We start from the raw sequence: 57,671 nt of genomic DNA on the forward strand, positions 1-57,671 counted from the left end.
ATGCGGCGTCGCTGGAGCAGACGCTGGCCACGGGCCACATGACCTTCTTCAGCCGCAGCAAGCAGCGGCTGTGGACCAAGGGCGAATCCTCCGGCAACGTGCTGGCGGTGACCGCCGTGCGGATCGATTGCGACAACGACACGCTGCTGGTGAGTGCGCGCCCGGCCGGACCGACCTGCCATACCGGCAGCGAGAGCTGCTTCCCGCAGGCACCCGGCAACTTCCTGGGCCGGCTGGATACGGTGGTGCGCGAGCGCGAACAGCAGCGCCCGGCCGGCAGCTACACCACGTCGCTGTTCGACGGCGACATCCGCCGGATCGCGCAGAAAGTGGGCGAGGAGGGCGTGGAGACCGCGCTGGCAGGGGTGGTGCAGGACGATGACGCGCTGCTGGGCGAGTCGGCCGATCTGCTGTTCCATCTGACCGTGCTGCTGCGTGCGCGTGGGCTGTCGCTGGATGATGCGGTCGCGGTGCTGGCGGCGCGCCACGCGGGGTAAGCGAGGCCGCACATCGTTTAACGTCGGTGAAACGCGGTGCAGGCGATGATGTGCGGCTCTACACTTCCCCACCCCCCGACCGGACCGCCCCCGATGACCCGTACTGCCGCCTGGCTGGCTTGCCTGCTGTTGATGACTTCGCCTGCCTGGGCTGCTGAAACGACCGTCACCGGCAAGGTGTATCAGGAGCGCGACGGCAAGCCCGGGCGCGGCCCGACCGATCCCGGCCTGGCCGGTGTGCAGGTCTCCAACGGGGAAACGATCGTGCGTACCGCTGCCGATGGCAGCTACAGCCTGCCGGTGCGCGAGGGGCAGACCGTGTTCGTGATCAAGCCCGACGAGTACCGCTTCCCGGCCGCCGCCAACGGGCTGCCCTCGTACTGGCGCCACTACGCACCGCAGGGTTCGCCCACGCTCAAGTACGACGGCATCCGCGCCACCGGCGGCGGCACCCGCAACTGGGATTTCGCGCTGGAACCGGCCAAGGGCACCGATGCGGCACGCAACGGTTTCGAGATGCTGGTGTTCAGTGACTCGCAGACCGCCAGCCGCCAGGACATCGGTTACTACCAGCGCGCCATCGTTGAGCCGATCATCGGCAAGCACCCGGCGCGGCTGGGCACTACCCTGGGCGACATCGTCAACGACGACCTGAGCCTGTACCCGGACATCAACAAGGTCACCGCGCAGCTGCAGGTGCCATGGTTCCATGTGCCGGGCAACCACGATCTGGACATGGACGCAGGCAACGACGCGCACTCGCTGGACAGCTGGCGCGCCGTGTACGGCCCGGACACCTATGCGGTGGAAGAGGGCGGCGCGAGCTTCGTGTTCCTCGATGACGTGGTCTACGATCCCAAGGCCAAGCCGAGCTACGTGGGCGGTCTGCGCGCGGACCAGTTCACCTTCCTGGCCAACTACCTGAAGGGCCTGCAACGTGATCGCTTGATCGTGCTCGGCATGCACATTCCGCTGTTTGATGCGGCGCCGGGCCGTGAGACGTTCCGCCATGCGGACCGCACGCGCCTGTTCGCGCTGCTCAGGGAGTTCCCGAACGTGCTGGTGCTCAGCGGCCACAGCCACACCCAGCAGCACTACTACCACGGTGCCGCCGAAGGCTGGCAGGGCAGCAAGCCGCTGCACGAGTACAACGTGGGCGCGGCCTGCGGGGCGTTCTGGTCGGGGGTGAAGGACAGCAACGGCATTCCCGATGCGACCATGAGCGATGGCACCCCTAACGGCTATGCGGTGCTGTCGGTCAAGCCCGGTGGCGACTATGGCCTGCGCTATTACGTGGCGCGTGCGCCGGACGATTACCAGATCGCCCTGCATGCGCCGAAGGTGCTGCGCCAAGGCGCGTATCCGGCGTGGGGCATATACGCCAACGTGTTCATGGGTCAGGCCGATTCGTTGGTCGAGTACCGCGTGGACGATGGCGCCTGGCAGCCGATGAAGCGTGTCGAGCAGCCCGATCCGCGGCTGCTGCAGGAGAACGTCGCCGACGATACCGCCGAGCGCCTGCGTGGTTTCGACCGCTCGCCGGAAGCTACGCCGTCGCCGCACCTCTGGCGCGGCGCGCTGCCGACCAACCTGCCGGTAGGCGAGCACAGAGTGGAGGTGCGTGCGGTGCAGGGGGATGGCCCGACCGCCACGGCCAGCATCAGCTACCGCCTGCAGACCGCCAAGCCCTGATCTACCTGCGCGCCCTTCAGTACGCCACTGTATGGCGGGCGCGGCTTTGCAATCCCCCGGTGATGCCTGAGAATCGCCGGGATTCAATTGATTCAATCAAGGCAAGCGAGTGAGCGCAGCGGTACCGGTTCCGGCCCAACCTGAGATGTCGCCCATTGCGGCCCACCGGGATACTGAGAAAGAAACGCTGATCGTGGCCGATGTGGGCGGCACCTTCGCCCGCGTTGCCCTGGCCACCGTGCGCGCCGGCACCGCGCCGACGTTGCATGGCCTGCGCCGCTACGCCTGCGCCGATCATGTCAGCCTTGCCGCGATCCTGGCCGATTTCGTGAGCACGCTGCCTGCGCCGCCGGCCGCGGCCGTGGTCGCGATCGCCGGCCTGCTCGATGGCGATCATCTGGTGAACACCAACCTGCCGTGGCCGGTGTCGGTGGCGCGGACTCGTCAGGATTCCGGGTTGGCCTCGCTGGCGCTGATCAACGATTTCGAAGCGGTCGCCTATGCGATTCCGCATGTGGCGCCGGACACGCTGGTGGCCCTCAACGGGGATGCCGATGTTACCCCGCGCTGGCCGGCGCTGGTGCTGGGCCCGGGCACTGGCCTGGGGGCGGCCCTGCGCTTTGAAGGTGGCGAGCGGCCGGTGCTGGCCAGCGAGGCCGGCCATGCCGCATTGACGGCCTGCAATGCATTGGAGCTGGACGTGCTGTCACGCCTGCTGCAGCGCTGGGAACACGTGGACAACGAGCGCGTGCTGTCCGGCGGCGGCCTGATGAACCTCTATCCCTGCCTGTGCGATATCCGTGGCGTCACGCCGCGCTGGACCAGCACCGAGGCCCTGATTGCGGCCGCGCATGAGGGCGGCGATCCGGTGGCGGTGGAGACGCTGGACGTGTTCTGTGCCTGGCTTGGCAGTCTGGCGGGCGATCTGGCCACGACCTTCGGTGCGCGCTCGGTCTATCTGGCCGGCGGCATCTCCACGCGCGTGGACCGGTTCCTGCGCGACGGCCGCTTCCGCGAGCGCTTCCTGGCCAAGGGGGTGATGCGCGACGTGCTGCGCCAGGTGCCGATCTGGCGCGTGGACCATGGTGAGCTCGGCGTGCTTGGGGCGGCGGTCTGGCATGTGGAGCATCGCCGGTCCGCTGCGTAGTTCCTTCGTTGTCGATTCTCTGGAGGTGCACCGATGAATGACCGCAGACGATTCCTTCAGGCGAGCGCGTTGGCCGCCGGTGCGCTGGCATTGCCAACGCTGCAGGCACGGAGCGCGTCCGGCGCACGGGTCGTGTCTACCTGGGATTTCGGCGTGGGTGCCAACCAGGTGGCGTGGAAGACCTTGTCGGCCGGCGGCTCCGCGCTGGATGCCGTGGAGGCCGGTGCGCGATGGGCCGAGAGTGACCTGTGCAATCCCACCGTCGGGCGCTGCGGCAATCCTGACCGTGATGGCGTGCTGAGCCTGGATGCCAGCATCATGGACGGCGATGGCCGCTGTGGATCGGTGGCAGCGCTTAGCGATATCGCGCACCCGGTCTCGGTGGCGCGGCAGGTGATGGAAAAGACCCCGCACGTGATGCTGGTCGGGGAGGGCGCGCAGCAGTTCGCGGTGCAGCAGGGCTTCGAACGCAGGAAGCTGCTTACCCCGGACGCTGAAAAAGCCTGGCGCGAGTGGCTCAAGACGGCGCAGTACACGCCCGAGATCAACGCCGAACGGCGCAGCCGCCCCGGCGACAGCAGCAACCACGACACGTTGGGCATGCTCGCCATCGATGCCGGGGGTCGGTTGGCAGGTGCCTGCACCACCAGTGGCATGGCCTGGAAAATGCACGGCCGCGTCGGCGACAGCCCGATCATCGGGGCCGGCCTTTACGTCGACAACGAGGTCGGGGCGGCCACCGCGTCCGGCGTCGGCGAGGAAATGATCCGCAACGCGGCTTCGTTCCTGGTGGTCGAACTGATGCGCCAGGGCCGCTCACCGGCCGACGCCTGCCGCGAGGCGATCGCCCGGGTGGTGCGCAAGCGCCCGGAAGCAAGCAAGACCCTGCAGGTGTGTTTCCTCGCGTTGAACAAGCACGGTGAGGTCGGCGCCTACGCGCTGCATCGCGGCTTCGTCTACGCGGTCTGCGACACCAACCGGCAGGACGATCTGCGCGATTCCGCCTCGGTGTACACGAGCGAACAGACGTGAGCGGGCCGCGCCGGGTACTGGAGATCGCGTCCAATTCGGTGGCCTCTGCGGTGGCCGCCCAGCAGGGGGGCGCGGATCGGATCGAACTGTTCGACAACCTGGCCGAGGGCGGCACCACGCCATCGCAGGGCAGCATCGCCGTCGCCCGTGATCGCCTGCGGATTCCACTGTTCGTGCTGATCCGCCCGCGTCCCGGCGATTTCCTCTACACCGCGCAGGAGGCTGAAATCATGCTGCGCGATGTCGCGCACTGCCGTGCGCTCGGCTGCGACGGCGTGGTGATCGGTGCCCTGGAGGCCGACGGCGGCATCGACATGGCGCTGTGCCGCGAACTGGTGTCCGCCGCCGGCCCGCTCGGTATCACCTTCCACCGCGCCTTCGATGCCGCGCGTGATATGGGGACGGCGCTGGAGCAGATCGTGACGCTGGGCTGCCAGCGCATCCTGAGTTCGGGGGGGCAGGCCAGCGCGCTGGCTGGGGCCGATGTCCTGGCCGCACTGGTGGCCCAGGCAGGCGATCGGATTTCGCTGATGGCCGGTGCGGGAATCACGGCGGCCAATGCCGCAGAGGTCGCCGAACGCAGTGGGTGCATTGAATTGCACGCCTCGGCGAAGGCCACACAGCGGTCGGCAATGCGCCACCACAATCCAGCACTGACCGGATTGTCGCCGGACTGGACCGCCACCGACGTGGCGCAGGTCAGCGCACTGCGCGCGGCGCTGGATCGCTGAGAAGCCCGCGGGTAGAGCCACCCCATGGGTGGCTGCGCTTTGATCCTGCAACGTGCAGCCACCCATGGGGTGGCTCTACGGATAACACGATTAACTACCCCCGTCCCCGTTAAAAGAAACGGCAGCCGCCTGTACAAGCGCAGCTGCCGTGGAGGACCGCTCTTAGAACTTCCAGTTCACGCCGAAATACAGCTGGCGGCCGGCATAGATGTTGGACAGCAGGCGGGCCTGGCTGTCATTGCCGATGTAGCTCTGCAGCTCGGACTTGGTGGCGTTGAGCACCGAGGCGGTCACCGTCCAGTCCGGGGTGATGTTGTAGGCCACGTTGAGGTCGAGCTGGTCGTACGGCTTGGTGTAGGTGGTCAGTCCGTTGTTCAGGCCACCGACCACTTCGCCACGGCGGTTGTACGAGGCACGGGCCAGCAGCTTGTCGTTCTCGTAGAAGATCGTGACGTTGGCCTGGTTCTTGGCGCTGCCGACCAGCGGCGAGGCACCGATTTCTTCGCCATCCAGCACGATCGAGGCGAGGTTGGTGTCGTTGTAGGTGTAGTTGGCCTGGACACCAAAGCCCATGTCGAACGTGTACTGACCGTACACCTCCACGCCCTGCGAAACGCCATCGCGACCGTTGGCTTCCGTGGCGTACTTCTGCACCGTGACCGTCTGGCCGCCGACCGTCATCTGCTGGTCGCGCACCACCGGGACGGTGAAGTTGTCCACGTTCTTGCGGAACAGGGCCACGCCCGCGGCGGAGCCCGGCTTGAAGTACCACTCCAGGCCGAGGTCGAACTGGACGGCTTCGAACGGTTCCAGGTTCTTGTTGCTGCCCGAGCCGTACCAGCCGGGGGTGTCGGTGCCGCCGGCGACACGGCGGTCGTTGCTGTATTCCTCGCTGATGTAGCTCAGGCCACCCGGGTAGGCGATGCTGGTGTAACCCGGGCGTGCAATCACCTTCGACGCCGCGCCGCGCAGCACCAGGCTGTCGGTGATGTCCCAGGCGATGTTGAAGCTGGGCAGGAAGTCGGTATAGGTCTTGTCCAGCGAGCTGAGGGTGTACACCTTGTCGCGGACCTGATTGTCCGGCAGGCGCACGAAGCCGCCCTGGCAGCGCAGGGTCGGATCGGCCGCCGGATCATCGCAGCTCATCGGCGAGCCGTTGGCGTTGTCCACGAAGTAGTCGTTGAAGCGCTCCACCGAATCGCTGGACTGGGCGAACTGCTGCGTGCGCACCACGCGCACCCCGACGTTGCCGCGGACGCGCTCGGTACGGAAATTGGCCTGGAAGTACCCGGAGTAGATCTTCTCGTTGACGTCGTAGACGAAGTCTTCTTCGGTCCGGTTGTGCGAGCCGCCGTAGGTCTGGTTGAGGTAGTTGATGTAGGCCGGGTAGTTGACGCCCGGGAACACATTGGCGTTGAAGCCGCCGACGATGTTGCTGATCGGGCTGGACAGGAAAAAGCCCGGCTGGGCATCACCGGCGGTGGAATCGCAGCCGGCCTGGTAGCGGTTGTTATCGTAGTCGGCTGGATCCAGCCCCTGGCAGACCCAATAGGTGTTGCCGGTGTTGCGGTGGACCTTGCCGTCACGGTACTTGGTGCCGAACTGGATCGAGTCCAGCCAGCCGGCTTCGAACAGCTTGGTGAAGTCGGCCTGGAAGTAGTTCTGTTCAACCTCCGTCTGCATCCACGACGAGTCGGTCGAGCCGGTGTCGACCTCGGCAATGCCGGCCATCAACTGGTCCTGCAGGTCCGGGGAGAACTGCACCGACGGCGTGCCGGTGAGGTCCCATGCGGTGTACTGGTTACCCGACAGATAGTCCGCACCGACCTTGCGGCGCGGCTTGGCCGACATCCGGAAGTTCATTGACGGGCCGCCCTCGGACCACGTACGGCCACCGGTGAACGAGGCCTTCCACAGCGGGCTGATGTCCCATTCGACGGCCAGATCGGCGGTCTGGGAAAGCGCTTTTTCCTTGCTGTAGCCGCCGGTCAGCTGCGGGGTGGGCAGGGTGCAGTCATCCGGACCCCAGCCGCCCGGCGCAAGGCCAGCCGCTGCGGCCTGTTCTTCGCTGCAGATGTAGGCCTTGCCCGGCAGCTTCTCGAACTGCGCGCCAGTCACGATGCTGCCACTGGGATCGAAATCGAGCCCGTTGAGGAGTCGGCCGCCGGCCCAGTTACCGTCGCCGTTGAAGCGGGCCATGCTCCACTCCGGCACCTTGAGCATGTTCTGGGTGTAATCACCCTGCAGCTCGAAGCGGAAGTAGTTGGCGGTCAGGGTCAGGTTGTCCAGCGGCTTGAACTGGAAGGTCAGCTGCCCACCCTTGCGTTCGCGCTTTTCTTCCTTCACCGCGAAGTTGACCGAGGTCGGCATGAAGAAGTCGCTGTAGTTGCCGCCGGTCTGGTTGTTGAAACCGGACTGCCCCCACCAGTAGTGGATGCCATCCTGCGCCAGGACGTTGCCGTTGGCATCGCGCGCGTCGCCGGCGCCATACCACTGATAGTCCTCGGTACTGGCTTCCATGGTGCGGCTGGTGCGCTTCTGCTGCGTCACGCCCACCAGGACGCCAAAGCGCTCATCCTTGCTGTGCCAGGAGTAGAGCGCCGAGGCCTGCGGATCGATGTCGTGGCTGGTATCCGACGAAGTGCCTTCCAGGTTCACGTAACCCGAGTTGGCTTCCATATCGAGCGGACGGCGGGTATGCAGGATCACCGTGCCGCCGATGCCGCCTTCGTCGATGCGCGCTTCCGGGGATTTGAACAGTTCCGCGCTGGACAGCATGTTGGACGGCAGCAGCGTGTAGTTGAACGAACGCGACGCCTCGTTGTTGGTTTCCGAGGTGGCGACGTAATTGCCGTTCAACTGGGTGAGGGTGAGGTCGGGCGCAAGGCCGCGCACGCTGACGCTCTTGCCTTCGCCGCCGCTGCGCGTGATCACCACGCCGGGCACGCGCTGCAGCGCATCGGCGACGTTCTTGTCGGGGAACTTGCCCACGTCCTCGGCGGTGATCACTTCCACCACCGCGTTCGCATCGCGCTTCTGCTGAAGGCTCTTTTCGATGGCGTAGCGGTAGCCGGTGACGGTCACGCTGTCGAGCGTGGTTGCATCAGGGGTGCCGGTCGCCGGGCTGGCCTGCTGCGCGAATGCGCTGGCCGGCACGACCGCGGTGGCCAAGGCACTGGCGATGGCCGCGGACAACCTGACGCGGCGGTGCATGCGTGACATCTTCATTCCACTCTCTCCCTCTCCTGGATTGAAACGGTGGCGATACGAATTCTTTGAATCGATCTAATGTTGAAGGCGAATCATCTCGGGCGTCGAGTCGCCTGGCGCGTCCCGCATGCATCGCGTGGGGCAGTCCCCCGGCTCCCCACTTCCGGCAATCGTGACCGTTTTAAGTTGGATCGATCTAAACGATTGGCGGCGAATTTTTAACACGACCGGCGCCGGGAAGCATGCTGCTCCGCAATATGGACCATGAGCGACCGTCCGCAGTGCGGGCGCTACGAGCCAGCGCAACAGGGGATTCCTTCTACACCTCGCAGACAGGCACTTGCCGCGATCGTTTCCTGGACACCTTGGTGGGCGACGGGCGTTCCGCGCGGGACGGCGCGCGGCGCGCGTTGGCGGAGGACGCGTGCATGTTGCAGCGCAGAATGCATCCGCCGAAATCTCCGTGCTTTACTTAAATCGATCTAAATTCACCGGGGTGTGGATTGGGTCATCCCGTCCCAGGAACCGCCGACCCCGGTCGCCGCTGGTTCTCGCCGCCGCCACGTCCGCCAAGGAGTCCGTGTCCGTGACCCGCTTTTCCCGACATCCTGCTGTTGCTGCTACCCCCGGCGTTCGCCCGGTCCGCCGTCGTCCGCTCGCCGGCCTGGCCTGCCTGCTGGCGCTGAGCTGCGCGCCGCTGGTGCTGCAGGCCGCACCCGCCGCACTGGAGCGCGAGGTGAACACCTTCATCGGCAGCAAGGATGACGGCAACACCTTCCCGGGCGCCTCGGCTCCGTTCGGCCTGATCCAGGTCAGCCCGATCGGCGAGCACTATGCCGGCTGGCGTTATGACGACCCCAAGATCCGCGGTTTCGGGCATTCGTTCCTGTCCGGTGCCGGCTGCTGGGAGCAGGGCGGGCAGGTCTCGGTACTGCCGGTGACCGGCAGCATCGGTCCGGGCGGTGACTTCAATACCGACGACGCCAAGAGCTTCGACCACAAGCGCTACGCGTCCAGCTATACCCACGACGGTGAAGTCGGCCAGGCCGGGTATTACAAGGTACGCCTGACCAATTACGGCGGCATCGATGCCGAGGCCACCGCACGCACCCGTGCCGCAGCCGAGCGTTACACCTTTGCCGCCGATGCGGATACCGGCCACGTGCTGGTCAACCTTGGCCAGGCCAACGAGCGCCATTCGGTGATCGGCAGTGTGGTCGACGTGGTCGGCGACCGTGCCGTGGAAGGCAAGCTGGTCACCAAGAGCTTCTGCGGTGGGCATCAGTACACCACCTGGTTCCGCATCGAGTTCGACCGCCCGTTCAAGGCGTTCGGGACCTGGGGCGAGGGCGGTGGCCTGCCCGGCGCACGCCACGGCATGGAAGGCGAACTCAAGCCGAGCGGCGCCTGGCTCAGCTTCGATCTGGCCAAGGGCCGTGCGGTGACCGCGGTCAGCGCGATTTCGCACGTGGATGCCGAAGGCGCGCGCGCCAATCTGCGCAGCGATGGCATGCAGGGCGATCGCCTGCTCGGCTTCGATCAGATGCGCCAGATGGCGCAGCAGCAGTGGCGCAAGGAACTGGCGGCCGTGCGTGTGCAGGGCGGCAACAGCGACGACCGCACCGTGCTGTACACCGCGCTGTACCACGCGCTGCTGCAGCCGCTGACCGGCAGCGACGCCGATGGCCGCTACCGTGGTTACGACGACAACATCCATCGCGCCGATGGCTGGACCTACTACGAGTATTTCTCGCTGTGGGATACCTACCGTGCGCAGAACCAGTGGCTGGCGCTGACCAAGCCCGACGTCGCGCGTGACATCGGCCGGACCCTGCTGGCCATTGAAGCGCAGGGCGGCTGGTTGCCGCGCTGGGGCTATGCCAACTTTGAAACCAACATCATGACCGGCGACCCGGTCACGCCGTTCCTGGTGGATCTGTGGCGTTTCGGCGCGCTGGACGGCCGCGAGGGTGAGGCTTACACCGCGCTGCGCAAGAACGCCTTCCAGGTGCCGCCGATGAACTCGCGTCACGCCGGGCGCTCGGGCAACCCGAACTACCTGGCCAACGGCTACGTGCAGTACGACCGCGCCTTCCCCTCCAAGGGCATGGACGTGGATCCGCACCACGGGGGATCGGCAACGCTGGAATACGCACTGGCTGACTGCGCGCTGGCGCAGATGGCCGATGGCCTCGGCCATGCCGCCGATGCCGGCGTGCTGCGCGAGCGTGGCCGCAACTGGCACAAGGTGTGGGATCCGTCGGTGCGTGACGAGGAGGGCGACTTCAACGGCTTCCCGCGGCCGCGCATGGAGGATGGCGCGTGGTACCTGCCGGCCGATGGCAAGTACAGCCCGCGCTCGCATCACGGGTTCCATGAAGGCACCGCATGGCAGTACCAGTGGCTCGCGCAGCAGGACGTGCCGGGCCTGGTCCAGGCCATGCACGGCCGCGAACAGACCGCGCGCCGACTGGATACCTTCTTCGCTTACGACGCCCTCGTTACATCGCCGCTGACCGCCGCCCGCAAGGAATGGGTGGTCGGGCCGTACAGCTACTACAACCAGTTCCGCTACAACCCCAACAACGAGCCGGACCTGCACGCGCCGTGGATGTACACGCTGATCGGCCAGCCGTGGAAGACCGCCACCGTGGTGCGCGCCGCGCAGCAGTTGTTCACCAATGCACCCAATGGCGTCACCGGCAATGATGACCTGGGCACGATGTCGGCCTGGTACCTGTTCAGTGCGCTGGGGCTGTACCCGGCGGTACCGGGCAGCGGCGAGTTCCTGCTGCACACGCCGCGCTTCGCTCGTGCCGAGATCGATCTGGGCCAGGGTAAAACGTTGACCTTGAAGGCGCCGGGCGCGGATGGCCGCCAACTGCAGTATGTCCAGAGTGTCCAGGTCGATGGCCGCGCGCATGCGCCGGTGTGGCTGGACTGGGCCCAGCTGCAGCGCGGTGGCACCATCGCCTTCGCCCTGGGCGGCACCGCGCCGGAGAACGGCTGGGGCACCCAGGCCGAGGCGCTGCCGGCCTCGTTCTGCGCCACCCCGGGCGCGGTACTGGAATGAGCAGCAGGTCAGCGCGATCGTTTAGGCTTGCACCTTGCTTGAGGAACCCGACGACCCGATGAACGACAAGGCCACCCCTGCCGGCAAAGGTACGCGCGCGGTCACCGTGACCGACATCGCCGAAGCGATCGGCGTGTCGCGCGCGACCGTGTCGCTGGTGCTGCGCGGCAGCCCCTTGGTCAACGTCGACACCCGGGCCAAGGTGGAAGCCGAACTGCGGCGCCAGCGGTATGTGTACAACCGCGGCGCGGCCAACCTGCGCCGGCGTACGTCCTCGAGCGTGGCGCTGGTGATCAATGATCTGTCCAACCCGTTCTTCGCCGAATTCGCCTCCGGGGTGGATGAAGCGCTGGGCGGCAAGGGCTTCGTGACCCTGCTCGGCAGCACCGGCGAATCGCCGGAGCGTCAGCAGGCCGTGCTGGCTACGCTGATGGAGCACATGCCGGCCGGGCTGATCCTGTCGCCGGCCGAAGGCAGCGATGCGGGGCAGCTGCGCCAGGTGCTCGGTCATGCCAACGTGCTGCTGTTCAATCGCGAACTGCCCGGCGCCGAATGGGATTTCCTGACGCTGGACAACCAGCAGGGCGCCTACCTGGCGACGCGCCATCTGATCGAGCAGGGCCACCGCCGTATCGCGTTCTATGGGGGTCATGCCGTGTCCAGCTCGTGCCATCAGCGCCGTACCGGCTATGCACAGGCGCTGGTGGAGGCGGGGATGCCGGTGCAGCCGGAGTGGCTGATCGAGACCTCGCCCAGCCGCCTGGATGCAGCCGCCCGCACCGGTGAGCTGTTCGCGCTGGGTGCAGTGCCGACCGCAGCGGTCTGCTACAACGACAGCGTCGCGCTGGGCCTGATGCTGGGCCTGGCCTCGCGCGGGGTGCAGCCTGGCCGCGACTTCGCAGTGACCGGTTTCGATGATATTTCCGAGGCCTCCGTGGCATCGCCGCCGCTGACCACGCTGACGGTCAACCCGCGCGAGCGTGGGCGGCAGGCCGCGGAGCTGCTTCTGCAGCGACTCGATCACCCGGAGGCGGCGGCACAGCGTACTGTTGCACCGGTCCAACTCCGTATCCGCGAAAGCAGCGGCAGCACTGTCGCCTGATTCCGCCCCTTTTCACCTGCTCGCGCAATGAGGCGCGTACTTGAATGCCCATTTCCCCAACGCCCCGTCTCCCGTCCTCGTCCTCTGCTGCGCCCGTGGTGAACACGCGTGTCGCGCTGGCCGTGGCGACCACGATCTTCTTCATGTGGGGCTTCCTCACCTGCCTCAATGACATCCTGATCCCGCATCTGAAGGCCGTGTTCGACCTGACCTACGCCCGCGCGATGCTGGTGCAGTTCACCTTCTTCGGCGCGTACTTCCTGATGTCGGTGCCGGCCAGTCGCCTGGTCGCACGGCTGGGCTACAAGAACGGCATCGTGGCCGGCCTTGCCATTGCCGCAGTGGGCGCGCTCGGCTTCTGGCCGGCGGCCGAGCTGCGGGTGTATGAAGCCTTCCTGGGCGCGCTGTTCGTGCTGGCCACGGGCATCACCGTGCTGCAGGTGGCGGCCAATCCGTACGTCGCCCTGCTGGGCCCGGAGCAGACGGCCTCCAGCCGCCTGACGCTGGCGCAGGCGTTGAACTCGCTGGGTACGGCGATCGCGCCGATCTTCGGTGGCCTGCTGATCCTGGGCAACACCGTCAAGAGCGCGGACGAGATCAATGTGCTGCCGATGGCCGAACAGCTGGCCTATCGCACCCAGGAAGCCCAGTCCGTGCAGGGCCCGTATGTCGGCCTGGCGATCGCGCTGGTCCTGCTTGCCGTGTTCGTGTATCTGTTCCGCCTGCCGGCACTGAATGAGACGACCGAGCAGAACGGTGGCGACAAGCACACCCTGATGGAGGCGCTGCGTCACCGCCACGTCCGGTTCGGCGTGCTCGGCATCTTCTTCTACGTGGGTGCGGAAGTGGCGGTGGGCAGCGTGCTGGTGAACTACCTGTCGCTGCCGAACATCGGCGGCTTCAGCGAACAGCAGGCCACGCATTACGTCTCGGCGTACTGGACGATGGCGATGATCGGCCGCTTTGCCGGTTCGGCCATCATGACCCGCTTCTCGCCGCGCCTGCTGCTGACCCTGTTCGCCAGCATGAACGTGGCGCTGCTGGCCCTGACCATGCTCACCCAGGGGCAGGTAGCGCTGTACTCGGTGGTGGCGATCGGCCTGTTCAACTCGATCATGTTCCCGACGATCTTCGCGCTGAGCATCGAACGCCTGGGCACGCTGACCACCAAGGCCTCGAGCCTGCTGATCATGGCGATTGTCGGCGGGGCGCTGATCCCGGTCCTGCAGGGCAAGCTGGCCGACCATATCGGCCTGCAGCCGTCCTTCATCCTGCCGCTGCTGTGCTACGGCTACATCATCTTCTACGGCCTGTGGGGTTCGCGCCCGGCCGTTGGAATCCGCCAGGGAAATTGAGGCCAAGATGTCCAAAATTGTCTGTTTCGGCGAGATTTTGATCGATCTACTTGCCCAACCTCCGGCGTCTCCCGATACCCCCCGTGCCTTCCTGCAGTACGCCGGCGGCGCGCCCGCCAACGTAGCTGTGGCGGCCGCACGGCTGGGCGCGGACACGCATTTCGCTGGCATGCTGGGCAAGGACATGTTTGGCGACTTCCTCGCCGAGAGCCTGGCCAATGCCGGCGTGGCGACCGATTGCATCGTGCGCACGGATGAAGCCAAGACCGCGCTGGCGTTCGTCGCACTCGATGCCAGTGGCGAGCGCAGCTTCAGCTTCTACCGCCCGCCGGCGGCGGATCTGCTGTTCCGTAGCACGCATTTCCACCCGAACTGCTTCGAGGGCACGCGCAGCTTCCACGTGTGTTCCAACAGCCTGACCGAGGCGGAGATCGCGCAGGCCACGCTGGAAGGCATGCGCCGCGCCCGCCAGGCCGGCGCGATGGTCAGCATCGACCTCAACCTGCGCCCGGCGCTGTGGCCGACCGGTGTCGACCCGCTGCCGCGCCTGTGGGAAGCGCTGTCGCTGGCCGAGCTGGTCAAGCTGTCGCGCGAGGAACTGGAGTATCTGGCGGGCTCGGTGCCCGGTGGCGACGCTGCGGTGGTCGAGCGCCTGCTCGGCGCGCAGGCGCAGGCGGTGGTGATCACCGACGGCGCCGCGCCGATCCGCTGGCACACCCGCCACGGCAACGGCGTACTCACCGGCTTCCAGGTGACGACGGTGGATTCCACCGCCGCCGGCGATGCGTTCGTGGGCGGCCTGCTGTTCGGCATCGGCGAACGCGGCGGTGATGGCACGGCGTTCCCCGCGTTCTGCGCGGGACAGGCCGGCCTGCTCGAGGCGATCCACTTCGGTGCGGCTGTCGGTGCCCTGGCGGTCACCCGCAAGGGGGCGTTCGCCGCGATGCCCAGCCTTGGGGAAGTCCAGCAACTGCTGCAGCAACAACAGGAAACCGCCGCATGAGCACCACCACCGCATCCCAGCCCGATTTCCGTTCGCCGGATTTCCTGCGCGCCCATGTCGCGCGGACGATGGCGTTCTATCAGCCGCATGAAATCGACCCCAAGGGCGGCTTCTTCCATTACTACCGTGACGATGGCAGCGTGTACGACGCCAGCCACCGTCATCTGGTCAGCAGCACGCGTTTCGTGTTCAACCACGCGATGGCCTACCGCGAGTTCGGCAAGCCCGAGGACCTGGCGGCGGTCGAACACGGTGTGCGTTACCTGCGCGAGATACATCGCAATCCGGCCACTGGCGGTTACGCCTGGACGCTGCGCGATGGCGTGGTCGAAGATGCGACCAACCACTGCTACGGCGTCGCGTTTGTGCTGCTGGCCTACAGCTGCGCGCTGAAAGCTGGCATTGCCGAGGCGCGTTCGTGGATGGACGAGACCTGGCAGCTGCTGGAAACGCGCTTCTGGGAACCGGCGTTCGGCCTGTACAAGGACGAAGCCGATGCCGACTGGACCTTCAGCGACTACCGCGGCCAGAACGCCAACATGCACATGTGCGAGGCGATGCTGGCCGCGTTCGAGGCCAGTGGCGAGCAGCGCTATCTTGATCGTGCGCTGCTGCTGGCCGACCACATGACCCGCCGCCAGGCCGCGCAGGGCGATGGCCTGGTGTGGGAGCACTACGACACCCAGTGGCAGATCGACTGGGACTACAACCGCGACAACCCCAAGCACCTGTTCCGTCCCTGGGGCTTCCAGCCAGGGCATCAGACCGAGTGGGCCAAGCTGCTGCTGATCCTGGACCGCCACGTACAGGCCGACTGGCTGGTGCCGACCGCGCGCCATCTGTTCGATGTGGCGGTGGAGCGCAGTTGGGATGCCGAGCGTGGCGGGCTGTACTACGGTTTCGCGCCGGATGGCAGCGTCTGCGATGACGACAAGTATTTCTGGGTGCAGGCCGAGTCGCTGGCCACCGCCGCGTTGCTGGCCAAGCGCACCGGCGATGCCGTGTACTGGGACTGGTACGACCGCCTGTGGGCGTATGCGTGGGCGCATATGGTCGATCACCAGTACGGCGCGTGGTTCCGCATCCTGGATGCGGACAACCGCAAGTACAGCGATGAAAAGAGCCCGGCCGGCAAGACCGATTACCACACCATGGGCGCCTGCTACGAAGTGCTCAACGTAGTGCGTTGAATCCGGTAGAGCCGACCGTCGGTCGGCTGCCCCAACATCCCGGTAGAGCCGACCGTTGGTCGGCTGCTCCCGCAGCCAGGCAGGTCCTCATGCGCGCGCACAGCCGTCTCCATGTCGTTGCACCGGCCAGCTGGCTGTTGCTGGTCCTGCTGGCAGCATGGGCACTGCCCGTGGCAGCCGCCCCGCTGCTGGCAGAGTGGTCATTGCGCCTGTTGCCCGGTGATGCCCAGCTTCGTGCCCACCCGCAGCTGGGCGAGTGGCGTGCTGCGCAGGTGCCCGGGGCCGTGCATACCGATCTGCTGGCGCAGGAGCAGATTCCCGATCCTTACGTGGGTGCGCCGGAAGCCGGGCTGCAGTGGATCGGCCTGTCCGACTGGGAGTACCGCGCACGATTCGATGTGGATGCGGCCACGCTGGCGCGCGCGCATGCCGAGCTGGCGTTCGAAGGGCTGGACACGTTCGCCACCGTCACGCTCAACGGCCAGCCCCTCCTGCAGGCCGACAACAGCCACCGCACCTGGCGGGCGCGGGTGGATGGCCAGTTGCGGCCCCGCGGCAATGAGCTGCGCATCGTGCTGCGTTCGCCGATCCGCACCCTGCTGCCGGTCGTGCAGGCGATGCCGCACAAGATCGCCGGCAACTACCCTTCGCCCTATGGCGATGAGCCCAAAGACGCGATGGTCGGCAATTTCGTGCGCAAGCCGGGCTATCACTTCGGCTGGGATTGGGGCCCGCGTTACGTGACCGCCGGCATCTGGCGGCCGGTGAAGCTCGAGAGCTGGGACGCACAGCGCCTGACCGCTCTGGTGGTGCAGACCCGCAGCCTGGACGCGGCCAAGGCGGACCTTGAGATCGCGGTCGAGGTGGAAAGCGCGGTGGTTGGTTCTGCGTCCGTGCAGGTGGATGTCCTGGATCCGGACGGCAAGCGCGTGGCGCGCATCGACCAAAAGACGATGCTCAAGGCCGGTGACAACCGCATTGCGGTGCCGGTCGCGCTGCAGAAGCCGCGGCGCTGGTGGCCGGCCGGGCAGGGCGAGCAGGCCCGCTACACTGTGCGTGCCACCCTGGCGCCTGAGACGGCGGAGGCGACGCACATCGAGCAGCGCACCGGCCTGCGGACCGTCGAGCTGCGCCGCGAAGTGGACCGCAACGGCGGACAGGGCTTCGCATTCGTGATCAACGGTGTGCCGATCTTTGCCAAGGGCGCCAACGTCATTCCGTTCGACATGTTCCCCGCGCGTGTGGACGCGGCGCGGATTCGGCGCGAGCTGACCGCAGCGCGCGATGCCAACATGAACATGCTGCGCAACTGGGGCGGTGGCTATTACGAAGACGATGCGTTCTTCGATATCGCCGACGAGCTGGGGCTACTGGTCTGGCAGGATTTCATGTTCGGTGGCGGGATGCAGCCAGGTTACGATCCCGCGTTCCGCGCGAACGTGGTCCATGAGGCGCGCGACAATGTGCGCCGTCTGCGCCATCACCCCAGCGTGGTGCTGTGGTGTGGCAACAACGAAGAAGAGACTGCATGGAAGGACTGGGGCCATGGCCGTGACCTGACCGCTGCCGATCCTGCCTTCGCTGCGAAGGTCTGGCAGGGGTATGTGGACCTGTTCGGCAACGACCTGCGCCAGGTGGTGACCGAGGAAGGGCTGGGCGTGCCGTACTGGTCGAGCTCGCCGAGCAATGATCTGGACGAGAAGGCCAACGATTCCACCCGCGGCGACAAGCACTACTGGCAGGTGTGGGGCAACCCGGCGCTGCCGGTCACCGCGTACCTGCGTGAAACGCCGCGTTTCATGTCCGAGTACGGGCTGCAGGCCTGGCCGGCGCTGCGCACGCTGGACGGCATCATTCCCGCCGCCGAGCAGCAGGTCGACAGCCCGACGGTACGCGCGCATCAGAAGTTCATGGCGGGCGAGGGCAACCAGCGCCTGCTCAAGTACATCGAGGAGGAGTACGGCACGCCGCGTGACTTCGCCACGTTCGTCTACCTGAGCCAGGTCATGCAGGCCGATGGCATCCAGCTCGCTGCCCTGCATCACCGGGCCTCGCGGCCGTACACGATGGGCTCGTTGTACTGGCAGCTCAACGATGTATGGCCGGGGGCGTCGTGGTCCAGCATCGATTACGCCGGGCGTTGGAAGGCGCTGCATTTCCACGCCAAGCGCTTCTTCGCCGACCACGCGGTGGCGGCACTGCGCGATGAAGGGGTGACCCGGGTGAGCCTGCTCAATGATCGTCAGCAGGGCCTGCAGGCCACGTGGCGGCTGCGCGTGATCGACCTCGATGGCACCCAGCGCAGTGAGCAGCGGCACACCGTGGCAGTGCCGCCGCTGTCCGCGCTGGAGGTGGGGCGATTTGCCGACGCGGACCTGTTGAAGGGCGCCGATCCAACCCGCACCGTGGCGGTGGTCGAGCTGTTCGATGGCGCGACGCTGTTGTCGCAGCAGGTGGTGTATTTCGTGCCGGCCAAAGCGTTGGCGCTGTCACCGGCGAAGATCGACAGCGCGCTGCGCGCCGATGGCGACGGCTACCTGCTGACGCTGCGCTCGCCCACGTTGGTGCGGGCGCTGTGGATCGACTTCGATGGGCGGGACGCCGCGCTCAGTGAAAACGCGCTGGACCTGGTGCCGGGTGAAACGGTGACGATCCGGCTGCGCGCGGAGGCGGATCTGGCGACGCTGCGCAACGCGTTGCGCCTGCACTCCTTGGCAGATATCCGGAGGTAGGGCCACGCCATGCGTGGCTGGCGTGGTACCGGAATCGCGCGAAAGGCATCCACGCATGGCGTGGATCCACCCGTTACAGCGTGATCTGCTGGAAGTTCTCGACGCGGTCGTGGCCGTGTGTGGCCTCACCACTGCGTGGCAGCGGGTAATCGTCCAAGCGGTCGATCAGACGCGTCTGCAGGCCGGCGTCGCGCGCGGCATCGAGCTCTTCCACCACGTCGGACAGGAACAGAATCTGCGCGGCCGGCACATCGATCGCCTCGACGATACGGCGGTAGCTGTCGGCCTCACGCTTGCCGCCGACTTCGGTATCGAACCAGCCCGAGACCAGCCCGGTCAGGTCACCGGCTTCGCTGAAGCCGAAGAACAGCTTCTGCGACGGCACCGAGCCGGAGGAATACACGTACAGCGGCTTGCCCTCGGCATGCCACCCCTTCAGCACGGCGGCCACTTCCGGATAGAAGTGCGCCTTGTAATCGCCGTTGCGGTAGCCGGCTTCCCAGATCATGCCCTGCAGCGCCTTGAGCGCGGTGTGCTTGCGGTCCTGGTCGATCCAGCCCTGCAGCGTCTCCACGATCAGGCTGTCCTGGCAGGCACCACCGATCTCCACCGCCACCGCGTCCAGCCAGCGGCGCACCTGCGGCTCCTGGCCATGCGCGGCGACGAACGCCGGCAGTGCCTTGCGCGCATACGGGAACAGCACGTTCTTGACGAACGAAATGCTGCTGGTGGTGCCCTCGATATCGGTGAGGATGACGGTCGGTTGCGGCATGGATCAGTCGGCCTGGTGCTGTGCGGGGTGGTAACGCGGGAAGGTCTGGGCGATGTCGCTGCCGGTGAAATGGCCGACCCAGCCGTCCGGCTCGGTGAAGAAGCGGATCGCCACGAAACTCGGTTCCTCGCCCATGTCGAACCAATGGGTGATGCCATCGGGCACGGCGATCAGATCGTTCTTGACGCACTCGATCTCGTAGACCTTGCCGTCCACGTGCAGGGTGAACAGCCCGGAGCCGGCGACGAAGAAGCGGACTTCATCTTCCTTGTGGAAGTGCTCGTCCAGGAACTTCCTGCGCAGCTCGGCGCGGTTCGGGTTGTCCGGCGCGATCGACGCGACGTCCACACTCTTGAAACCGTGTGTGGCGACGAGACGGTCGATATCGACCTTGTAGGCGGCGAAGACCTCGTCCTGGCTGGCGCCCGGCGCGACCTCGTGGGTCGCCTGCCAGCGCTCGAACGTGACGCCGATCGGCTTCAGCTCGGCGGCGATCGCCTCGCCATCCCGGCTGTCGAACAGCGGGACATCCGGGGCGGTGTCATCAAAGATACGGAGTCGGCTCATGGCGGCAGCATCGAGGCGAAGAGGGGAGGGAAAGGGTACCAGTGCGGCGCCAGGGTGGGGGCGACGCACTGATGCCGATGCGCGGAATACAGATTCTCTTCAGGAATCTGAGCGCGATCAGCCGCGCAGCTTGCGCAGTTCCAGCTCACAGTGGAGCAGGAACTCGAAGGCTTCCATGTGGCGGCGTGCCTCGGCCATGGTGCGGCCCCAGGCGTACAGGCCGTGGCCGTCGATCAGATAGCCCCACAGCGGCTGGGTGTCGAGCAGGGCATCGACCTGTGCCGAGAGCACGTCCATATCCTGGGTATTGGCGAACACCGGCACGTCGACCGCCATCTCGTGCGTGCTGTTGCCGTGGAAGGCCTTCAGCAGCTCGTAGCCCTCCAGGCGGATATGGCCCTGCGGCGCATACAGGCGCGAGGCGATGGTCTGCACCGGTGAATGGGTGTGCAGCACGCAGCCGATTTCCGGGAAACGGCGGTACAGCTGGGTGTGCAGCAGCGTCTCGGCGGACGGGCGCAGCGGGCGGCCGACGGCCTGGCCGTCGAAATCCACCACCATGATGTCGTCCTCCACCAGCCGGCCCTTGTCCTTGCCGGACACGGTGATCGCCGCGTGGCGGTCATCCAGGCGGTGGGAAAAGTTGCTGCTGGTGGCCGGGGTCCAGCCGGCGTGGGCCAGCTCGCGGACGTTGTCGATCAGCAGCTGGGCCAGTTCGCTCAGGCGCGCGGTGTCGTAGGGGAAGGTGGGGGTGTTCATGGGGCTATTTTACGGCGCTTCCATCGATTTCGCGCGCTCTGCGGTAGTGCCGGCCGCCGGCCGGCTCCTCATGAGCGTGTTGGGTGCACGTGGAGCCGGCCAGCGGCCGGCACTACTTGCGCAGACGGCTATGGCGATACCCATAACAGAAGTAGATCGCGAAACCACCCAGCGTCCAGAAGCCCATCAGCATCCAGTTGTGGGCCGTCATCGCCGTCAGCAGCGCGATGCAGCTGAGCACACCCAGGCTGCAGATCAGCCACGCCATCGGCATCCGGAACGGACGCGGCAGGTCCGGTTGGGTGCGGCGCAGGATCAGTACGCCCGCGCAGACCGCCGCGAACGCGATCAGCGTGCCCATCGATGTCAGCTCACCGAGCACGTCGAGCGGGAACACCGCCGCCAGCAGCGCGATGCCGATGCCGGTGATCACGGTGTTGATGTGCGGGGTGCGGTACTTGGGATGGATCTTGGTGAACAGCGGCGGCAGCAGGCCGTCGCGGCCCATGATCATGAAGATGCGCGGCTGCGCGATCACCATCACCAGCACCACCGAGGACAGCCCGATCAGCGCGCCGATCTCCACGACCACGCGCAACCAGCCCAGCTGCGGATGCGCCGCCACCGCGGTCACCACCGGCTCATCGGTCCCGAGCAGCTGGTACGGCACCAGCCCGGTCATCACCGCGGCCATCGCGATGTACAGCACGGTGCAGATCACCAGCGAGAGCAGCATGCCGATGGGCATGTCGCGCTGCGGTTTGTGCGATTCCTGCGCGGCGACCGACACCGCTTCGAAACCGATATAGGCGAAGAACACCATCGCCGCACCGCGCAGCACGCCGTCGAAGCCGTACTTGCCGGGGCCTTCATTCTCCGGAATGAACGGGGTCCAGTTGGCCGGGTCCACGTATTTCCAGCCGACCACGATCACCAGCACGATCAACGCGGTCTTGAGCACCACCATCGCCATGTTCATGGCCGAGGACTTGCTGATGCCCACGTAGCACAGCCAGGTCAGCAGCAGCACCAGCACCGCGGCCGGGATGTTGGCGATGGCGCCGGTCGGGCGCAGCTGGCCATCCAGTGGCGCACTGACCAGCGCGGCCGGGAGATGGATGTCGAAATGACTGAGCAGGCTCAGGAAATAGCCGGTCCAGCTGACCGCCACGGCCGAGGCGGAGACGCCATATTCCAGCACCAGCATCCAGCCGATGAACCAGGCCGAGAGCTCGCCGAAGGTGGCATAGGTATAGGTGTAGGCACTGCCGGAGACCGGCACCATCGCCGCGAACTCGGCGTAGGCCATCGCGCAGAACGCGCAGCAGATCGCGGCCAGCACGAAGGACAGCATGATCGCCGGGCCGGCGTGGTTGGCCGCGGCCTGGCCGGTGATCACGAAGATGCCGCCGCCGATCACCGCGCCGATGCCCAGCGCGGTCAGGCCCCAGGGGCCGAGGGTACGGCGCAGGCTCAGGCCGTTGGCGTCTTCATGGGCGGCGTGCGGATGCTTGGTGGCCCACAGTTGCTTGAACATGGTTTGGATGTCTTCTCAGGCGCGACGTATCAAACGACCGGGCCGGCACTGGGCCGGCCCGGCAGCACTCAGGCGTTCTTCTTGTTCAGCTTGCTGTGGCGGATGCCGTAGCCGAAGTAGATGCACAGGCCCAGCAGGGTCCAGGCCACGAACAGGTGCCAATGCACCACGAACGCCTGGTAGAACAGGAACAGGCAGGCCAGGGCGCCCAGCGGGCAGATGACCCATACCATCGGTACGCGGAACGGGCGTTCCAGCTCCGGCCGTGTGTAGCGCAGGATCAGCACGCCGATACAGACGGTGGCGAAGGCCAGCAGGGTGCCCATCGAGACCAGCTCGCCGAGCACGTTCAGCGGCACGGTACCGGCCAGGGTGGCGGCAATGGCGCCGACAACGATGGTGCTCCAGTACGGGGTACGGAAGCGCTTGTGCACCTTGCCGAAGATCTTCGGCAGCAGGCCGTCACGGGAGATCGTGTAGGCGATGCGGGTCTGGCCCATCATCATCACCAGCACCACCGAGGAGAGGCCGGCGATCGCACCGATTTCCACCGCGGTCTTCAGCCAGGACAGGGTCGGGTAGGGCTCCAGCGCGGTCGCGACGGGCTTGTCCGTGCCCAGCAGGTGATACGGCATCATGCCGGTCAGCACGGCGCAGACGATGATGTAGACGATGGTGCACACGGCCAGCGAGCCGAGCAGGCCGATCGGCATGTTGCGCTGCGGGTCCTTGGTTTCGCCGGCGGCGGTGGAGACCGCATCGAAGCCGATGTAGGCGAAGAACACGATGGTTGCCGCACGGAACACGCCGCTCCAGCCGAACTCACCCGGCACGCCGGTGTTCTCCGGAATGAAGGGGGTCCAGTTGGCCGTATCCAGGTGCGCCGCGCCGAAACCGATGAACAGACAGATCACGGTGACCTTGATCGCGACGATGATCGCGTTGACGAAGGCCGACTGGGTCACGCCGACGTACAGCAGGCCGGAGACGGCCGCCACGATCAGTACTGCCGGCAGGTTGAACAGTTTGCCGGAGGAGATGAACTCATGGCCGGTCCAGGCGATGGGCGCAGCGCTGAGCGCATCGGGGAACGGCATGTTCAGCGTCGTGGTGATGAAGCTGATCAGGTACGCCGACCAACCCACCGCGACCGAGGCCGAGGCGAACAGGTACTCCAGCACCAGGCACCAGCCGATGAACCAGGCCATGCCTTCGCCGAGGGTGGCGTAGGAGTAGGAGTAGGCGCTGCCGGAGACCGGCATCATCGCCGCGAATTCTGCGTAGCACAGGCCCGCCAGTGCGCAGGCGAAGCCGGCGAACACGAACGAGAGCATGACGGCCGGACCGGCATGGTTGGCCGCAGCCTGGCCGGTCAGCACGAAGATGCCTGCACCAATCACCGCACCAATGCCGAGCAGGATGAGATGTTTGGCGGTGAGGGTCCGTTTCAGCGTGACTTCGCCGTCCAGGCTGCCTTCGATGGGTTCGCCGGCATCGACGTGGCCGGCCGGTTCGACCGGCTTGACCCTCAACAGAGACTTCAGCATGCAGTGCTTCCCTAAAATGAACAAAGGTGAGGCGCGCGGTACATTGCCGCACGCCCTGATGGCGACTGGGCGCCCCAGCGGTGCGGGGCCCGCTGTACCTTAGCCAAAGCTGAAGCCGCTGTACAAGCACAAATGCAGCATGGTCGAGCGATAATCGGCCAAATCCGCACGATGCCTGCACCTGCCATGTCGCTGAACCCCGAATCCGTTGCCATTCCTGACGCCGCCCTGCGCAGTCAGCTTGACAATTACGCCCGCCGACATCCGGAGCACGCGGCATTGGCTGACGAATTCAGCACAGTGCTGGACGATCCCGAGAACCCGTTCCTGCGCGAGCGCCTGGCCGGGCACTTCACCGGCAGCGCGTGGCTGGTCAGTGCCGATGGGCAGCGCGTGCTGCTGACCCACCACCGCAAGCTGGACCGCTGGCTGCAGCTGGGCGGGCACGCTGATGGCGAGCGCGATCTGGCCCAGGTGGCGCTGAAGGAGGCCGAGGAGGAATCCGGGCTGACCGCGCTGGTGCTGGAAGATGGCGAGTTGTTCGACATCGACAAGCACTGGATTCCCGAACGCAAGGACGTCGCGGGGCATTGGCACTACGACGCCCGCTACGTCGTGCGGGCGCTGGGCAGTGAGCAGTTCGCGATCAGCGAGGAATCGCTGGCGTTGGCCTGGCGCGAGATCCGTGACGTGGCCAACGCGGCGATCGAGACCCCCGATGGGGATGATTCGCTGCCGCGCATGGCCAAACGCTGGCTGGCGCGGTGATTTAACGGGGACGGGGGTAGTTATTAACTACCCCCGTCCCCGTTAATAAAGAACGCGGGTGCGCAGCGTGCCCGGGATCGCGGCCAGTTCGTCGCGCACGGCGCCGGCCTGGGCTTCGCTGGCGGTGATGTCGATCACCACGTAGCCGACCTTGGCGTCGGTACGCAGGAACTGGCCGTCGATGTTGACGTTGTGGCGCGAGAAGATCTCGTTGACCTTGGACAGTACGCCCGGCACGTTCTGGTGGATGTGGAGCAGGCGCAGGCTCTCGGCGTGCTCGGGCAACGTCACTTCCGGGAAGTTGACCGCCGACAGGGTGCTGCCGTTGTCGCTGTAGCGCACCAGCTTGGCCGCCACTTCCACGCCGATGTTGTCCTGCGCTTCCAGCGTGCTGCCGCCTACGTGCGGGGTCAGGATCACGTTGTCGTGCGCGGTCAGCGGAGAGACGAAGGCATCGCCGTTGCCCTTGGGCTCGACCGGGAACACATCCAGCGCCGCACCACCGAGGTGGCCCGAGCGCAGCGCTGCATCCAGTGCGTCGATGTCGACCACGGTGCCGCGTGCAGCGTTGATCAGGTGGGCCCCGGGACGCATCCGCGCCAGTTCATCGGCACCGATCATCCATTGCGTGGCGGGGGTTTCCGGCACATGCACGGTCACGATGTCAGCGCGCGACAGCAGGTCATCCAGGCTGATCGCCGCGCGGGCATTGCCCAGCGACAGCTTGGTTTCCACATCGTGGAAGATCACCTGCATGCCCATCGCCTCGGCCATCACGCCGACCTGGGTGCCGATATGGCCGTAGCCGATGATGCCCAGCGTCTTGCCGCGCACCTCATGGCTGCCGGCCGCGGATTTGGACCAGCCGCCGCGATGGCATTCGGCGTTCTTCTGCGGGATGCCACGGGTCAGCATGATCGCTTCGGCGATCACCAGCTCGGCCACGCTGCGGGTGTTGGAATAGGGGGCATTGAAGACCGGGATGCCGGCCAGTTCCGCTGCCTCCAGGTCCACCTGGTTGGTGCCGATGCAGAAGCAGCCGACCGCCATCAGGCGCTTGGCGCTCGCGAGCACGTCTGCGCTGAGCTGCGTGCGCGAGCGGATGCCGACGATGTGGGCCTCGGCGATGCGGGCCTTCAATTCGTCTTCGGGCAGCGCCTTGCTGTGCAGTTCGATCTGCGAATAGCCGGCCGCGGTGAACACGTCGATCGCGGTCTGGCTGACCCCCTCGAGCAACAGTACGCGGATATCCTGCTTCGGGAACGAGGTCTTTTTCGGCGACATGGGCGGCGTGCGACGTATGGCGGTGGAGCCCCCAACTATGCCAGAAGCCGGCCGCGATGGTGCGGTGCGCCAATCGACGTTCAAACGGTTTCAGATGCACCTATTTTCGTGAGTGCGTGTGGCCGTCACCGGCGCGCCTGCTACTGGACGCGGCCGGTAGCGGCTGGCAGGCTTGCGGGCTCCCCCGGCACCGCCAGACGCCCCATGACCGATCCGCGCCTCGATTCGCTGCTGCACGCTTGCCCCGGCCTGCGCCTGAAGACCGATCCGGCCGATCTGGAGCACTACGGCCGCGATTGGACCCGGCGCTGGACCCCCGCGCCGCTGGCGATCGCCCTGCCGGGCACAGTGGAGGAGGTGCAGGCGATCCTGTGCTGGGCCAGTGCCCAGCACGTGGCCGTGGTGCCCTCCGGCGGCCGCACCGGCCTCTCCGGTGGCGCGGTGGCAGCACACGGCGAGCTGGTGCTCAGCCTGGAGCGGTTGAACAAGCCGCTGGCCTTCGATGCCGTCGACCGCACGCTGACCGTACAGGCCGGCATGGCACTGGAGGCGGTGCACAACGCCGCGCTCGAGCACGGCCTGATCTATCCGGTGGATTTCGCCGCACGTGGTTCGTGCTCGATCGGCGGCAACATCGCCACCAATGCCGGGGGCATCCGGGTGATCCGGTACGGCAATACACGCGAGTGGATCGCCGGCCTGAAGGTGGTCACGATGGCCGGTGAGCTGGTCGAGCTCAACAAGGGCCTGATCAAGAATTCCAGCGGCTATGACTTCCGCCAGCTGCTGATCGGCTCGGAAGGCACGCTCGGCGTGATCGTCGAAGCCACCTTGAAGCTCACCGATCCGCCGCCGGCCAGCAACGTGATGCTGCTGGCGCTGCCCTCGTTCGAGGTATTGATGCAGGTGTTTGCCGCCTTCCGCGAGCGGCTGCAGCTGCAGGCCTTCGAGTTTTTCACCGACCGCGCGCTCGAGCACGTGCTGGCGCATGGCGCGCAGGCACCCTTCGACAAGGTCCATCCGTACTACGTGGTGACCGAATTCGCTGCCGGCGACGAGGCGCAGGAAGCCGCCGCGATGGCCGCGTTCGAAGACTGCATGGAGCACGGCTGGGTCAGCGATGGCGTGGTCAGCCAGAGCGATGCCCAGGCCGCGCAGCTGTGGCGCCTGCGCGAGGGCATCACCGAAGCGGTGGCGCGCTACAAACCCTACAAGAACGATGTCTCGGTGCGGATCTCGGCGATGCCGGCCTTCCTTGCCGAAACCCAGACGCTGATCGGGCAGGCGTACCCGCAGTTCGAGGTGGTCTGGTTCGGGCACATCGGCGACGGCAACCTGCACATCAACGTGCTCAAGCCGGACGAGACCGCCGATGCGGAGTTCCTGACCCAGTGCGAGCACGTCACCAAACTGCTCGCCGGAGTGCTGGCCCGTTTTGACGGCAGCATCTCGGCTGAACACGGGATCGGCCTGGTCAAGAAGGGCTACCTGGACAGCACGCGCAGCGCGCCGGAAATCGCACTGATGAAGGCGGTCAAACGTGCGTTTGATCCCCAAGCGCTGCTGAATCCCGGCAAGGTGTTCGACCTCTGAAGCAAGACAGCGTTTCACGCAGCCTATACGCTCTGTGCTTTCCACCGCGAACGACAACCTGATGATGCGTCCGATCCTGCTTCTTGCCGTGCTCGCCCTGCCGTTGTCGGCGATGGCCTCCAGTTTTGCCGGCAGCTCTGCCGGTTCCGCCTCTGGCGCGTCCTCGGCCGGTTCGTCCAGCTCGGGCGATGACAAGATCGTGCTCGATGCACGCGATGACGCCGCGGCCTTCGTGGCCAGCGACGGTGCGATCCGCGGTGCACGCCTGGAGGCAGCGCTGCTGCACCTGCGCGAGCAGAGCGTTGCGCAGCAGCAGGCCAGCGACATGGTGCTGGCCAGGACCCTGCTGGCCCGCTGATGCGAACGCTGGGTCAGGTCCGCCGCTGGCGTTGGGCGGTCCTGATCGCGTGGCTCGCCGCGCCGTTCGCACAGGCAGCGCTGCAGCTGGAGTTGCAGCCGCAGGGATTGAGCGCCGCGCAGAGCGTGGCCGCCGAGCGTGCGCTGCAGCAGGTACGCATGCGCATGCCGCCGTCGTGGCAGGGACGCTTCCAGCAGCCGGTGAAGGTCCGTTGGTCGGACACGTTGCCGGCCCATGTGCACGGCCGTGCCCGCAACGGCACGATCACCCTGCAGCGCGCACTGCTCGACAGCGTGCAGGAGGATCAACCATTGCCGCGCCCGCTCGAGGCGGCACTGATCCATGAACTGACCCACGTGCTGGACCGTTCGCCGCAGGGCGGCTGGTCACGCGACGCGCGGCTGCGCGACCTGGCCGGCTGGCAACGACGCCCGTGGAAACTCGGCCGCACCGGCAACGCCTTCAGCGGGCGCAGCCCCGATGATTACGAGCGTGCCAGCCCGGCCGAGTTCCTGGCGGTCAACGCCGAGCACCTGCTGCTCGATCCTGATTACGCCTGCCGTCGACCGGCCGTCGCCGCGTGGTTCGCCGACCACCTGGGGCCGATCGTGCACGCGGTCGACTGCGACACCCGTCTGCCGCTGATGCAGGCCGAAGAGGACGCGGGCGCTGCGACGCTGCTCGAGCTGGATCCGGCGCGGGTTTACGGCGTCGACTACCTGCTCGCCGAAGGCAATGACCAGCTGATGAGCCGCTGGGGCCACAGCATGCTGCGGCTGGTGATCTGCGCGCCGGGACGACCACGCGGGCCGGCCTGCCGGATGGATCTTTCCCATCACCGCGTGCTGTCCTACCGCGCCTTCGTCGGCGATGTACAGATCTCCAGCTGGCGCGGGCTGACCGGCGCCTATCCTTCGCGCCTGTTCGTGCTGCCGCTCAACCAGGTCATCAACGAATACGCCCAGGTGGAACTGCGCGGGCTCTCGTCTGTCCCGCTGGCGCTGGAGGCGCCGGACATCGCCAGCCTGCTGGAGCGTGTCGCGCAGGTGCACTGGAGCTATGACGGCCGCTATCTGTTCGTCAGCAACAACTGCGCGGTAGAGACCGGGAAGCTGCTGCAGGAAGGCGTGCCACGCCTGGCATCGCCCGGGTTGAACCGGCTCACGCCGCGCGGGCTGCTGTCCCGTCTGGAGCGCCTGGGCGTGGCGGATGCCAGCGTGCTGGCCGATCGCGGGCAGGCGACGCGACAGGGCTATTACTTTGCCTCTGCCGAAGATCACTACCAGCAGTTGTTCGATGCGGCGCGCCAGCAGCTGCCGCTGGGCACGGCAGACGTCGGCCACTGGTTGCGGCAACCGGCCAGCGAGCGTGCACGCTGGGTAGAGCAGGGCGATCTGCGCGCGACGGCCGCCCTGCTGTTGCTGGAACAGGCAGCACTGCGCCGCGAGGAACTGCGTGCGCGCGATGTGCTGAAACGGCTGCTGGGCGATCCGGACAACGCCGATGGCACGGCGCGCGACGCGCTGCGCGCATTGCTGGAAGACACCGGCCAGCTGATCAGTCCGGCCGCGCTTGTGCAGGGGGACGGCTACGGGCTGCCTTCGGCGGACGAGCGGGTGCAGGCCAGCGCGGCGGCGGCGCAGCTCAGCGCCCGGGGTGTGCCGGCCTGGCAGGCGTTGCAGACACAGCTCAAACACCGCCTGCCACAGGCACAGCAACGCGAACTGGCCCTGATCGACAGCAACCTGGCACGGATTGGCGCGCGCATGCGTGCGCTGGCGCGAGAGGACGAAGGACGGGTCGCACCGCACTGAACCGCGTGTTCAGCGATGCCCGGAAGGTCAGCGTTGCTTCACCTGCTCTCACGGCGCGGCAGGTACGATCAAGTGTTGTTGACGTAATCGCAAGGAGTCCCTCATGCGCGCATCTCCCTGGTTGTTGAGTCTGGCCATTACCGGCGCACTGGCCGCCTGCCAGCCGGCCAGTCAGAGCAGCCCCGCCGCCGATGGCAGTGAAGCCCCCCCGCCGATCGATGCTTCCACTGCTGAAGAGCGCGCGTATGCGTTCCGCTGTGGGGAGCTGGAAGTGCATGCCACCTATCGTGGTCAGGATTCGGCAACAGTAGTGGTGGGCGACCGTACCTTCCCGATGTCTTCGCAGCCTGCAGCGTCCGGCGCCAAGTATGGCGATGGGCAGGGCAATGAGTTCTGGACCAAGGGCACCACCGAAGGCAGCCTGATCCTCAATGGCGAGCCGGACCGCACCTGCACCGGCACCGGCGAGCAGGGCGGCGAAGCACCGCCGGCCAAGGCCACGGCTGAGGCAACGGATCCTGATGCTGCAGGCGGCTTCCGAGCGACCGGCAACGAGCCGGGCTGGCTGGCCCAGGTGGCGGCGGGTGCAACGCCGGCGCTGCACATCGAGATGGACTATGGCGAGCGCAAGCTCGAGATTGCCAGCCCCACCCAGGGCCGTGACGGCTGGTCCGGTACCGCCGCCGACGGCACGCCGGTCAAACTGACCTTCCAGCGCACGGTGTGCCAGGACGACATGAGCGGCCAGGCCTTCGGTGCCACGGCCATGCTCACCGTCGGCGCGCGCCAGTACCACGGCTGTGGTGATTTCGCCGGTGCGCCATCGTTGGCGGCCAAGCCCTGATCACGTTGCAGACACCGGATGCGCGCGTGCGCGTCCGGTGAACCCTCACATGCCGCGCGGGCAGGGGTTGGGCAGCGCCCGGCTGTCGACATCGAGCACGAGTTCATTGCGGGTGCCCAGCAGCATCAGCTCGGTGTGCACCAGGCAGTTGTCGGCATGGCGCTGCAGGAGTTGATTGAAGCGCCGGGCACGGTCGTCGCAGCTTTCGTGGATCGCGTAGGCCAATTCTCGCGCACGGTCTTCGTCGTACGCTTCTTCGCCAGCGAAGTGCTGGCAGGCGCTTTCGCGCGTCAGGAAGGCCTGTACGTCGCCGGGCATCGCGCAGTACATGCGGATGTCCTCGGCCACGAACACCTGCGCTGGCACCTCGCAGCGGGCATTGCCGTCGCTGCTGTCGGAGATCGCATCCGTGGCCGACGCATCCAGCGCCTCACTCTCCACTGCCCGCGGCGAGCACGCCGCGAGCAGCAGGAGCAGGACGATCAGTGCGGACCGCTTAGTCGGCACGGCCGGCGAATTCACCGGTGGTGGTGTTGACCAGCACGCGTTCGCCGTTGGCGATGTACTCCGGCACCATGATCTCGATGCCGGTGCTGAGCTTGGCCGGCTTCGGGCGCTTGGTGGCGGTGCCGCCCTTGAGCTCCGGCGGCGTCTCGACGACTTCCAGTACCACGCTGGTCGGCAACTGCACGCCCACCGGGGTTTCGTCGATCACCTGCACATAGATGCCGGTCAGGCCATCGGTGATGTAGCCGGCATCATCGCCGAGCACGTCCGCATCGACCATGTACGGGGTGTAGTCCTCGTCATCGAGGAAGACGAAAGCGTCGCCATCCATGTACGAATAGGTCGCCTGGCGGCGCAGCAGCTCGACTTCCGGCAGGTTGTCGTCGGCATCGAAGCTGGAATCAAGCTTGTTGCCGCCGGGCACGCTGTACATGATGAAACGGAAGCGGACATTGCCGCCGCGGCCCTGCGGGGAGCTGCGTTCGATGTCGCGGATCTGGTAGACGCCGTTGTTGAATTCGACGACGTTGCCTTTCTTGATGTCGCTGGCTTTCATGGGAATGAAGGTCGGTTCGTGGAGGTGGCGGGTGCCGGAACCGGGCACCCATCGGGTTGCGTGCTCGCTTACTTCGGCGCCAGACGCACGGCGCCGTCAAGGCGGATGGTCTCGCCGTTGAGGTAGGTGTTGCCCAGGATATAGGCGACCAGGCCGGCGAAATCCTCCGGCTTGCCCAGGCGGGGCGGGAACGGGATCGAGGCGGCCAGCGATTCCTGCACGGCCGGCGGCATGCCATCGACCATCGGGGTCCAGAAGATGCCCGGGGCGATGGTCATCACACGGATGCCGAAGCGCGACAGCTCGCGGGCCATCGGCAGGGTCATGCTGACCACGCCGCCCTTGGAGGCGGCATACGCGGCCTGGCCGATCTGGCCTTCGTAGGCCGCCACGCTGGCGGTGTTGATGATCACCCCGCGCTCGCCGTCGTCGCCCGGGGTGTTGTGCTGCATGCGGTTGGCGGCGGCCTTGGCGACGTTGAAGCTGCCAACCAGGTTGACCATCACCGTGCCCTGGAAGTTGGCCAGCGGCATCGGCGCTTCTTTGCCGAGCACGCGGCCGGCGCCCAGAATGCCAGCGCAGTTGATCGCGGTGTTCAGCCCCCCCAGGAAGTCGCAGGCGGCATCGATCTGCGCGGCGACGGCGGCTTCGTCGCTGACGTTGGTGCTGTAGTAGCGCGCGTTGGCCTCCCCAAGCTCGGCCACGGCGGCCGCGCCCTTGTCGTCATTGAGATCGAACAAGGCCACCTTGGCGCCGTTGGCGACCAGGTGCTGGGCCACGGACAGGCCGAGGCCGGAGACACCGCCGGTGATGACGGCGCGGACAGAAGACAGCTGCATTGCATGATCCCGCTGGTTCAAGAACCGCCGATTCTAACGGAAGCGCTCGCGATCACCGTTGTGCACTGCCCACCGCGACCTTTGCGCGCAGGGCCAGGCGGCGGGCAAACTCATCCGGTGCCAGTCCCGGCGCGAACAGAAAGCCCTGGCCGACAGAGACCCCCAGCGTCTGCAGGAACTGGCGCTGCGCCTCCGATTCCACGCCCTCGGCAACCAGCCCCAGCCCGAGGCTGCGGGCGATCCCGCAGACCGCCTCGCAGACCGCCACGTCCGAACGGTTGCCCGGTACCCCCTCCACGAACAGCTGGCTCAGTTTGAGCCCATGGATCGGCAGCCGACGCAGGTAGTTCAGGGCGCTGTAGCCCTCGCCGAAGTCATCAATGGTGAGCAGCACGCCCATCTCGCGCAGCCGGGCGAAGGTCTGCAGGGTGTCCGGGGCATCCTCGATCAACACCCGCTCGGTGAACTCCAGTTCCAGTGCGCTGCCGGGCAGGTGGAACTCGTCCAGCACGGCGCGCACATGCCGGGCAAGGTCTTCGCCGACGAATTGCCGGTAGGACACATTGACCGCCACCCGCACGATACCCAGCCCGTCGTCCTGCCATTGGCGTACCTGCCGGCAGGCCTCGCGCAGCACCCACAGGCCGATCCGGACGATGTCGCCCGTGCTTTCGGCATGGGCGATGAAGATATCCGGGCGCAGCTCGCCGAGCTGGGTGTTGCGCCAGCGGATCAGGGCCTCGGCCGCCACCAGCTGGCCGCTGTGCAGGTTGACCTGCGGCTGGTAGACCAGATGGAACTCGTCATCGTCCAGGGCGCGGTGCAGGCGGCTTTCGATCTGCAGGCGGTCATGCTGGCGCTGGGCCAGTTCCGGCGAGAACACCTGCCAGCCGTTGCGGGTGCGTCGCTTGCAGTCGTACATGGCGATGTCGGCGTTCTGGATCAGCTGCTGCGGGCGCAACCCGTCCTGTGGCGCCCGCGCGATGCCGATGCTGGTGGTCACCGGGAACTCGTCGGCGCCGAAGCGGAACGGGGTGCTGAAGGCACGGGTGATCGCCTCTGCGAGCCGCTCGGGCTGGTCGGGCTGGTCGCGGGTATCGCAGACCACCAGGAACTCGTCACCGCCGAACCGGGCCAGCAATCCCTCGGTACCGATCGCGGTGGCGATGCGGCGGGTGGCGTCGATCAGCAGTTCGTCACCGGCATTATGGCCGAGCAGGTCGTTGACGATCTTGAAGCGGTCCAGATCGATGTACAGCACCGCAACCCGGCAGTGCGTCGGGTTGGCCATGCGCGTGGCCAGATCATTGAGCACCGCGTCGCGGTTCATGATCCCGGTGAGTGGATCGGTGCGCGCCTGGATCCGCAGCGTCTCTTCGGCCTGTTTGCGCGCGGTGATGTCCTGCACGGTGCCGGCGATGCGAGCGGCATCGACATCGCCGGCCTCGGCCTCGCCGATCATCCGCACCCAGAACGAGTGGCCGTCGCTGCGCTGGCCCTGCAGCTCCAGCTCGAAGGAGACCTGCTTGTCGATCACATCCAGCAGGGCCTGCTGCAGCTGCGCACGGTCATCCACGCGCAGGCACTCCAGCAGCTCGGCCATGTCGCGCATCGGCAACGCCTGGCCGAGGATGCGGGTCGCCTCGTCGGTCAGGTACAGACGCTGCAGGCCCCGGTCCCATTCCCAGCCGCCGATGTGCGCCAGCGACTGCGCGCGGTCGAACAGGGTGTTGTTGCGCTTGAGTTCGGTGATGTCGCTGAACAGGCCGAACACGTGGTCCGGCGCATCGCGCCCATTGCCGTACACCGGCACGTTGGTGGTGGAGATCCAGATCATCCGGCCGCGCGGGCGGTGGTACAGGCCGACGATGGTGCTGCGCACGATGCGCCCGGTCTGCAGCGAGACGCTGGCCGGCCACTGTTCGCGGGTGAGCGGGTGGCCGTGCTCGTCCACGCTGATCCAGTCCTCCGGCGCCAGCATCGCCTGCAGGCTGCCGCCGTTGCCGGCGATACCGAGGATGCGGTGGGCGGCCGGGTTGGCGGAAACCACCCGCAGCTGGCGGTCGAACAGGATCACGCCCTTGTCGATGGACTCCATCAGCAGCCGATAGCGGGACTCGGCCTGCCAGCGGCTGCTCAGATCGCGCGCTACGGCCACGATGCAGTGGTCGCCCTGATGCTCGAACCCGGCCGAATGCACTTCCACCGGGAAGCGGCTGCCGTCGCCGCGCATGTTGGTGACTTCGATGACGTAGGTTTCGCCCTGGCGCAACGCCTCCCAGACCGGGTCCAGATGATCGCTGGGGAGGTCCGGGTTCAACAGCTCGATCGGTTGGCCGATGATCTCTTCGCGTGGGCGGCCATACGCGCGCACCCCCGCCTTGTTGAGATCCAGTACTACGCCGTCCTCGCTGAGGATGCTGACCGGATCGGGAACCGCATCGAACAGCGCGGTGTAGCGACGCAGGGCCAGCTGGCGTTCGTCCATGGCTTCCTGCAGGGCCTGCTGGGCCGCTTCGAGCAGGTCATGCAGCTGGCCGGGTGACTGGGCCAGTGCGCGATCCAGAGCGGCCAGCGCGTGGACGTGTGCGGTGAGGTGATCACCGACCGCAGCGTCCTTGCGCGGGCCGCTCTGTTTCATGTCGCCGCCAGGGCCTTGCCGGTTTTGCTGCCGGTCTCGCGGCCCAGGCGTGCGGCCAGCCAGCGCCCGGTAGTGGCCAGCGCTGGCAGATCGATACCGGTGCGCATGCCGATGCCGTGCAGCATGTAGACCACGTCCTCGCTGGCCACGTTGCCGCTGGCACCCTTGGCATACGGGCAACCGCCCGCGCCGGAGACGGCCGAATCGACCACCCGCACGCCTTCTTCCAGGCAGGCATCGATGTTGGCCAGGGCCTGGCCATAGGTGTCGTGGAAGTGCACGGCCAGCGCGGCCATCGGCAGTTCGCTGGCGACGGCCTTGAGCATCGCGCGCGCCTTGCGCGGCGTGCCGACGCCGATGGTGTCGCCGAGCGAGATTTCGTAGCAGCCCAACTCATGCAGCGCGCGGGCGACGCGGACCACCTCGCTCACCGCAACCTCGCCCTGGTAGGGGCAGCCGAGCACGGTGGACACATAGCCACGCACCTTGACCCCATCGGCCTTGGCACGTTCCAGGATGGGCGCGAAGCGCGCCAGCGACTCATCGATGCCGGCGTTGGTGTTGGTGCGGTTGAAGGTCTCCGAGGCAGCGGTGAACACCGCCACTTCCTGTACTCCCACCGCCAGGGCGCGGTCGTAACCCTGTTCGTTCGGCACCAGTACCGGGTAGGCGATGCCCGGCACACGGGTGATGCCGGTGTAGACCTCGGCGGCATCGGCCAGCTGCGGCACCCAGCGCGGGCTGACGAAGCTGGTCGCTTCGATGGTGCGCAGGCCGGTCAGCGAAAGCTGGCGGATCAGCTCGATCTTGTCGGCGGTGTCGACCGGGCGTGCTTCGTTCTGCAGCCCATCGCGCGGGCCGACCTCGACGATGCGGACGAAATCATCCATGCGCCAGCCCTCCACGAACGGAGTGACGGACGGCCAGCAGGGAGCGGGGTGGGGTAGAGATCACGGAGGTTCCTGACAGACGAAAGGCGGCCCACGGTCCCCGGCGGGCCACGAAAAGGGGATACGCGGGATGGGCGGCAAAGCGGCCATCCCTGCGGCGGTGGGCGGTCAGCCCGGGTGGTGGCAGACCACCTCGATGTTGTTGCCATCCGGGTCGAGCACGAACGCCCCGTAATAGTCCGGGTGGTAATGCTCGCGGATGCCGGGGGCACCGTTGTCCGTGCCCCCGGCTGCCAGTGCGGCGCGGTGAAAGGCATCCACGTCGGCCCGGCTGGCGGCGCTGAAGGCGATGTGCACGCCGCCATGGGCGCCCGGGGCGTTGCCGATCCAGAAGTCCGGCTTGCCGGTGCGGCCGAAGCCGGCATGGTCATGGTCGCCGGTCTGGGCGGCAGATACCTGCATCACCACCGAGATGCCCAGCGGGCCCAGGGCCTGCTGGAAGAACGCCAGGCTGCGCGGAAAATCGGCGCAGCGGATGCCCACATGGTCGAGCATGACCTCTCTCCTCAGTCCTGGGTGACCCAAAGGGGGGAACGCTTGTCGAGGAAGGCACCGAGGCCCTCCTGGCCTTCGGCCGAGACCCGCAGGCGGGCGATCAGTGCCGCGTTGTCGCGGTCGGTGGCGTCGCGGTCGCGACCCAGCGCCACGCGCCGGACCAGAGCCTTGGCCGAGGACGAGGCCACCGGGCCGGCCTTGTCGAGCAGGCCCAGCTGGCGCTGCACAGCCTCGTCGATGCGTTCGGGCTCGATCAGCTGGTGGACCAGGCCGATGCGCAGCGCGGTCTCGGCGTCGAAATGCTCTCCGGTAGCGAACCAGCGGCGGGCCTGGCGCGGGCCGATCGCGTCGATCACATACGGTGAAATAACCGCCGGGAGCAGGCCCAGACGGCTTTCGGTCAGGCCGAAGCGGGCGCTGGTGCTGGCGATGGCGATATCGCAGCAGGCCACCAGGCCGACCCCGCCACCGAAGGCGGCGCCCTGCACGCGGGCGATGGTCGGCTTGGGCAGCTCGTCCAGGGTCCGCATCAGGCGGGCCAGGGCGAGGGAGTCCTGGCGGTTGTCCTCCTCGCTGGCGGCCGCCATGCCGCGCATCCACTGCATGTCCGCGCCCGCCGAGAACGAGGCGCCTTCGCCGGCCAGCACCACCGCCCGGACGTGGTCGTCGCGCCCGGCGGCCTCCAGGGCGGCCGTCAGCTGGGCGATCAACGAGGCGTCGAACGCGTTGTGCAGGGCGGGGCGGTTCAACCACAGGGTCAGCACCGAGGCGCTGCGTTCAATCCGTAGTGCATCACTCATGGGTCGGCTTGCTCCATAACATGTACAGATCATAGCGGGCCATCGGTCACGGGCAATGACGCGACGCGGCGATGGTAGAATTGATAACCATTCCTATCATCGAGAAGGCGCTCCGTGACGTTGTCCGATCTGGCGCTGTATGACTCCGCCCTGGTGGAGTCCGTACAGGAACTACACGCAAACGATGCGATCGCCCGCCGACTGAAGGAGCTTGGCTTCGTCAAAGGGGAAGAGGTGCGTCTGGTAGCCCGTGGTCCAGTCGGCGCCGAGCCGCTGCTGGTGCAGGTCGGGTTCACGCGCTTCGCGCTGCGCCGCAGTGAGGCGGCCCGCATCGTGGTGACCGCGTTGAAGGCCCGGGAGGCCCACGCATGAGCGCTGTGGCCAACGCGCTGCGCATCGCCCTGGTGGGCAATCCGAACAGTGGCAAGACCGCGCTGTTCAACCAGCTCACCGGCAGTCGCCAGAAGGTAGCCAACTACACCGGCGTGACCGTCGAGCGTAAAGAGGGGCGCCTGCGCGCCCCGTCTGGCCGTGAGTTCGCCGTGCTGGATCTGCCGGGCGCCTACAGCCTGCAGCCGGCCAGCCTGGACGAGGCGATCACCCGCGACCTGTGCCGGGGCTTCTACCCGGGCGAGGCCGCGCCGGACGTGCTGTTGTGCGTGATCGATGCGACCAACCTGCGCCTGCACCTGCGCTTCGCGCTGGAACTGCGCGAGCTGGGCAAGCCGATGATCGTGGCCCTGAACATGGTGGATGCGGCCGAGCGCCGCGGCATCAAGATCGATGTGCAGGCACTGGAGCAGGCGCTGGGCGTGCCCGTCGTGGAAACCGTGGCGGTGCGCCGCAACGGCGCGGCCAAGCTGGTCGAGCGCCTGGATGCGATGGTGCCGCACCTGCAGGCCCCGGTGGCCGTGCCCGCCGCCGAGACCGATTACCACGCCCAGGTGCGCGACATTCTGGCCAGCGCGGTCAGCATGCCCACGCGCACGGCCAAGATCGATGACGCGCTGGACCGCTGGCTGCTGCACCCGGTGTTCGGGCTGCTGACGCTGGCGGTGGTGATGTTCCTGATCTTCCAGGCCGTATACGCCTGGGCGACCCCGGTGATGGATTTGATCGAGGCCGGTACCGGTGCACTCGGCGAGTGGGTGGGTGGGGCGTTGCCGGAAGGCCCGCTCAACAGCCTGCTGACCGATGGCATCATCGCCGGCGTGGGCGGGGTGATCATCTTCCTGCCGCAGATCCTGATCCTGTTCGCCTTCATCCTGGCGCTGGAGGAGTCCGGCTACCTGCCGCGTGCCGCCTTCCTGCTGGACCGCATGATGGCCGCGGCCGGTCTTTCCGGGCGTTCGTTCATCCCGCTGCTGTCCAGCTTCGCCTGCGCGGTGCCGGGCATCATGTCCACCCGCAGCATCCAGGATCCGCGCGACCGGCTTGCCACCATTCTGGTCGCGCCGCTGATGACCTGTTCGGCGCGCCTGCCGGTGTACGCGCTGCTGATCGGCGCCTTCATCCCGCAGAAGCAGATCTGGGGCGTGTTCAACCAGCAGGGCCTGGTGCTGTTCGGGCTGTATGCCGCCGGCATCCTCAGCGCACTGCTGATGTCGTGGACCATGAAGAAATGGCGCCGCGACAAGAGCGAGCATCCGCTGATGCTGGAGTTGCCGTCCTACCGCATTCCGCATCCGCGTGATCTGGCGGTCGGTCTGTACGAGCGCGGCATGATCTTCCTCAAGCGCGTGGGCGGCATCATCCTGGCGCTGACCATCCTGCTGTGGGTGCTGTTGTCGTTCCCGGGGGCGCCGGAGAACGCGACCATGCCGGCGATCGACTACAGCTTCGCCGGTCAGATCGGCCATGCGATGGCGGTGTTCTTCGCACCGCTGGGCTTCAACTGGCAGATATGCATCGCGCTGATCCCGGGCCTGGCCGCGCGTGAAGTGGCAGTGGCCTCGCTGGCCACGGTGTATGCGCTGTCCGCCGCCGATGACGACGCTGCCAGCCAGGCACTGACCCCGCTGATCAGCGACGGCTGGTCGCTCGCCACCGCGCTGTCGCTGCTGGTCTGGTACATCTACGCCCCGATGTGCATTTCCACGCTGGCCACGATCAAGCGTGAGACCAACTCGTGGAGGCAGATGGGTTTTGCCACGTTCTACCTGTTCGCGGCCGCCTACATCGCCTCGCTGATCACCTACCAGGTGACCGTGGCACTGGGCGGCGGTTGATGGAGACCGGGCTGCTGCTGCAGTACGTCGTGATCGCGCTGGCCGTGGTGGTCAGCGCGTGGGTGGTGATGAACAAGCAGTTCCCGGGAACCGTGCGCAAGGCGCGCGGGGCGATCGCGCTCGGGCTGGTCAAGCCGCAGCGCGCCGCCTGGCTGCAGGCGCTGGGCCGGAAGATCGCGCCACCGGCGACCGGTAGCGGTGGCGCGTGCGGTGGTTGTGACAGCTGCGGGCCGACGCCGCCGAAGCAGCACTGAGCCGCGCCAAAAACCCCTTGTACATCCTCGCCGCCACCCGCTAGCCTGCGGGCATGACTACCACTCCCCTACGTTTGCTCATCCACGGTGCCTCCGGCCGAATGGGCCAGGCACTGCTCCGCCTTGCCGCCGACACCCCCGCCCTGCAGGTCGTGGCTGCGGTCACCCGCCGCTCGCCGGCCCAGCGCGTGGTCGAGGGCGTGCCGCATTTCGCCAGCAGCGAGCTGGCCGGTGCCCCCCAGTTCGATGTCGCCATCGATTTCAGCCTGCCCGAGGGATTCGATCCGGTGCTGGCGCTGTGCGTGGAGCGCGGTGCCGGCTTCGTGTCCGGCACCACCGGCGTCAGCGAGGCGCAGCGCCAGGCGCTGATCCAGGCGGCGGGCCGGATTCCGCTGGTCTGGGCCTCCAACTTCAGCCTGGGCGTGGCGGTGCTGGACGAGCTGGTCGAGCGGGCTGCCGCTGCACTGGCCGGCTGGGACTGCGACATCGTCGAATCCCACCACACCCAGAAGAAGGACGCGCCCTCCGGCACGGCCCTGACCCTGGGTGCGGCGGCGGAGAAGGGGGGCGCGAAGCCGCAGTACGCCAGTCTTCGTGCCGGCGACATCGTCGGCGAGCACCTGGTCCAGTTCACCGGACTGGGGGAGCGCATCGAGCTGACCCACCGGGCCACCAACCGCGACATCTTCGCCCGTGGCGCCCTGTTCGCCGCCAGCCAGCTGCCGGGCCGCGCGCCGGGCAGCTACCGGGTCCGCGATCTGCTGGACGGGGCCACGCCGCCGCCTGCCGTCTGAATGGGCAGGAAGGCGCGCGCCTGAACCGGCGCTGCGCCTTCCGTCAGGCTGACCAGGGCAATTGCACGCGGATACTGGCGTCGCACCCGGCTTCCCTTTACAATTCCCGCTCGCCGAATCACGACAGCCGGACCGGTCCAGAACCGCAGTCCGCGCTTTTTTGCAGCCGCTTTTTCGTGAAGCGCAGGCGTGACTTCGGTGACCCCTCGGTAGCCAAAGTGAGATTTCCGTGACCCAAGCCGCAATCCTCGTCCTCGAAGACGGCACCGTATTCGAGGGCGAATCCGTAGGCGCGCCCGGCCTGTCCGTCGGTGAGGTGGTGTTCAACACCGCCATGACCGGCTATCAGGAAGTGTTGACCGATCCTTCCTACGCCCGGCAGATGGTCACGCTGACCTACCCGCATATCGGCAACACCGGCATGACCGACCAGGACGATGAAGCGGCCAAGGTGTGGTCGGCCGGCCTGATCGTGCGCGATGTGCCGCGCCGCCCGAGCAACTGGCGCAGCCAGGTGTCGCTGCAGGATTGGCTGATCCAGCGCGGCGTGGTGGCCATCTCCGGCATCGATACCCGCAAGCTGACCCGCATCCTGCGCGAGCGCGGCGCCCAGAACGGTGCGCTGATGGCCGGCGAAGGGCTGAACGTGGAGACGGCGCTGGAAGCGGCGCGTAAATTCCCGGGCCTGAAGGGCATGGATCTGGCCAAGGTGGTCAGCACCGACAAGCGTTACACCTGGAGCGAGGGCCAGCTGGATCTGGACAGCAACGCCTTCGTCAACGCCGCACCGCGCTTCAAGGTGGTGGCCTATGACTTCGGTGCGAAGCTGAACATCCTGCGCATGCTGGCCGAGCGTGGCTGCGAGCTGACCGTGGTGCCGGCGCAGACCCCGGCTGCCGAAGTGCTGGCGATGAACCCGGATGGCGTGTTCCTGTCCAACGGCCCGGGCGATCCGGAACCGTGCGACTACGCCATCGCCGCGATCAAGACCTTCCTTGAGAAGAAGGTGCCGGTCTTCGGCATCTGCCTGGGTCACCAGCTGCTGGCGCTGGCCTCCGGTGCGAAGACGGTCAAGATGGGCCATGGCCACCACGGCGCCAACCACCCGGTCCAGGACCTGGACGGTGGCCGCGTGATGATCACCTCGCAGAACCATGGTTTCGCGGTCGATGAGGCCTCGCTGCCGGCCAACCTGCGCGTGACCCACCGTTCGCTGTTCGACGGCACCAACCAGGGCATCGCGCGCACGGACGTGCCGGCGTTCTCGTTCCAGGGTCACCCGGAAGCCTCGCCGGGCCCGCACGATGTCGGTCCGCTGTTCGACCGTTTCGTGACTCTGATGGCCGAGGCCAAGGCGTGATGCGCAGCCCCGCGCTGCTGCTCTCGCTGTTGTGCCTTGCCGGCGTGGCCCAGGCCGCGCCGGCGACCGATGCGCAGGTGCAGGCGGTCGTACAGAAGCTGAGCCTGGGCACGCTGGGCACGGATATGGCCAAACTGATGGTCGATAACGTGCCGGCGCTCAATGCGCTGCCCGAGGCCGATCGCCAGTGCGCGCATGCCCCGATCCAGACGCTGCTCGACGCGCAGTTCCGCCGTTCGGTGATCGACGGTCTCGGCAATGATGGCGATCAGGTCATGGCCGAGTGGTCCCGCTTCCTGGCTACCCCGGCGGGCAAGGGTCTGTCCTCGGCCTTCGCCGGTGCGAATCCATCGACCATCGCCGAAAAGGCCAACGTGGACCTGAGTGAAAAGGAGCGCGCCGAGGTGGCTGCGTTCCTGGGCAGCCCGGCCTACACCCGCTTCATCGCCACGCTCGATATCGAATCGGAGCTGCCCGACGACATCGGCGTGCAGCTGGCGAAAGGACTGCAGGACCAGTGCCGGATCGCGCTGAACCCCGACGATATTTCCTGATCGACAGCGTGCGATCACCCCCATCTGCCTCGCTGTCCAGACTTAGAGAAGACAATGCCCAAGCGCACTGACCTTAAAACCATCCTCATCATCGGTGCTGGCCCGATCGTCATCGGCCAGGCCTGTGAGTTCGACTACTCTGGCGCGCAGGCCTGCAAGGCACTGCGCGACGAGGGTTACCGCGTGGTGCTGGTCAACAGCAATCCGGCCACCATCATGACCGACCCGGAGATGGCCGATGCCGTCTACATCGAGCCGATCAACTGGCAGACGGTCGAGAAGATCATCGCCAAGGAAAAGCCCGATGCGCTGCTGCCGACCATGGGTGGCCAGACCGCGCTGAACTGCGCGCTGGACCTGGCCGACAACGGTGTGCTGGAGAAGTACAACGTCGAGCTGATCGGCGCCAAGCGCGATGCGATCCGCATGGCAGAAGACCGCGAGCTGTTCCGCGTGGCCATGGGTGAAATCGGCCTGGAGTGCCCGTCCGCTGCGGTCGCGCACACGCTTGAAGAAGCGATCGACATCCAGACCCGCGTCGGGTACCCGACCATCATCCGCCCCAGCTTCACCCTGGGCGGCAGCGGTGGCGGCATCGCCTACAACCGCGAAGAGCTGATCGACATCGTCACCCGCGGCCTGGAACTGTCGCCGACCACCGAAGTGCTGGTGGAAGAGTCGGTGCTGGGCTGGAAGGAATTCGAGATGGAGGTGGTGCGTGACACCGCCGACAACTGCATCATCGTCTGCTCGATCGAGAACCTGGACCCGATGGGCGTGCATACCGGTGACTCGATCACCGTGGCCCCGGCCCAGACCCTGACCGACAAGGAATACCAGCGCCTGCGCGATGCCTCCATCGCCGTGCTGCGCAAGATCGGCGTGGATACCGGCGGCTCGAACGTGCAGTTCGGCATCAGCCCGACCACCGGCCGCGTGGTGGTGATCGAAATGAACCCGCGCGTGTCGCGTTCCTCGGCGCTGGCCTCCAAGGCCACCGGCTTCCCGATCGCCAAGGTCGCGGCCAAGCTGGCCGTGGGTTACACCCTGGACGAATTGAAGAACGAAATCACCGGCGGCCTGACCCCGGCCTCGTTCGAGCCGTCGATCGATTACGTCGTCACCAAGATCCCGCGCTTCGCCTTCGAGAAGTTCCCGGCGGCCGATGCGCGCCTGACCACCCAGATGAAGTCGGTGGGCGAGGTGATGGCGATGGGCCGCACCTTCCAGGAGTCGCTGCAGAAGGCGCTGCGTGGCCTGGAAACCGGCAAGATCGGCCTGGACCCGACCGGTCTGGACCTGTCCAACGAAGACGACATCACCACCATCAAGCGCGAGCTCAAGGCCCCGGGCCCGGAGCGCCTGTTCTTCGTGGGTGATGCATTCCGCGCCGGCTTCAGCGTGGAAGACGTCTTCGCGCTGTCGCACATCGACCCGTGGTTCCTGGACCAGATCGAAGAAATCATCCAGGCCGAGGCCGAGGTGGCCGCCGACGGCATCGATGCGCTGGACGCCGTGCGCCTGCGCAAGCTCAAGCGCGCCGGTTTCTCCGACGCCCGCCTGGCCGAGCTGACCGGCACCAACGAAGCGGCCGTGCGCGCGCTGCGTCGTGCCCACAAGGTGCGCCCGGTGTACAAGCGCGTAGATTCCTGCGCCGCCGAGTTCGCCACCAGCACCGCGTACCTGTACTCGACCTATGAGGACGAGTGCGAAGCGGCGCCGAGCAACCGCGACAAGATCATGATCCTGGGCGGCGGTCCTAACCGCATCGGCCAGGGCATCGAGTTCGACTACTGCTGCGTGCACGCCGCGCTGGCGCTGCGCGATGATGGCTTTGAAACCATCATGGTCAACTGCAACCCGGAAACCGTCTCCACCGATTACGACACCTCCGACCGCCTGTACTTCGAGCCGCTGACGCTGGAAGACGTGCTGGAAATCGTCGAGCTGGAGCAGCCGAAGGGCGTGATCGTGCAGTACGGTGGCCAGACCCCGCTGAAGCTGGCGCGCGCGCTGGAAGCCAACGGCGTGCCGGTGATCGGCACCTCGCCGGACTCCATCGATCTGGCCGAAGACCGCGAGCGTTTCCAGCAGCTGGTCGACAAGCTCGGCCTGAAGCAGCCGCCAAACCGCATCGCCCGCAACGACCAGGAAGCCCTGCTGCTGGCCCGCGAGATCGGCTACCCGCTGGTGGTGCGCCCGAGCTACGTGCTGGGCGGCCGCGCGATGGAGATCGTCTACGGTGAATCCGATCTGGCGCGCTACGTCCGCGACGCGGTGAAGGTCTCCAACGATTCGCCGGTGCTGCTGGACCGCTTCCTGGACAACGCGGTGGAAGTGGACGTGGACATCATTGCCGACAAGGACGGCAACGTGCTGATCGGCGGCGTGATGGAGCACATCGAAGAAGCCGGCGTGCATTCGGGCGATTCGTCCTGCTCGCTGCCGCCGTACTCGCTGTCGGCTGAAACCCAGGCCGAGCTGCGTCGCCAGGTGGTCGAGCTGGCCAAGGCCCTGAACGTGGTCGGCCTGATGAATACCCAGTTCGCGATCCAGACGGGTGAGAACGGCGAAGACATCGTCTACCTGCTGGAAGTGAACCCGCGTGCCTCGCGCACCGTGCCGTTCGTCTCCAAGGCCACCGGCATGCCGCTGGCCAAGATCGCCGCGCGCTGCATGGCCGGCAAGACGCTGGCCGAGCAGGGCGCGACCAAGGAAATCGTGCCGGGCTACTACTCGGTCAAGGAAGCGATCTTCCCGTTCGCCAAGTTCCAGGGCGTCGATCCGATCCTCGGGCCGGAGATGCGCTCCACCGGTGAGGTGATGGGCGTAGGCCGCAGCTTCAGCGCCGCCTTCGCGCGTGCGCAGGAAGCCGGTGGCATCAAGGCACCGCCGTTGGGCAAGGCGTTCGTGTCGGTCCGTGATCCAGACAAGAAGCGCGTGCTGCCGGTCGCCAAGGCACTGGTCGAGCGCGGCTACACCCTGGTCGCCACCCGTGGCACCGGCGCGTGGCTGCAGGAGCACGGCATGACCTGCGAAATCGTCAACAAGGTGGTCGAAGGCCGTCCGCACATCGTCGATTCGATCAAGAACGGCGAGATCGTCTACATCGTCAACACGACCGAAGGTCGTGCGGCGATCAATGACTCGTTCTCGATCCGTCGCGAAGCGCTTCAGCATCGCGTGACCTATTCGACCACCATCGCCGGCGCCATGGCGCTGGTGCAATCACTGGAATTCCGCGGTACCGGCCCCGTCTGGTCGCTGCAGGAACTGCACAAGGAGTTGAACGCATGAGAGCACCGATCACCCTGAAGGGCGCGCAGCGTCTGCGCGAAGAGCTTGACCACCTGAAGTCGGTCAAGCGCCCGAAGGTCATCGCGGCGATCGCCGAAGCGCGCGAGCACGGCGATCTGAAAGAGAACGCCGAGTACCACGCCGCGCGCGAAGAGCAGGGCTTCATCGAAGGCCGCATCAAGCAGCTGGAAGGTGAGCTTTCGCATGCCGAGATCATCGACATCACCAAGCTCAACGCCGGCAGCAAGGTGGTGTTCGGCGCCACGGTCGAGCTGTCGGACGTGGAGAATGATGAAGAGAAGCGCTACCAGATCGTTGGCGACCTGGAAGCGGACATCAAGCTGGGCCTGATCGCGATCTCCTCGCCGCTGGCCCGTGCCTTGATCGGCAAGCTGGAAGGCGATGCGGTCACCATCGACGCACCGGCCGGCCAGCGCGAGTACGAAATCGTCAGCGTCCAGTACCTGGACTGACGGCGATGGCCACGGCGACGTTGTTGCTGCCGGCGCGCAGCCGGTTTCCGGCGGCGCCGTTGCCTGATGACGTCGCCAAGGCGCTGGGGCGTGCGCAGCGCCGCAGCGCCGAGGCAGGCGAACGCGCCCAACTGCGTCGGCATTTCCAGACGCAGCCGGACGCGTGGTCCGCGGCAGCCCTGACCCGTGAGCTGGATGTCGGCGATGCCGACCAATCCGTGTGGCTGCGGGCGGATCCGGCCAATGTGGTGCCGGACATGCATGGCGCACGCCTGATGGGGCACGGGGATACCCTGCGCCCCGATCTGGCCGATGTGATGCAGCTGCTGCCCGCGTTGCAGCCGTTGTTTGCCGGCTACGGCTTCGTGCTGGATGCACCGGTGCCGTCGCGCTGGTATCTGCGCCTGCCGCCAGGCACCACGCTGCCCTTCTTCGCCGAGCCCGATGAAGTGCTCGGCGATGATCTGTTTGCCCATCTGCCTGAAGGCGATGCGGGCCGCCGTTGGCGCGCTCTGCTGACCGAAGCGCAGGTGGTGTTGCACCAGCACGAGTGGAACCAGCAGCGCGTGGCCGACGGCAAACGTGCGATCAACTCGCTGTGGTTCTGGGGCGGCGGCGAGCTGCCCGAGCGTGTGACCACCGCGCATGCCCAGGTCCGCAGCCGCGATGCGCTGCTGCAGGCGCTGGCCAAGGCTGCGGGTCTGCAGGCCGATGGCGAGCAGACGGTGGATGCCCTGGTGGACCTGCGTCAGCTGCGTTCGCTGGAACAGCTGGGCAATGAGGCGATCCGCCCGTTGCTGGCGGCGATCACGCGCGGGGAATTGAAGCGTCTGGTGCTGGATTTCGAGGACGGCGCCCGCGTGGAGATCGACAAGACCCAGCGCTGGCGGTTCTGGAAGAAGCCGCTGCAGCTGCACGACCTCTGAGTGCGTCGCGAAGGACAGCCGGCCAGCGGCCGGCTCTACCGGTAGCGGGGCGGTATCATGCTCGCGAACGTCATCGATCGAGCCTGTTTTGACCCAGTCTGAAGCACCCCGTATCCAGCGCCGTCCTGCCGCCGCCGTCAGCGAGTGGCCGTCATCCATGTTGCCGTTGCTGCAGCGGTTGTACGCCGCACGCGGGGTGACCGATGCTGCGCAGGCCCAGCCGAAGCTGGCCCAGCTGCATGCGCCGGATCTGCTGGGCAGCATGCAGGCCGCGGTAACGCTGCTGGCCGATGCGATCGCCAACAACGAACGCATCCTGATCGTCGGCGATTTCGACTGTGATGGTGCCACCGCCTGTGCGGTCGGGGTGCGCGGTCTGCGCATGCTCGGCGCGCACGATGTGGTGCACGCGGTACCCAACCGCATGCTGCATGGCTATGGGTTGTCGCCATCGCTGGTGGCCGAACTGGCCCCGCTCAATCCAGGCCTGCTGGTCACCGTCGACCATGGCATCGCCTGCCACGCTGGCGTCAACGCGGCCAAGGCACTGGGCTGGAAGGTGCTGGTCACCGATCACCATCTGCCGGGCGAACATCTGCCGCCGGCCGATGCCATCGTCGACCCCAACATCAGCGGCGATGCGTTCCCCAGCAAGGCACTGGCCGGCGTCGGGGTGATCTTCTATGTATTGATGGCGTTGCGCCGCCACCTGCGCGAGCAGGGTGCGTATGCCACGGCACCAGAGCCGGACCTGCTGACCCTGCTGGACCTGGTCGCGGTGGGTACGGTCGCCGATCTGGTCGCGCTGGATGACAACAACCGCGCCCTGGTCTCGGCCGGCCTGCGCCGGCTGCGCAGCGGCAAGGGCTGCGTCGGCCTGCAGGCGCTGATCGAAGCCAGCGGGCGTGACGCCTCGCGGCTGACCGGCAGTGACATCGGTTTCGCGCTCGGCCCACGGTTGAACGCCGCTGGCCGGCTGGAAGACATGGCGCTGGGCATCGAGCTGCTGCTCACCGAAGACCGCGCCCACGCGCGTGAGATCGCCACGACGCTGGAGTCGATCAACACCGAGCGCCGTGCGGTCCAGCAGTTGATGACCGACGACGCGGAGCTGGCAGTGTCCCGTGCAGTGCTCAGCGCCGAGGGCGTGCGCCCGGTTGCGGCCTGCCTGTTCGATGCCGAATGGCATCCCGGCGTGGTCGGGCTGGTGGCGTCCAAGATGAAGGATCGGCTGCACCGGCCGGTGATCGCGTTCGCACCTTCAGAGCCCGGCGGCGATTCGCTGCGTGGCTCGGCGCGCTCGATTCCCGGCTTCCATATCCGCGACGCGCTGGCCTTGGTCAATGCGGCGCACCCGGGTCTGATCGACAAATTCGGTGGCCACGCCATGGCTGCGGGCCTGAGCCTGCCGCACGCGCAGCTGGCCGCGTTCGAGCAGGCCTTCGTGGACGTGGTGGAGCGCACGCTGGATCCGCTGTCGCTGCAGCAGCTGCTGCTGACCGATGGCGAGCTGTTGCCGCAGGAGCTGGATTTCGCCCATGCCGAGGCGCTGCGTCTGGCCGGGCCGTGGGGGCAGGGCTTCCCGGAGCCCTTGTTCGATGGTCACTTCCAGGTCGCGCGCTGGCAGGTGCTCAAAGAGAAGCACCTGAAGCTGAGTCTGCGCGTGCCGGGCCGTGCCGAGCCGGTCAGCGCCATCCACTTCAGTGGGTGGACCGGCAATGCGCCGGCCAACGAGGTGCATATTGCCTACCGGCTGGTCAGCGATGACTATCGGGGCGGCGGCGCGATCCAGCTGATCGTGGAGCACTGCGCGGATGCCTGACCTGAGCCGCACCGCGCAGACCCACCTGCGCCTGTCGCCCATCGAACGTTTCGATCTGCAGAGCCGCATCGTGCTGCAGGGTGACCAGACCGCACGCACCGAACTCTCCGCCCGCGAGGGATTCGAATTCCCCGACCTGGAAGGCTCGCGCCAGAGCGTGGCATGGTTGTTGCGGCAGGAACTGGCCGCACGGATCGAGGGCGGAGACGGCGCGTCCACCGGTCCGATCACAGTCGACGATGCGGTTGCCGCGGTGATGGCGCGGCTGAGCAGGACCCGCTGCGTGGCCACGGCCTACCAGCCTTCGGACGACCCGGACGACTACCGGGATGCCGACGATCAGACCGGTACGCTGGCGTATACCTGCCAGCTGCCCGATTCGGCCGCGTTGCGTCCCGTGCATGCAGCGCTGCGTGTGGCGCCGGAGGGGACGGATCGCCAACAGGCCGCGCAACGCCTGCTGGCCGCCTACGTCGAACATCTGTCCAGCGCACCGGACAGGCCTGTGCACGCACATCACGCCGTATTCTCGCGCCCATACTCGGCCGACCACGCCGTGATGCAGAGCATGGCGGTCATGGAAACGATTCTTCCCGCGCTGTTCCCCTTCGACGGCTGGGAAGACGGCGACGACTGAGCATCGCCGGATCAACGGTGATCGCGTCGATCGAGTGGTTTACTCCTGCACCTTGGTCACCAGCGTCGGCATTTCCCAAGCGCCACCGGCGGACACCAGGCGGCACAACCCGGTACTGCTGTCGGCGGTCCTGACGAACTGCGTGCCGGTCCAGCCCCAGGTGGTGGAGTACCAGCAATCGCCAAGGCCACGGCCCTTGTGCGCCTCCTGGATGGTGCGGACCTCATCACCGACCGCTGCCGTGGTGACCAGCCGCGGCTGGTACGGCGCGCGGTCGTTGATCACCCAATAGCCGCCACCGGTGTTGTACGCGCCGCGCCAGCAGCTCAGCGAGACCAGCAGTTTGTCGGCGCTGAGCCGCTGCACCGTCAGCGCTTCGGGTTCCTCGCCGGGTGACAGGCTGCCGCTGGGTCCCAGCGCTTCGCAATCGTCGGCTGAAGTCACTGCTGTGAGGGCGGCACGCAGCGCCGGTGATGCGGCCAGCGCGGTGTCCGCCGGGCGGGTTGCCACCGGCTTGCCCAGCTGCACGACCGGCACCGGCAGTGCGGGCGGCACCGAGGATTCGGCGAGGGAGCCCTTGCGCGTCAACGCGCCGGGTGTGCCAAGGCGACCCTGGAACGCATCCATCTTCAACAGCACGGCCGAGGCGCCCTGATCAGAGACCGTCCAGCGCGCGCCATCGTCGCCGATCAGCTCGATGCGGCTGTTGCGTGTGAGCGAGGTAAGCAGGGCAGCGAGCTGCTTTGCGGAAAAGGTGGCGGTGCCATCGGCGGCATCGAACTGCATCGGGCCCAGCGAGGTGCCGTTGATCTGCAGGCTGAGCCGCCGGGTGGCGGTGTTGTCGTCGTATTGGCCGAGCATCAGCTCAGCCTGCACCGGCTGGTCCGGCCCGCCCGCGCGGGTGAGCAGGATCGAGACCGGGTCGCCGCCATTGTCGTCGGCCTGATAACCGGCGGCGCGGCAGGTACGGGTGTTGTCGCAGGCCAGCGTCCAGTCGTGGTGGGTGAACGTCACGCCCTCGATGGGGGCGGCGGCGTAACCGGGCAGGGTGAGCCCCATCAACAGCGGGGCGGTCAACAACAGGCGCATGCGGCATCCTTGGTCCATCAATCCGTGGAGGGCGATCTTGGCCCAGCACGGATGAGGCGTCCATGACCGGAACAGGCGATTGCCGCCGCTCAACCCCGTTCTCGTGCGCCGTGCGTTCAATGAGGTGTCATCGGATCAGGAGCGTCACATGGGACTCGCACTGCGCAGTATCGGTCTGCTCGCGCTGCTGTGCTGGCAGCTGCCCAGCGTGCACGCCCAGCCGCGGCGGTTGCCGCCGCCACGACCACCGATCCTGCAGGTGGCCGGCGCCGAGGTGCCGGTGCGGCTGACCGAGGCCCGTATCGACAGCCGTGTCATGGCGGGGCTGGGTGAAACCACGATCGAGTTGACCTTCCACAATCCCAACGCGCGGGTGCTGGAAGGGCAGCTGGCATTCCCGCTGGCCGCGGGCCAACAGGTGGCCGGGTTCGCACTGGATATCGACGGTGAGCTGCGCGACGCGGTGCCGGTCCCCAAGGCGCAGGGCCGCCAGGTGTTCGAGGCGATCGAGCGCCGCCAGGTGGATCCGGGGCTGCTGGAACAGACCGCCGGCAATCAGTTCCGGCTGCGGCTCTATCCCATCCCGGCGCGTGGTGAGCGTCGCGTCCGTCTGGTGCTGCGCGACAGCCTGTCGACCGTTCCGCAGGGCCTGCAGTGGTCACTGCCCGTGTTCTTCGCACGCCAGGCCGAGCAGGTGACGGTGAAGCTCGAGGCGAGCGGGACGGGCAAGCCGGTCGCCGTGGGCGCCAATCCACTGGGATTCACAGTGAAGACCGGCGTCTATGCGGCGCAGTGGCAGGGGCGGGGCGCGGATCTGCCTGCACAGCTGCAGTGGAACCTTCCGCTCGCGCGCAGCACTGACGTGGTCACCGGTCTGCATGAGGGGCAGCGCTATCTGCTGGCCAGCGTGCCGGTGCGTGCGTCCACTGCGCCGCGCGTTCTGCCTCGGCGCATCGGCCTGCTCTGGGACGCGTCGGGCTCGGCAGGGTCACGCGACCGCGCGGCCGAACTGGCGGTGCTGGATCGCTACTTCAACGCCCTCGGCACCGGTCAGGTCCAGTTGACCGTGCTGCGTGACCGCAGCGAAACGCCGCGGGAGTTCACCGTCAACAAAGGCGACTGGTCAGCACTGCGCGAGTACCTGCAGGCACTGCCCAACGATGGCGCCAGTGCACTGGGCGACTGGATGCCGAACCCGGCCATCGGCGAGTACCTGCTGGTCAGCGATGGCCTGGCCAACTACGGCAGCCAGACGCTGCCCACGCTGTCGCCCGATCAACGCCTGTATGCGCTGAGCAGCGCCGGTGCGAAGACCGACACGCCGCGCCTGCGCGCCTGGACCAGCGCCCATCACGGTCAGCTGCTGCAGGTGAGTAGCGAGGCGGAGGTGCCAAGCGTGATGCCGCTGCTGCTCCAGCAGCCGGTCGACGTGGCCGATGTCGTGGGACGCGGCGTGGAGGACGTGGGCGTGGATGTCTCCAGCGCCACACAGGGCTGGATCCGTGTCACCGGTCGTGTGCTGCGTCCCGATGCGACGGTGCTGCTGTCTCTGCGCGGTGGCGGCAGCGATCCGCAGCCGATCACCCTCAACGTCGCGAACGCACGGGGGGCGGAAGGCGGCCTGGTCGCCCACGCGTGGGCGAATGCCCGCTTGGCAGCCCTGGCGGCGGACCCCGCGAGGGCGCAGGACGCCCAAGCGCTGGCGGAGCGGTTCGGCGTGGTGACCGCCGATACGTCCTTGCTGGTGCTGGAGACGCTGGAGGATTACCTGCGCTACGGCATCCGTCCGCCGGCCCCGTTGCGCGCGGCCTACGACCAGCGCCATGCGTTGACGGTGGCGGATGTGGCAAGCGAGCGGAAGCGCCGCCTGGATGGCATCGCCCGCCAGTTCGCCGAGCGCGAACAGTGGTGGAACACGCGCTGGCCCAAGGGTGCGCCGCCGCGGCCCAAGCCGGAATCGCGGTCCGTCGCCGCACCGGTCGCCATGGCGATGGCGCCGCCACCGCCGGCGCCTTCGGCTTCGATGGCCTTGGACAGGGTGGAGATGACGGCTTCGTTGGTCGCGGACCAGGCCGACGCCTCGAGCGAGCGCCTCGCCAAATCGGCCCCCAAAGCCAACCGCGGGCAGATCACCCTGACCCTGGCGCCGTGGGCGCCCGACTCGCCCTACGCGCGCCGTCTGCGCCACGCCACGCCGGCGCAGCTGTATCCGCTGTATCTGCAGGAGCGCGAACAGCACGCTGGTAGCAGCGCCTTCTATCTGGACGTGGCCGATCTCCTGCTGGCCAGCGGACAGCGTGATCTCGCGCTGCGCGTGCTCTCCAACCTCGCCGAGATGGACCTGGAAAACCGCCACGTGCTGCGCGTGCTTGGTTATCGCCTGATGCAGGCCAAGGCGCCGGCGCTGGCTGTGCCGGTGTTCCGGCAGGTGTTGGCGATGGGAGAGGAGGAGCCGCAGAGTTTCCGTGACCTCGGCTTGGCGCTGGAAGCAGCCGGGCAGTACCAGGCGGCGGTGGCATCGCTGTATGAAGTGGTGGTGCGCCCGTGGGATGGTCGCTTCGACGGCATCTCGCTGATCGCGCTGGATGAACTGACCCGACTGATCGCACGCGAGCGCGTCGACGCCTCGGCCATCGACCCGCGCCTGCGCCGTGCGATGCCGCTGGACCTGCGCGTGGTGCTGAGCTGGGACAGCGACAACAGCGACATGGACCTGTGGGTCACCGATCCCAATGGCGAGCGCGCCTACTACGGCAACCGGCTGACCTACCAGGGCGGGCAGATGTCGCAGGACTTCACCGGCGGCTATGGACCGGAGCAGTTCTCGTTGCGTGATGCCAAGCCCGGCACCTACAAGATCGAAGCGAACTACTTCGGCAGCCGCGAGCAGCTGGTCACCGGCGCCACCACGTTGATGCTGCGCCTGAGCACGAAGTGGGGCAGCCGCGACCAGCGCGACCAGCAGGTCACGCTTCGGTTGAAGGACCAGGCGGAGACGGTGCTGGTCGGGGAGTTCGAGGTGAAGTGAGCGGCCAATACCCCGCCAAGGCGATGCCGCCGATGAAGATCGCCGCGTTGCCGATGGCGTTGAACACTACCTCCACCACCGCCGTGTCAGGCAGTGCCAGTGCAGTGGCAACCGCCTCAAGCACCGGGCTGATGATGAGATACAACCCGATCACGGCGAGCACCCGCCCGATCCGCTGCCACGGCGCGTGCGGATCCAGCGGCCAGGCGCGCCAGTGCAGGAAGGCAAAGACCAGCATCAGACCCAGGTAACGCCCCGCGCTGTCTGCCGGGACGAGGTCGCCGGTCAACGCCGCTGCCGTCACCCCAACGCCCAGCGTGGCAAGGAGCAGGTAACGCGTTCTATTGTGATGTGCGGGGGTGGGCAGGCACTGCCAGGCAAACCAGCCCAAGGCCATTCCGACCAGCCAGCCGCCCAGCACATCGGACAGGAAGTGCCGGCCCAGGTACATGCGTGACAGCGCCATCAGCAGCGGCCAGCCGATCAACAGGGCGAGCCGCCAGCCGCGGCTGCGGATGCAGAAGCACAGCACCAGCGCCGTCATCGCCGCCGTGGCCACGCCCACATGACCACTGATGAACCCGTAGTCCGGATCCGGCTGCGCACGCAACGCTGCAATGGCTTCATCGGTCGGCAGCGACCAGAACGATCCGGCAGCGCCATCGGCCACCAGTGCATGGCCAGGGCGGCCCTTGTCCAGCACGTGGATGTCGACATCGCTGGGGCGGGGCAGGGCAGCACCCTGCTTGATCGCGTGCGTGGCCATCGACATCAGCAGCACCGCGAACATCACGCCCAGCCCGGCACGCAGGCGTATCCCGAAGCCGCACACCACGATCAGCAGGACGTAGGCCCACTCGTAGCCCAGCGTGCTGACAAAGCGCATGAGCGGCAACATCCATGCTGCATCGAAGAACGACTGCAGCCACACATGCCAATGGGTCTGGAACATCCGTATTCCTCAGTGCCGGGCCACCGCCCGCGTCACCGGCAACGATAGCGTCTGCCGGCGCAGTCCGAAAAGAGGGCGCAACCAGGCGACGCCGCGCCAAGTGACGAATGGCGGTCGCCAAGGGACGGGTGGGGCGCACTACCATGCGGGGATGAGACACCCTGACGACCCTTTGCAAATGGATGATTCAATGGCGAACGGACGTGCCGCGCGGTGGCGACCGGGTGCGCGGATGCTGGTGTGGTCGGTGATCCTGCTGACCACCGCGGTAGCCAATGCGCTGGTGGAAGTGATGGATGCGGGTCGCCGTGGCGAAGACCTGGGGCTGTGGCAGCCGATGATCTGGGAGCTGAGCAGCGTCACGATGATCCTGCTGACGCTGCCGGTCCTGTGGTGGGGCTGCCAGCGTTGGCCGTTGCACACCGATACCTGGAAACGACGGCTGCCGCTGTATCTGTTGGCCAGCGTGGCGTGGTCGCTGGTGCATGTCACCGGGATGATGGGGCTGCGCCATCTCGCCTATGCCGCGCTCGGCTACCACTACCAGGACGATGCCACCTGGCCGGTACGCCTGTTGTACGAGTACCTCAAGGATGTCCGTGCCTTCTTCACCTTCGTGGCGATCGAGCACTTCTTCAGCTGGTTCGGGCGGCGCCGGCAGGGCGAAGCGCATCTGCTGGCCGCGCCGGACGATGCTCCCCCGGTGGACGCCGTGGAGCGTCCGGAGCGGTTCCTGGTGCGCAAGCTGGGCCGCGACTTCCTGGTCGCCACCGGTGATATCGAGTACGCCCAGGCCGCGGGCAACTACGTCAATCTGCGGGTGCGCGGGCACGATTACCCGCTGCGCAGCACCATGGCGGCGCTGGAAGAGCGACTGGATCCGGGGATCTTCGTGCGTGCCCACCGCAGCTGGCTGGTGAACGTGCGGCACCTGGTCTCGATCGAGCCGCTGGACGGGGGCGAGGCCCTGCTGCACATGGACGATGGCGGCCGGGTGCCGTGCAGCCGCCGCCAGCTGCCCTCGTTCCGGCAGGCGCTGGCCGTGCAGGGGGCGGCGTGAGGTCAATGCGCACGGGGGCCGGCACCCCGCGGGCTTGGCCGGGCAAGCCCCGGATAGGCTATGATGGACAGTCTTTTCGCATGCATTAATCGCCGACATGATCGAGCTCAATCCTGTCCGCCAGCGCATCACCGATCTCACCGATCGCGTGCTCTCGCTCAGGGGGTATCTTTGACTACGACGCCAAGAAAGAGCGTCTGGAAGAAGTAACCCGGGAACTGGAAAACCCGGATATCTGGAACAACGCCGAGTACGCCCAGAACCTTGGCCGCGAACGCGCCAATCTGGAGAAGACCGTCGGCGGCATCGCCACGATCCTCGACGGCCTGACCGAGTCGGGCGAACTGCTGGAACTGGCCGAAAGCGAACAGGACGAAGAAACCGCCCTGGCCGTGGTCAGTGATCTGGACAAGTACCAGAAGCACGTCGAACAGCTGGAATTCCAGCGCATGTTCTCCGGGCAGATGGATACTGCGGCGGCCTTCGTCGACATCCAGGCCGGTGCCGGCGGTACCGAAGCCCAGGACTGGGCCGAAATCCTGCTGCGCATGTACCTGCGCTGGTGCGAATCGCGTGGCTGGAAGACCGAGCTGATGGAAGTCTCCGGCGGCGACGTCGCAGGCATCAAGTCGGCCACGCTGCGCGTGGAAGGCGATTACGCCTATGGCTGGCTGAAGACCGAAACCGGCGTGCACCGGCTGGTGCGCAAGTCGCCGTTCGATTCGGACAACCGCCGCCACACCAGCTTCACCTCGGTGTTCGTGTCGCCGGAAGTCGACGACAACATCGAAATCGACATCAACCCGGCCGACCTGCGTACCGATGTGTACCGCTCCTCCGGCGCGGGTGGTCAGCACGTCAACAAGACCGAATCGGCGGTGCGTATCACGCACATCCCGACCAACACGGTCGTGGCCTGCCAGACCGGCCGCAGCCAGCACCAGAACCGCGACAACGCGATGAAGATGCTGGCCGCCAAGCTCTACGAGCTGGAAATCCAGAAGCGCAACGCCGAGCGCGACGCGGTGGAAGCCACCAAGTCCGACATCGGCTGGGGCAGCCAGATCCGCAACTACGTGCTCGACCAGAGCCGTATCAAGGACCTGCGCACCGGCATCGAACGCTCCGATACGCAGAAGGTGCTGGATGGCGACCTCGACGAATTCGTCGAAGCCAGCCTGAAGTCCGGCCTGGCCGTGGGTGCCAAACGCACCGACGCCTGACCGTCGGGGCCGCCACGTGCGGCCCCGATCCGTTGTGCCCGGGCCACGCCCGGTTTCGCATTCCGCCCCGACCATCGGCATGATGGCGGGGACCGTACCTCCCCCCGACATACATAGACCCACGCCATGAACGATCAGACCGCCGCGCCGCAGCCCCCCGTCGACGAGAACAGCCTCATCGCCGAGCGCCGCGCGAAACTGACCGCCCTGCGCGGGCAGGGCATCGCCTACCCGAACGATTTCCGCCGCGAGCATTTCGCCGGCACCCTGCAGGCCGAGTTCGCCGATGCAGAACAGTGGACCGCCGAAGCACTGGAAGCCAGTGACCGCCAGGTCAAGATGGCCGGCCGCCTGATGGCCAAGCGCGTGATGGGCAAGGCCAGCTTCGCCCAGATCCAGGACGAGTCCGGCCGCATCCAGCTGTTCCTGCAGGGCAGCACCCTGGGTGAGGCCTACACCGCCTTCAAGGGCTGGGACGTGGGTGACATCATCGCCGTGGAGGGTGGGCTGACCCGCACCAAGACCGGTGAGCTGTCGGTCAAGGCCACCAGCATCCGCCTGCTGACCAAGTCGCTGCGC

At 67.0% G+C, this 57,671-nt stretch carries 47 protein-coding genes (2 of these 47 running past the window's edge); 31 read left to right on the forward strand and 16 right to left on the reverse strand.

Translation table 11 applies throughout. The features are described 5' to 3' along the window. The 5 genes from hisIE to EDF74_RS05490 all read left to right on the forward strand — a co-directional run. Positions 1 to 497, forward strand: the 3' portion of a protein-coding gene (gene hisIE / locus EDF74_RS05470; protein WP_123729119.1) for a bifunctional phosphoribosyl-AMP cyclohydrolase/phosphoribosyl-ATP diphosphatase HisIE. It extends 142 nt beyond the left edge of the window; 497 of the gene's 639 nt are visible here — the last part of the coding sequence; its start codon lies off the left edge, out of view; its stop codon occupies positions 495 to 497. Positions 498 to 590: 93 nt separating this feature from the next. After that, complete coding sequence (locus EDF74_RS05475) at positions 591 to 2,189, forward strand: calcineurin-like phosphoesterase C-terminal domain-containing protein (RefSeq protein ID WP_123729120.1); 1,599 nt, start codon at positions 591 to 593, stop codon at positions 2,187 to 2,189. Between the two features lie 145 nt (positions 2,190 to 2,334). After that, on the forward strand, positions 2,335 to 3,336 hold the full coding sequence (locus EDF74_RS05480; RefSeq protein WP_123729121.1) for a glucokinase: 1,002 nt from the start codon (positions 2,335 to 2,337) through the stop codon (positions 3,334 to 3,336). Between the two features lie 33 nt (positions 3,337 to 3,369). Continuing rightward, positions 3,370 to 4,368: a N(4)-(beta-N-acetylglucosaminyl)-L-asparaginase gene (locus EDF74_RS05485; protein WP_123729122.1), complete on the forward strand. Its 999-nt coding sequence runs from the start codon at positions 3,370 to 3,372 to the stop codon at positions 4,366 to 4,368. Then, a complete protein-coding gene (locus EDF74_RS05490) occupies positions 4,365 to 5,099 on the forward strand; it encodes a copper homeostasis protein CutC (protein ID WP_123729123.1) in 735 nt (244 codons plus the stop codon). Before EDF74_RS05485 ends, EDF74_RS05490 begins: the two co-directional genes overlap by 4 nt. Positions 5,100 to 5,261: 162 nt before the next feature. Here EDF74_RS05490 and EDF74_RS05495 read toward each other — a convergent pair whose 3' ends face one another. Beyond that, positions 5,262 to 8,327, reverse strand: a complete 3,066-nt coding sequence (locus tag EDF74_RS05495) for a TonB-dependent receptor (RefSeq protein ID WP_123729124.1) — start codon at positions 8,325 to 8,327, stop codon at positions 5,262 to 5,264. A gap of 568 nt (positions 8,328 to 8,895) precedes the next feature. Here EDF74_RS05495 and EDF74_RS05500 point away from each other — a divergent pair. The 6 genes from EDF74_RS05500 to EDF74_RS05525 all read left to right on the forward strand — a co-directional run bounded on the left by EDF74_RS05500 (position 8,896) and on the right by EDF74_RS05525 (position 18,764). After that, positions 8,896 to 11,382 carry a GH92 family glycosyl hydrolase gene (locus tag EDF74_RS05500; RefSeq protein WP_123729125.1) on the forward strand — a complete coding sequence of 829 codons (2,487 nt, stop codon included), beginning with the start codon at positions 8,896 to 8,898 and terminating at the stop codon, positions 11,380 to 11,382. Between the two features lie 58 nt (positions 11,383 to 11,440). Beyond that, complete coding sequence (locus EDF74_RS05505) at positions 11,441 to 12,484, forward strand: LacI family DNA-binding transcriptional regulator (RefSeq protein ID WP_123729126.1); 1,044 nt, start codon at positions 11,441 to 11,443, stop codon at positions 12,482 to 12,484. A gap of 44 nt (positions 12,485 to 12,528) precedes the next feature. Then, entirely contained in the window at positions 12,529 to 13,839 is a 1,311-nt protein-coding gene (fucP, locus tag EDF74_RS05510) for an L-fucose:H+ symporter permease (protein ID WP_123729127.1), read from the forward strand. Further along, complete coding sequence (locus EDF74_RS05515) at positions 13,835 to 14,842, forward strand: carbohydrate kinase family protein (protein ID WP_428999144.1); 1,008 nt, start codon at positions 13,835 to 13,837, stop codon at positions 14,840 to 14,842. Before fucP ends, EDF74_RS05515 begins: the two co-directional genes overlap by 5 nt. Further along, positions 14,839 to 16,032 carry an AGE family epimerase/isomerase gene (locus EDF74_RS05520; protein WP_123729129.1) on the forward strand — a complete coding sequence of 398 codons (1,194 nt, stop codon included), beginning with the start codon at positions 14,839 to 14,841 and terminating at the stop codon, positions 16,030 to 16,032. The genes EDF74_RS05515 and EDF74_RS05520 overlap by 4 nt, the downstream gene beginning before the upstream one ends. Positions 16,033 to 16,121: 89 nt before the next feature. Next, complete coding sequence (locus tag EDF74_RS05525) at positions 16,122 to 18,764, forward strand: beta-mannosidase (RefSeq protein ID WP_123729130.1); 2,643 nt, start codon at positions 16,122 to 16,124, stop codon at positions 18,762 to 18,764. Positions 18,765 to 18,837: 73 nt separating this feature from the next. Here EDF74_RS05525 and mtnC read toward each other — a convergent pair whose 3' ends face one another. The 5 genes from mtnC to EDF74_RS05550 form a co-directional block, all read right to left on the reverse strand. Then, on the reverse strand, positions 18,838 to 19,536 hold the full coding sequence (gene mtnC / locus EDF74_RS05530) for an acireductone synthase (RefSeq protein ID WP_123729131.1): 699 nt from the start codon (positions 19,534 to 19,536) through the stop codon (positions 18,838 to 18,840). A gap of 3 nt (positions 19,537 to 19,539) precedes the next feature. Beyond that, a complete protein-coding gene (locus EDF74_RS05535) occupies positions 19,540 to 20,103 on the reverse strand; it encodes a 1,2-dihydroxy-3-keto-5-methylthiopentene dioxygenase (protein WP_123729132.1) in 564 nt (187 codons plus the stop codon). 117 nt (positions 20,104 to 20,220) lie between these two features. After that, positions 20,221 to 20,862 (reverse strand): methylthioribulose 1-phosphate dehydratase, encoded by a 642-nt coding sequence (locus tag EDF74_RS05540; protein WP_123729133.1) that lies wholly within the window; start codon positions 20,860 to 20,862, stop codon positions 20,221 to 20,223. A 112-nt stretch (positions 20,863 to 20,974) separates the two neighbouring features. Then, on the reverse strand, positions 20,975 to 22,399 hold the full coding sequence (locus EDF74_RS05545) for an amino acid permease (RefSeq protein ID WP_121036665.1): 1,425 nt from the start codon (positions 22,397 to 22,399) through the stop codon (positions 20,975 to 20,977). 68 nt (positions 22,400 to 22,467) lie between these two features. After that, entirely contained in the window at positions 22,468 to 23,946 is a 1,479-nt protein-coding gene (locus tag EDF74_RS05550) for an amino acid permease (protein ID WP_123729134.1), read from the reverse strand. A gap of 162 nt (positions 23,947 to 24,108) precedes the next feature. On the opposite strand from EDF74_RS05550, the gene EDF74_RS05555 reads away from it, so the two are divergent. Then, positions 24,109 to 24,714: an NUDIX hydrolase gene (locus EDF74_RS05555; RefSeq protein ID WP_428999145.1), complete on the forward strand. Its 606-nt coding sequence runs from the start codon at positions 24,109 to 24,111 to the stop codon at positions 24,712 to 24,714. Positions 24,715 to 24,756: 42 nt separating this feature from the next. Here EDF74_RS05555 and serA read toward each other — a convergent pair whose 3' ends face one another. Next, positions 24,757 to 25,998, reverse strand: coding sequence for a phosphoglycerate dehydrogenase (gene serA / locus EDF74_RS05560; RefSeq protein WP_123729136.1), 1,242 nt, complete (start codon positions 25,996 to 25,998; stop codon positions 24,757 to 24,759). 204 nt (positions 25,999 to 26,202) lie between these two features. Between serA and EDF74_RS05565 the strand changes: the two genes are divergently transcribed. The 4 genes from EDF74_RS05565 (at position 26,203) to EDF74_RS05580 (ending at position 30,607) form a co-directional block, all read left to right on the forward strand. Further along, positions 26,203 to 27,591 (forward strand): FAD-binding oxidoreductase, encoded by a 1,389-nt coding sequence (locus tag EDF74_RS05565; RefSeq protein WP_123729137.1) that lies wholly within the window; start codon positions 26,203 to 26,205, stop codon positions 27,589 to 27,591. A 61-nt stretch (positions 27,592 to 27,652) separates the two neighbouring features. After that, positions 27,653 to 27,949, forward strand: a complete 297-nt coding sequence (locus EDF74_RS05570) for a DUF2388 domain-containing protein (RefSeq protein ID WP_123729721.1) — start codon at positions 27,653 to 27,655, stop codon at positions 27,947 to 27,949. Continuing rightward, positions 27,949 to 29,763 (forward strand): DUF4105 domain-containing protein, encoded by a 1,815-nt coding sequence (locus EDF74_RS05575; RefSeq protein ID WP_123729138.1) that lies wholly within the window; start codon positions 27,949 to 27,951, stop codon positions 29,761 to 29,763. The genes EDF74_RS05570 and EDF74_RS05575 overlap by 1 nt, the downstream gene beginning before the upstream one ends. 103 nt (positions 29,764 to 29,866) lie before the next feature. After that, complete coding sequence (locus EDF74_RS05580) at positions 29,867 to 30,607, forward strand: MliC family protein (protein WP_123729139.1); 741 nt, start codon at positions 29,867 to 29,869, stop codon at positions 30,605 to 30,607. A gap of 45 nt (positions 30,608 to 30,652) precedes the next feature. Here EDF74_RS05580 and EDF74_RS05585 read toward each other — a convergent pair whose 3' ends face one another. The 7 genes from EDF74_RS05585 to EDF74_RS05615 all read right to left on the reverse strand — a co-directional run bounded on the left by EDF74_RS05585 (position 30,653) and on the right by EDF74_RS05615 (position 37,395). Further along, positions 30,653 to 31,114, reverse strand: a complete 462-nt coding sequence (locus tag EDF74_RS05585; RefSeq protein WP_123729722.1) for a hypothetical protein — start codon at positions 31,112 to 31,114, stop codon at positions 30,653 to 30,655. Beyond that, positions 31,104 to 31,670, reverse strand: a complete 567-nt coding sequence (yeiP, locus tag EDF74_RS05590; RefSeq protein ID WP_121036675.1) for an elongation factor P-like protein YeiP — start codon at positions 31,668 to 31,670, stop codon at positions 31,104 to 31,106. Before yeiP ends, EDF74_RS05585 begins: the two co-directional genes overlap by 11 nt. A gap of 68 nt (positions 31,671 to 31,738) precedes the next feature. Beyond that, positions 31,739 to 32,509: an SDR family NAD(P)-dependent oxidoreductase gene (locus EDF74_RS05595; RefSeq protein WP_123729140.1), complete on the reverse strand. Its 771-nt coding sequence runs from the start codon at positions 32,507 to 32,509 to the stop codon at positions 31,739 to 31,741. Between the two features lie 52 nt (positions 32,510 to 32,561). Then, positions 32,562 to 35,150, reverse strand: a complete 2,589-nt coding sequence (locus tag EDF74_RS05600; protein ID WP_123729141.1) for a sensor domain-containing protein — start codon at positions 35,148 to 35,150, stop codon at positions 32,562 to 32,564. After that, positions 35,147 to 36,040 carry a hydroxymethylglutaryl-CoA lyase gene (locus EDF74_RS05605; RefSeq protein ID WP_123729142.1) on the reverse strand — a complete coding sequence of 298 codons (894 nt, stop codon included), beginning with the start codon at positions 36,038 to 36,040 and terminating at the stop codon, positions 35,147 to 35,149. Before EDF74_RS05605 ends, EDF74_RS05600 begins: the two co-directional genes overlap by 4 nt. A 168-nt stretch (positions 36,041 to 36,208) precedes the next feature. Then, complete coding sequence (locus tag EDF74_RS05610; protein WP_123729143.1) at positions 36,209 to 36,595, reverse strand: VOC family protein; 387 nt, start codon at positions 36,593 to 36,595, stop codon at positions 36,209 to 36,211. An 11-nt stretch (positions 36,596 to 36,606) separates the two neighbouring features. Further along, positions 36,607 to 37,395, reverse strand: a complete 789-nt coding sequence (locus tag EDF74_RS05615; protein WP_123729144.1) for an enoyl-CoA hydratase-related protein — start codon at positions 37,393 to 37,395, stop codon at positions 36,607 to 36,609. 114 nt (positions 37,396 to 37,509) lie between these two features. Here EDF74_RS05615 and EDF74_RS05620 point away from each other — a divergent pair, with 114 nt between their 5' ends. The 11 genes from EDF74_RS05620 to EDF74_RS05670 all read left to right on the forward strand — a co-directional run bounded on the left by EDF74_RS05620 (position 37,510) and on the right by EDF74_RS05670 (position 49,740). Next, the gene (locus tag EDF74_RS05620; protein WP_123729145.1) at positions 37,510 to 37,767 is read left to right on the forward strand and encodes a FeoA family protein; all 258 of its coding nucleotides are present in this window, start codon (positions 37,510 to 37,512) and stop codon (positions 37,765 to 37,767) included. After that, positions 37,764 to 39,623 carry a ferrous iron transporter B gene (gene feoB, locus EDF74_RS05625; protein ID WP_123729146.1) on the forward strand — a complete coding sequence of 620 codons (1,860 nt, stop codon included), beginning with the start codon at positions 37,764 to 37,766 and terminating at the stop codon, positions 39,621 to 39,623. The genes EDF74_RS05620 and feoB overlap by 4 nt, the downstream gene beginning before the upstream one ends. Next, positions 39,623 to 39,877 carry a DUF6587 family protein gene (locus EDF74_RS05630; protein WP_123729147.1) on the forward strand — a complete coding sequence of 85 codons (255 nt, stop codon included), beginning with the start codon at positions 39,623 to 39,625 and terminating at the stop codon, positions 39,875 to 39,877. The genes feoB and EDF74_RS05630 overlap by 1 nt, the downstream gene beginning before the upstream one ends. Positions 39,878 to 39,930: 53 nt before the next feature. Next, positions 39,931 to 40,671, forward strand: coding sequence for a 4-hydroxy-tetrahydrodipicolinate reductase (gene dapB, locus EDF74_RS05635; protein WP_123729148.1), 741 nt, complete (start codon positions 39,931 to 39,933; stop codon positions 40,669 to 40,671). A gap of 229 nt (positions 40,672 to 40,900) precedes the next feature. Next, positions 40,901 to 42,031, forward strand: coding sequence for a glutamine-hydrolyzing carbamoyl-phosphate synthase small subunit (gene carA / locus EDF74_RS05640; RefSeq protein ID WP_123729149.1), 1,131 nt, complete (start codon positions 40,901 to 40,903; stop codon positions 42,029 to 42,031). Continuing rightward, entirely contained in the window at positions 42,028 to 42,585 is a 558-nt protein-coding gene (locus tag EDF74_RS05645; RefSeq protein ID WP_428999133.1) for a hypothetical protein, read from the forward strand. The genes carA and EDF74_RS05645 overlap by 4 nt, the downstream gene beginning before the upstream one ends. Positions 42,586 to 42,639: 54 nt before the next feature. Continuing rightward, positions 42,640 to 45,882 carry a carbamoyl-phosphate synthase large subunit gene (gene carB / locus EDF74_RS05650; RefSeq protein WP_123729151.1) on the forward strand — a complete coding sequence of 1,081 codons (3,243 nt, stop codon included), beginning with the start codon at positions 42,640 to 42,642 and terminating at the stop codon, positions 45,880 to 45,882. An 8-nt stretch (positions 45,883 to 45,890) separates the two neighbouring features. Continuing rightward, on the forward strand, positions 45,891 to 46,355 hold the full coding sequence (greA, locus tag EDF74_RS05655; protein WP_183073734.1) for a transcription elongation factor GreA: 465 nt from the start codon (positions 45,891 to 45,893) through the stop codon (positions 46,353 to 46,355). A 5-nt stretch (positions 46,356 to 46,360) separates the two neighbouring features. Continuing rightward, the gene (locus EDF74_RS05660) at positions 46,361 to 47,281 is read left to right on the forward strand and encodes a phosphoglycerate mutase (protein WP_123729152.1); all 921 of its coding nucleotides are present in this window, start codon (positions 46,361 to 46,363) and stop codon (positions 47,279 to 47,281) included. A gap of 157 nt (positions 47,282 to 47,438) precedes the next feature. Next, on the forward strand, positions 47,439 to 49,103 hold the full coding sequence (gene recJ, locus EDF74_RS05665) for a single-stranded-DNA-specific exonuclease RecJ (RefSeq protein WP_260232186.1): 1,665 nt from the start codon (positions 47,439 to 47,441) through the stop codon (positions 49,101 to 49,103). After that, complete coding sequence (locus tag EDF74_RS05670; RefSeq protein ID WP_123729154.1) at positions 49,096 to 49,740, forward strand: hypothetical protein; 645 nt, start codon at positions 49,096 to 49,098, stop codon at positions 49,738 to 49,740. The genes recJ and EDF74_RS05670 overlap by 8 nt, the downstream gene beginning before the upstream one ends. A 39-nt stretch (positions 49,741 to 49,779) precedes the next feature. Here EDF74_RS05670 and EDF74_RS05675 read toward each other — a convergent pair whose 3' ends face one another. Further along, the gene (locus tag EDF74_RS05675; RefSeq protein WP_123729155.1) at positions 49,780 to 50,829 is read right to left on the reverse strand and encodes a DUF1176 domain-containing protein; all 1,050 of its coding nucleotides are present in this window, start codon (positions 50,827 to 50,829) and stop codon (positions 49,780 to 49,782) included. Positions 50,830 to 50,977: 148 nt separating this feature from the next. Between EDF74_RS05675 and EDF74_RS05680 the strand changes: the two genes are divergently transcribed. Next, on the forward strand, positions 50,978 to 53,857 hold the full coding sequence (locus EDF74_RS05680; RefSeq protein ID WP_123729156.1) for a VIT domain-containing protein: 2,880 nt from the start codon (positions 50,978 to 50,980) through the stop codon (positions 53,855 to 53,857). On the opposite strand, the gene EDF74_RS05685 is transcribed toward EDF74_RS05680, so the two are convergent. Beyond that, positions 53,796 to 54,809: a phosphatase PAP2 family protein gene (locus EDF74_RS05685; RefSeq protein ID WP_123729157.1), complete on the reverse strand. Its 1,014-nt coding sequence runs from the start codon at positions 54,807 to 54,809 to the stop codon at positions 53,796 to 53,798. The two genes, EDF74_RS05680 and EDF74_RS05685, sit on opposite strands and share 62 nt — an antisense overlap. A gap of 190 nt (positions 54,810 to 54,999) precedes the next feature. On the opposite strand from EDF74_RS05685, the gene EDF74_RS05690 reads away from it, so the two are divergent. The 3 genes from EDF74_RS05690 to lysS form a co-directional block, all read left to right on the forward strand. Further along, complete coding sequence (locus EDF74_RS05690; protein WP_123729158.1) at positions 55,000 to 55,869, forward strand: LytTR family DNA-binding domain-containing protein; 870 nt, start codon at positions 55,000 to 55,002, stop codon at positions 55,867 to 55,869. Positions 55,870 to 55,966: 97 nt separating this feature from the next. Continuing rightward, a protein-coding gene (prfB, locus tag EDF74_RS05695) for a peptide chain release factor 2 (RefSeq protein ID WP_123729159.1) occupies positions 55,967 to 57,092 on the forward strand; the annotation gives its coding sequence in 2 pieces (ribosomal slippage) (positions 55,967 to 56,041 and positions 56,043 to 57,092; 1,125 coding nt in all). Between the two features lie 126 nt (positions 57,093 to 57,218). Continuing rightward, positions 57,219 to 57,671, forward strand: the start of a protein-coding gene (lysS, locus tag EDF74_RS05700) for a lysine--tRNA ligase (RefSeq protein WP_123729160.1). Its footprint extends 1,065 nt past the window's final position; only the first 453 of its 1,518 coding nucleotides appear in the window; the start codon lies at positions 57,219 to 57,221; its stop codon lies beyond the right edge, outside the window.

Origin of the sequence: Stenotrophomonas rhizophila, assembly GCF_003751305.1 — a bacterium.
Lineage (GTDB): Bacteria > Pseudomonadota > Gammaproteobacteria > Xanthomonadales > Xanthomonadaceae > Stenotrophomonas > Stenotrophomonas rhizophila_B.

Coding starts and splice junctions, on each gene's coding strand:
- EDF74_RS05520 (WP_123729129.1), top strand. CDS start 14,839: ATGAGCACCACCACCGCATCCCAGCCCGATTTCCGTTCGCCGGATTTC.
- fucP (WP_123729127.1), top strand. CDS start 12,529: ATGCCCATTTCCCCAACGCCCCGTCTCCCGTCCTCGTCCTCTGCTGCG.
- EDF74_RS05495 (WP_123729124.1), bottom strand. CDS start 8,327: ATGAAGATGTCACGCATGCACCGCCGCGTCAGGTTGTCCGCGGCCATC.
- EDF74_RS05680 (WP_123729156.1), top strand. CDS start 50,978: ATGGGACTCGCACTGCGCAGTATCGGTCTGCTCGCGCTGCTGTGCTGG.
- EDF74_RS05485 (WP_123729122.1), top strand. CDS start 3,370: ATGAATGACCGCAGACGATTCCTTCAGGCGAGCGCGTTGGCCGCCGGT.
- EDF74_RS05630 (WP_123729147.1), top strand. CDS start 39,623: ATGGAGACCGGGCTGCTGCTGCAGTACGTCGTGATCGCGCTGGCCGTG.
- EDF74_RS05570 (WP_123729721.1), top strand. CDS start 27,653: ATGATGCGTCCGATCCTGCTTCTTGCCGTGCTCGCCCTGCCGTTGTCG.
- EDF74_RS05615 (WP_123729144.1), bottom strand. CDS start 37,395: ATGAGTGATGCACTACGGATTGAACGCAGCGCCTCGGTGCTGACCCTG.
- EDF74_RS05670 (WP_123729154.1), top strand. CDS start 49,096: ATGCCTGACCTGAGCCGCACCGCGCAGACCCACCTGCGCCTGTCGCCC.
- EDF74_RS05545 (WP_121036665.1), bottom strand. CDS start 22,399: ATGTTCAAGCAACTGTGGGCCACCAAGCATCCGCACGCCGCCCATGAA.
- EDF74_RS05475 (WP_123729120.1), top strand. CDS start 591: ATGACCCGTACTGCCGCCTGGCTGGCTTGCCTGCTGTTGATGACTTCG.
- EDF74_RS05535 (WP_123729132.1), bottom strand. CDS start 20,103: ATGAGCCGACTCCGTATCTTTGATGACACCGCCCCGGATGTCCCGCTG.
- EDF74_RS05550 (WP_123729134.1), bottom strand. CDS start 23,946: ATGCTGAAGTCTCTGTTGAGGGTCAAGCCGGTCGAACCGGCCGGCCAC.
- EDF74_RS05580 (WP_123729139.1), top strand. CDS start 29,867: ATGCGCGCATCTCCCTGGTTGTTGAGTCTGGCCATTACCGGCGCACTG.
- carB (WP_123729151.1), top strand. CDS start 42,640: ATGCCCAAGCGCACTGACCTTAAAACCATCCTCATCATCGGTGCTGGC.
- EDF74_RS05525 (WP_123729130.1), top strand. CDS start 16,122: ATGCGCGCGCACAGCCGTCTCCATGTCGTTGCACCGGCCAGCTGGCTG.
- EDF74_RS05505 (WP_123729126.1), top strand. CDS start 11,441: ATGAACGACAAGGCCACCCCTGCCGGCAAAGGTACGCGCGCGGTCACC.
- EDF74_RS05685 (WP_123729157.1), bottom strand. CDS start 54,809: ATGTTCCAGACCCATTGGCATGTGTGGCTGCAGTCGTTCTTCGATGCA.
- serA (WP_123729136.1), bottom strand. CDS start 25,998: ATGTCGCCGAAAAAGACCTCGTTCCCGAAGCAGGATATCCGCGTACTG.
- EDF74_RS05540 (WP_123729133.1), bottom strand. CDS start 20,862: ATGAACACCCCCACCTTCCCCTACGACACCGCGCGCCTGAGCGAACTG.
- recJ (WP_260232186.1), top strand. CDS start 47,439: ATGTTGCCGTTGCTGCAGCGGTTGTACGCCGCACGCGGGGTGACCGAT.
- EDF74_RS05600 (WP_123729141.1), bottom strand. CDS start 35,150: ATGAAACAGAGCGGCCCGCGCAAGGACGCTGCGGTCGGTGATCACCTC.
- EDF74_RS05660 (WP_123729152.1), top strand. CDS start 46,361: ATGGCCACGGCGACGTTGTTGCTGCCGGCGCGCAGCCGGTTTCCGGCG.
- yeiP (WP_121036675.1), bottom strand. CDS start 31,670: ATGAAAGCCAGCGACATCAAGAAAGGCAACGTCGTCGAATTCAACAAC.
- dapB (WP_123729148.1), top strand. CDS start 39,931: ATGACTACCACTCCCCTACGTTTGCTCATCCACGGTGCCTCCGGCCGA.
- EDF74_RS05480 (WP_123729121.1), top strand. CDS start 2,335: ATGTCGCCCATTGCGGCCCACCGGGATACTGAGAAAGAAACGCTGATC.
- EDF74_RS05595 (WP_123729140.1), bottom strand. CDS start 32,509: ATGCAGCTGTCTTCTGTCCGCGCCGTCATCACCGGCGGTGTCTCCGGC.
- feoB (WP_123729146.1), top strand. CDS start 37,764: ATGAGCGCTGTGGCCAACGCGCTGCGCATCGCCCTGGTGGGCAATCCG.
- EDF74_RS05675 (WP_123729155.1), bottom strand. CDS start 50,829: ATGCGCCTGTTGTTGACCGCCCCGCTGTTGATGGGGCTCACCCTGCCC.
- EDF74_RS05690 (WP_123729158.1), top strand. CDS start 55,000: ATGGCGAACGGACGTGCCGCGCGGTGGCGACCGGGTGCGCGGATGCTG.
- EDF74_RS05610 (WP_123729143.1), bottom strand. CDS start 36,595: ATGCTCGACCATGTGGGCATCCGCTGCGCCGATTTTCCGCGCAGCCTG.
- EDF74_RS05565 (WP_123729137.1), top strand. CDS start 26,203: ATGACCGATCCGCGCCTCGATTCGCTGCTGCACGCTTGCCCCGGCCTG.
- EDF74_RS05575 (WP_123729138.1), top strand. CDS start 27,949: ATGCGAACGCTGGGTCAGGTCCGCCGCTGGCGTTGGGCGGTCCTGATC.
- EDF74_RS05605 (WP_123729142.1), bottom strand. CDS start 36,040: ATGGATGATTTCGTCCGCATCGTCGAGGTCGGCCCGCGCGATGGGCTG.
- mtnC (WP_123729131.1), bottom strand. CDS start 19,536: ATGCCGCAACCGACCGTCATCCTCACCGATATCGAGGGCACCACCAGC.